This is a genomic window from Neisseria subflava, from assembly GCF_024205705.1.
GTDB lineage: Bacteria > Pseudomonadota > Gammaproteobacteria > Burkholderiales > Neisseriaceae > Neisseria > Neisseria subflava_D.
In genome coordinates this window covers 230009-287679 of the sequence record NZ_CP073115.1, presented here as the reverse complement: position 1 = coordinate 287679, position 57671 = coordinate 230009, and the positions used below count along the sequence as shown (strand labels likewise).

56 protein-coding genes, 2 tRNA genes and 3 pseudogenes (2 of these 61 running past the window's edge) are annotated in these 57671 nt (G+C 48.9%); 19 read left to right on the top strand and 42 right to left on the bottom strand.

All coding sequences use genetic code 11. From position 1 onward, the window contains the following. From KCG54_RS01390 to mraZ, 17 genes are all read right to left on the bottom strand, one after another. A protein-coding gene (locus KCG54_RS01390) for an FtsW/RodA/SpoVE family cell cycle protein (RefSeq protein ID WP_003748295.1) crosses the window boundary here: on the bottom strand, window positions 1–299 show its beginning. The gene continues 964 nt to the left of window position 1, outside the view; 299 of the gene's 1263 nt are visible here — the first part of the coding sequence; it begins with the start codon at window positions 297–299; the stop codon falls past the left edge of the window. 292 nt (window positions 300–591) lie between these two features. Next, a complete protein-coding gene (locus tag KCG54_RS01385; protein WP_254324422.1) occupies window positions 592–1152 on the bottom strand; it encodes a L,D-transpeptidase family protein in 561 nt (186 codons plus the stop codon). 13 nt (window positions 1153–1165) lie between these two features. Next, window positions 1166–2503 (bottom strand): UDP-N-acetylmuramoyl-L-alanine--D-glutamate ligase, encoded by a 1338-nt coding sequence (gene murD / locus KCG54_RS01380; RefSeq protein WP_254324421.1) that lies wholly within the window; start codon window positions 2501–2503, stop codon window positions 1166–1168. Between the two features lie 87 nt (window positions 2504–2590). Then, a complete protein-coding gene (locus tag KCG54_RS01375) occupies window positions 2591–3079 on the bottom strand; it encodes a tetratricopeptide repeat protein (protein ID WP_254324420.1) in 489 nt (162 codons plus the stop codon). Window positions 3080–3139: 60 nt separating this feature from the next. Next, window positions 3140–3628, bottom strand: a complete 489-nt coding sequence (locus KCG54_RS01370; RefSeq protein ID WP_254324419.1) for a group II truncated hemoglobin — start codon at window positions 3626–3628, stop codon at window positions 3140–3142. Window positions 3629–3743: 115 nt separating this feature from the next. Continuing rightward, a complete protein-coding gene (mraY, locus tag KCG54_RS01365) occupies window positions 3744–4826 on the bottom strand; it encodes a phospho-N-acetylmuramoyl-pentapeptide-transferase (protein ID WP_254324418.1) in 1083 nt (360 codons plus the stop codon). A 100-nt stretch (window positions 4827–4926) separates the two neighbouring features. Continuing rightward, entirely contained in the window at window positions 4927–5076 is a 150-nt protein-coding gene (locus KCG54_RS01360; protein ID WP_003748282.1) for a hypothetical protein, read from the bottom strand. A gap of 16 nt (window positions 5077–5092) precedes the next feature. Continuing rightward, on the bottom strand, window positions 5093–5524 hold the full coding sequence (locus tag KCG54_RS01355) for a hypothetical protein (protein ID WP_188212075.1): 432 nt from the start codon (window positions 5522–5524) through the stop codon (window positions 5093–5095). A gap of 2 nt (window positions 5525–5526) precedes the next feature. Continuing rightward, the gene (locus KCG54_RS01350) at window positions 5527–6894 is read right to left on the bottom strand and encodes a UDP-N-acetylmuramoyl-tripeptide--D-alanyl-D-alanine ligase (protein ID WP_254324417.1); all 1368 of its coding nucleotides are present in this window, start codon (window positions 6892–6894) and stop codon (window positions 5527–5529) included. Beyond that, window positions 6891–7394 carry a hypothetical protein gene (locus KCG54_RS01345; RefSeq protein WP_254324416.1) on the bottom strand — a complete coding sequence of 168 codons (504 nt, stop codon included), beginning with the start codon at window positions 7392–7394 and terminating at the stop codon, window positions 6891–6893. Before KCG54_RS01345 ends, KCG54_RS01350 begins: the two co-directional genes overlap by 4 nt. 17 nt (window positions 7395–7411) lie before the next feature. Then, window positions 7412–8266 carry a peptidase gene (locus tag KCG54_RS01340; RefSeq protein WP_254324415.1) on the bottom strand — a complete coding sequence of 285 codons (855 nt, stop codon included), beginning with the start codon at window positions 8264–8266 and terminating at the stop codon, window positions 7412–7414. A gap of 24 nt (window positions 8267–8290) precedes the next feature. Beyond that, window positions 8291–8812, bottom strand: a complete 522-nt coding sequence (locus KCG54_RS01335) for a M23 family metallopeptidase (protein WP_049322576.1) — start codon at window positions 8810–8812, stop codon at window positions 8291–8293. Between the two features lie 180 nt (window positions 8813–8992). Then, window positions 8993–10471, bottom strand: a complete 1479-nt coding sequence (locus tag KCG54_RS01330) for a UDP-N-acetylmuramoyl-L-alanyl-D-glutamate--2,6-diaminopimelate ligase (protein ID WP_254324414.1) — start codon at window positions 10469–10471, stop codon at window positions 8993–8995. A gap of 26 nt (window positions 10472–10497) precedes the next feature. Further along, the gene (locus KCG54_RS01325; protein WP_128581691.1) at window positions 10498–12246 is read right to left on the bottom strand and encodes a peptidoglycan D,D-transpeptidase FtsI family protein; all 1749 of its coding nucleotides are present in this window, start codon (window positions 12244–12246) and stop codon (window positions 10498–10500) included. A gap of 78 nt (window positions 12247–12324) precedes the next feature. Beyond that, complete coding sequence (ftsL, locus tag KCG54_RS01320) at window positions 12325–12588, bottom strand: cell division protein FtsL (protein WP_003681879.1); 264 nt, start codon at window positions 12586–12588, stop codon at window positions 12325–12327. A gap of 63 nt (window positions 12589–12651) precedes the next feature. Further along, window positions 12652–13614, bottom strand: a complete 963-nt coding sequence (rsmH, locus tag KCG54_RS01315) for a 16S rRNA (cytosine(1402)-N(4))-methyltransferase RsmH (protein ID WP_254324413.1) — start codon at window positions 13612–13614, stop codon at window positions 12652–12654. Then, window positions 13611–14066 (bottom strand): division/cell wall cluster transcriptional repressor MraZ, encoded by a 456-nt coding sequence (gene mraZ / locus KCG54_RS01310; RefSeq protein WP_039861849.1) that lies wholly within the window; start codon window positions 14064–14066, stop codon window positions 13611–13613. Before mraZ ends, rsmH begins: the two co-directional genes overlap by 4 nt. Window positions 14067–14467: 401 nt before the next feature. Here mraZ and KCG54_RS12035 point away from each other — a divergent pair, with 401 nt between their 5' ends. From KCG54_RS12035 to KCG54_RS01290, 4 genes and pseudogenes are all read left to right on the top strand, one after another. Beyond that, window positions 14468–14815 carry a hypothetical protein gene (locus KCG54_RS12035; RefSeq protein ID WP_254324412.1) on the top strand — a complete coding sequence of 116 codons (348 nt, stop codon included), beginning with the start codon at window positions 14468–14470 and terminating at the stop codon, window positions 14813–14815. After that, a pseudogene (locus tag KCG54_RS01300) lies at window positions 14725–15617 on the top strand (class I SAM-dependent methyltransferase). The gene KCG54_RS12035 and the pseudogene KCG54_RS01300 overlap by 91 nt, the downstream one beginning before the upstream one ends. Before the next feature lie 106 nt (window positions 15618–15723). Next, window positions 15724–15800, top strand: a tRNA-Met gene (locus tag KCG54_RS01295). 6 nt (window positions 15801–15806) lie between these two features. After that, window positions 15807–15882 (top strand) — tRNA-Ala (locus tag KCG54_RS01290). Between the two features lie 138 nt (window positions 15883–16020). On the opposite strand, the gene KCG54_RS01285 is transcribed toward KCG54_RS01290, so the two are convergent. From KCG54_RS01285 to KCG54_RS01260, 6 genes are all read right to left on the bottom strand, one after another. Beyond that, the gene (locus KCG54_RS01285; RefSeq protein WP_049335344.1) at window positions 16021–16425 is read right to left on the bottom strand and encodes a ClpXP protease specificity-enhancing factor; all 405 of its coding nucleotides are present in this window, start codon (window positions 16423–16425) and stop codon (window positions 16021–16023) included. Window positions 16426–16436: 11 nt separating this feature from the next. After that, window positions 16437–17042, bottom strand: a complete 606-nt coding sequence (locus KCG54_RS01280) for a glutathione S-transferase N-terminal domain-containing protein (protein ID WP_039861850.1) — start codon at window positions 17040–17042, stop codon at window positions 16437–16439. A gap of 214 nt (window positions 17043–17256) precedes the next feature. Continuing rightward, window positions 17257–18042, bottom strand: a complete 786-nt coding sequence (locus KCG54_RS01275) for a cytochrome c1 (protein ID WP_039864285.1) — start codon at window positions 18040–18042, stop codon at window positions 17257–17259. 14 nt (window positions 18043–18056) lie between these two features. After that, the gene (locus tag KCG54_RS01270) at window positions 18057–19406 is read right to left on the bottom strand and encodes a cytochrome b (RefSeq protein WP_003681866.1); all 1350 of its coding nucleotides are present in this window, start codon (window positions 19404–19406) and stop codon (window positions 18057–18059) included. Window positions 19407–19424: 18 nt separating this feature from the next. Further along, window positions 19425–20006 (bottom strand): ubiquinol-cytochrome c reductase iron-sulfur subunit, encoded by a 582-nt coding sequence (gene petA, locus KCG54_RS01265; protein WP_003685865.1) that lies wholly within the window; start codon window positions 20004–20006, stop codon window positions 19425–19427. A gap of 122 nt (window positions 20007–20128) precedes the next feature. Next, window positions 20129–20878: a Nif3-like dinuclear metal center hexameric protein gene (locus tag KCG54_RS01260; RefSeq protein ID WP_254324411.1), complete on the bottom strand. Its 750-nt coding sequence runs from the start codon at window positions 20876–20878 to the stop codon at window positions 20129–20131. A 175-nt stretch (window positions 20879–21053) separates the two neighbouring features. On the opposite strand from KCG54_RS01260, the gene KCG54_RS01255 reads away from it, so the two are divergent. After that, window positions 21054–21980, top strand: coding sequence for a LysR family transcriptional regulator (locus KCG54_RS01255; RefSeq protein ID WP_254324410.1), 927 nt, complete (start codon window positions 21054–21056; stop codon window positions 21978–21980). A 73-nt stretch (window positions 21981–22053) separates the two neighbouring features. Here KCG54_RS01255 and KCG54_RS01250 read toward each other — a convergent pair whose 3' ends face one another. The 4 genes from KCG54_RS01250 to KCG54_RS01235 all read right to left on the bottom strand — a co-directional run bounded on the left by KCG54_RS01250 (window position 22054) and on the right by KCG54_RS01235 (window position 24231). Next, window positions 22054–22704, bottom strand: coding sequence for a TIGR01621 family pseudouridine synthase (locus KCG54_RS01250; RefSeq protein ID WP_254324409.1), 651 nt, complete (start codon window positions 22702–22704; stop codon window positions 22054–22056). A gap of 1 nt (window position 22705) precedes the next feature. After that, window positions 22706–23284 carry a TMEM165/GDT1 family protein gene (locus KCG54_RS01245; RefSeq protein ID WP_004518907.1) on the bottom strand — a complete coding sequence of 193 codons (579 nt, stop codon included), beginning with the start codon at window positions 23282–23284 and terminating at the stop codon, window positions 22706–22708. A gap of 284 nt (window positions 23285–23568) precedes the next feature. Then, on the bottom strand, window positions 23569–23775 hold the full coding sequence (locus KCG54_RS01240) for a hypothetical protein (protein ID WP_254324408.1): 207 nt from the start codon (window positions 23773–23775) through the stop codon (window positions 23569–23571). Continuing rightward, window positions 23776–24231 (bottom strand): hypothetical protein, encoded by a 456-nt coding sequence (locus KCG54_RS01235; protein ID WP_254324407.1) that lies wholly within the window; start codon window positions 24229–24231, stop codon window positions 23776–23778. 185 nt (window positions 24232–24416) lie between these two features. Between KCG54_RS01235 and KCG54_RS01230 the strand changes: the two genes are divergently transcribed. Then, window positions 24417–24821, top strand: coding sequence for a MarR family winged helix-turn-helix transcriptional regulator (locus KCG54_RS01230; protein ID WP_049332004.1), 405 nt, complete (start codon window positions 24417–24419; stop codon window positions 24819–24821). A 65-nt stretch (window positions 24822–24886) separates the two neighbouring features. Here KCG54_RS01230 and dnaJ read toward each other — a convergent pair whose 3' ends face one another. Further along, a complete protein-coding gene (gene dnaJ, locus KCG54_RS01225) occupies window positions 24887–26026 on the bottom strand; it encodes a molecular chaperone DnaJ (RefSeq protein WP_150536910.1) in 1140 nt (379 codons plus the stop codon). Between the two features lie 210 nt (window positions 26027–26236). On the opposite strand from dnaJ, the gene leuS reads away from it, so the two are divergent. Beyond that, a complete protein-coding gene (gene leuS, locus KCG54_RS01220) occupies window positions 26237–28867 on the top strand; it encodes a leucine--tRNA ligase (protein WP_254324406.1) in 2631 nt (876 codons plus the stop codon). A gap of 276 nt (window positions 28868–29143) precedes the next feature. On the opposite strand, the gene KCG54_RS01215 is transcribed toward leuS, so the two are convergent. The 3 genes and pseudogenes from KCG54_RS01215 to KCG54_RS01205 all read right to left on the bottom strand — a co-directional run bounded on the left by KCG54_RS01215 (window position 29144) and on the right by KCG54_RS01205 (window position 35209). After that, a complete protein-coding gene (locus KCG54_RS01215) occupies window positions 29144–30433 on the bottom strand; it encodes a ferredoxin reductase family protein (RefSeq protein ID WP_254324405.1) in 1290 nt (429 codons plus the stop codon). Window positions 30434–30954: 521 nt separating this feature from the next. After that, window positions 30955–33570 (bottom strand): bifunctional acetaldehyde-CoA/alcohol dehydrogenase, encoded by a 2616-nt coding sequence (gene adhE, locus KCG54_RS01210; RefSeq protein ID WP_070585208.1) that lies wholly within the window; start codon window positions 33568–33570, stop codon window positions 30955–30957. 320 nt (window positions 33571–33890) lie between these two features. Beyond that, window positions 33891–35209: pseudogene (locus tag KCG54_RS01205) on the bottom strand (MFS transporter). A gap of 351 nt (window positions 35210–35560) precedes the next feature. Here KCG54_RS01205 and KCG54_RS01200 point away from each other — a divergent pair. Both KCG54_RS01200 and KCG54_RS01195 read left to right on the top strand, forming a co-directional pair. Beyond that, on the top strand, window positions 35561–36934 hold the full coding sequence (locus KCG54_RS01200; protein ID WP_254324404.1) for a Na+/H+ antiporter family protein: 1374 nt from the start codon (window positions 35561–35563) through the stop codon (window positions 36932–36934). A 1-nt stretch (window position 36935) separates the two neighbouring features. Next, a complete protein-coding gene (locus KCG54_RS01195; protein WP_254324403.1) occupies window positions 36936–37163 on the top strand; it encodes a SlyX family protein in 228 nt (75 codons plus the stop codon). Between the two features lie 101 nt (window positions 37164–37264). Here KCG54_RS01195 and lysA read toward each other — a convergent pair whose 3' ends face one another. Together lysA and lptM are read right to left on the bottom strand one after the other, a co-directional pair. After that, a complete protein-coding gene (lysA, locus tag KCG54_RS01190; protein ID WP_254324402.1) occupies window positions 37265–38485 on the bottom strand; it encodes a diaminopimelate decarboxylase in 1221 nt (406 codons plus the stop codon). Window positions 38486–38501: 16 nt separating this feature from the next. After that, window positions 38502–38693 carry an LPS translocon maturation chaperone LptM gene (gene lptM, locus KCG54_RS01185; RefSeq protein WP_003684659.1) on the bottom strand — a complete coding sequence of 64 codons (192 nt, stop codon included), beginning with the start codon at window positions 38691–38693 and terminating at the stop codon, window positions 38502–38504. Window positions 38694–38743: 50 nt separating this feature from the next. Here lptM and cyaY point away from each other — a divergent pair, with 50 nt between their 5' ends. The 3 genes from cyaY (at window position 38744) to KCG54_RS01170 (ending at window position 41126) form a co-directional block, all read left to right on the top strand. Continuing rightward, window positions 38744–39067, top strand: a complete 324-nt coding sequence (gene cyaY / locus KCG54_RS01180; RefSeq protein WP_070459616.1) for an iron donor protein CyaY — start codon at window positions 38744–38746, stop codon at window positions 39065–39067. 54 nt (window positions 39068–39121) lie between these two features. Continuing rightward, window positions 39122–39628 carry an S-ribosylhomocysteine lyase gene (gene luxS / locus KCG54_RS01175; protein WP_254324401.1) on the top strand — a complete coding sequence of 169 codons (507 nt, stop codon included), beginning with the start codon at window positions 39122–39124 and terminating at the stop codon, window positions 39626–39628. A gap of 184 nt (window positions 39629–39812) precedes the next feature. Further along, entirely contained in the window at window positions 39813–41126 is a 1314-nt protein-coding gene (locus tag KCG54_RS01170) for a hypothetical protein (RefSeq protein WP_254324400.1), read from the top strand. Between the two features lie 110 nt (window positions 41127–41236). Here KCG54_RS01170 and KCG54_RS01165 read toward each other — a convergent pair whose 3' ends face one another. From KCG54_RS01165 to KCG54_RS01150, 4 genes are all read right to left on the bottom strand, one after another. After that, window positions 41237–41926, bottom strand: coding sequence for a hypothetical protein (locus tag KCG54_RS01165; protein ID WP_254324399.1), 690 nt, complete (start codon window positions 41924–41926; stop codon window positions 41237–41239). Continuing rightward, window positions 41908–42966: a beta-ketoacyl synthase N-terminal-like domain-containing protein gene (locus KCG54_RS01160; protein WP_254324975.1), complete on the bottom strand. Its 1059-nt coding sequence runs from the start codon at window positions 42964–42966 to the stop codon at window positions 41908–41910. The genes KCG54_RS01165 and KCG54_RS01160 overlap by 19 nt, the downstream gene beginning before the upstream one ends. Then, on the bottom strand, window positions 42963–43253 hold the full coding sequence (locus KCG54_RS01155; RefSeq protein WP_003684646.1) for an acyl carrier protein: 291 nt from the start codon (window positions 43251–43253) through the stop codon (window positions 42963–42965). Before KCG54_RS01155 ends, KCG54_RS01160 begins: the two co-directional genes overlap by 4 nt. An 83-nt stretch (window positions 43254–43336) precedes the next feature. Then, a complete protein-coding gene (locus tag KCG54_RS01150) occupies window positions 43337–44062 on the bottom strand; it encodes a 16S rRNA (uracil(1498)-N(3))-methyltransferase (protein ID WP_254324398.1) in 726 nt (241 codons plus the stop codon). A 163-nt stretch (window positions 44063–44225) separates the two neighbouring features. On the opposite strand from KCG54_RS01150, the gene KCG54_RS01145 reads away from it, so the two are divergent. Then, a complete protein-coding gene (locus KCG54_RS01145; protein WP_003684681.1) occupies window positions 44226–45014 on the top strand; it encodes an inositol monophosphatase family protein in 789 nt (262 codons plus the stop codon). A gap of 264 nt (window positions 45015–45278) precedes the next feature. Here the strand turns inward: KCG54_RS01145 and KCG54_RS01140 are convergent, their stop codons facing one another. Continuing rightward, complete coding sequence (locus tag KCG54_RS01140; protein ID WP_254324397.1) at window positions 45279–45746, bottom strand: YchJ family protein; 468 nt, start codon at window positions 45744–45746, stop codon at window positions 45279–45281. Window positions 45747–45930: 184 nt separating this feature from the next. Between KCG54_RS01140 and KCG54_RS01135 the strand changes: the two genes are divergently transcribed. From KCG54_RS01135 to KCG54_RS01110, 6 genes are all read left to right on the top strand, one after another. Then, a complete protein-coding gene (locus KCG54_RS01135) occupies window positions 45931–46803 on the top strand; it encodes an RnfABCDGE type electron transport complex subunit B (RefSeq protein WP_432761015.1) in 873 nt (290 codons plus the stop codon). Window positions 46804–46874: 71 nt separating this feature from the next. Continuing rightward, the gene (locus tag KCG54_RS01130; RefSeq protein ID WP_254324396.1) at window positions 46875–47873 is read left to right on the top strand and encodes a BtrH N-terminal domain-containing protein; all 999 of its coding nucleotides are present in this window, start codon (window positions 46875–46877) and stop codon (window positions 47871–47873) included. An 81-nt stretch (window positions 47874–47954) separates the two neighbouring features. Then, window positions 47955–48698, top strand: a complete 744-nt coding sequence (locus tag KCG54_RS01125; protein ID WP_254324395.1) for an SH3 domain-containing protein — start codon at window positions 47955–47957, stop codon at window positions 48696–48698. Window positions 48699–48743: 45 nt separating this feature from the next. Next, window positions 48744–49487, top strand: a complete 744-nt coding sequence (locus tag KCG54_RS01120) for an SH3 domain-containing protein (RefSeq protein ID WP_254324394.1) — start codon at window positions 48744–48746, stop codon at window positions 49485–49487. A 27-nt stretch (window positions 49488–49514) separates the two neighbouring features. Continuing rightward, window positions 49515–50429, top strand: a complete 915-nt coding sequence (locus KCG54_RS01115) for an ABC transporter ATP-binding protein (protein WP_254324393.1) — start codon at window positions 49515–49517, stop codon at window positions 50427–50429. Further along, the gene (locus KCG54_RS01110) at window positions 50426–51679 is read left to right on the top strand and encodes an ABC transporter permease (protein ID WP_254324392.1); all 1254 of its coding nucleotides are present in this window, start codon (window positions 50426–50428) and stop codon (window positions 51677–51679) included. The genes KCG54_RS01115 and KCG54_RS01110 overlap by 4 nt, the downstream gene beginning before the upstream one ends. A 61-nt stretch (window positions 51680–51740) precedes the next feature. Here KCG54_RS01110 and KCG54_RS01105 read toward each other — a convergent pair whose 3' ends face one another. The 4 genes and pseudogenes from KCG54_RS01105 to KCG54_RS01090 all read right to left on the bottom strand — a co-directional run. Then, on the bottom strand, window positions 51741–52973 hold the full coding sequence (locus KCG54_RS01105) for an HlyD family type I secretion periplasmic adaptor subunit (RefSeq protein WP_254324973.1): 1233 nt from the start codon (window positions 52971–52973) through the stop codon (window positions 51741–51743). Window positions 52974–53018: 45 nt separating this feature from the next. After that, window positions 53019–55172 (bottom strand): annotated as a pseudogene (locus KCG54_RS01100) (type I secretion system permease/ATPase); the annotation flags it as partial. A 27-nt stretch (window positions 55173–55199) separates the two neighbouring features. Next, window positions 55200–56462: a TolC family protein gene (locus tag KCG54_RS01095; RefSeq protein WP_254324391.1), complete on the bottom strand. Its 1263-nt coding sequence runs from the start codon at window positions 56460–56462 to the stop codon at window positions 55200–55202. A gap of 168 nt (window positions 56463–56630) precedes the next feature. Then, window positions 56631–57671, bottom strand: the final stretch of a protein-coding gene (locus KCG54_RS01090) for a hypothetical protein (RefSeq protein WP_254324390.1). Its footprint extends 9375 nt past the window's final position; the window shows 1041 of its 10416 coding nt (coding positions 9376–10416); its start codon lies off the right edge, out of view; the stop codon is at window positions 56631–56633.

Sequence of the window (57671 nt, the reverse complement as noted above, 5' to 3'; positions counted from 1 at the left end):
ACCAGCAACAACAGCAAACCGGAAACGACAAAATAAAACGGAATAATCCGCCGCCAAAAGCTCATTTTCAGCAGGAAAAGCGGCAAGCACATGGCCACCGTAAACAGGATAAACATTGCCTGTTTGGACACAAAAGAAAACTGGCTGCCCCCATCCGATGCCGCATATGCAATAGAGGCCGAATAAATCATTACCAAGCTGAAGGTCGTCATCAAAACGACCATCCACAAGAGAGAAACATCAAACTTCCGACCATCGCGCGCAATCGGCCGGTCAAGCATTTTGGAAAGACTAATCATGAAAACATCCGTAACGGCTTGAATAAAATATTCAGACGGCCTGCAAATGGGCAAGAGGCCGTCTGAAAAAATGAATTAACGTTATTTTAAAGGTTTATTTCCAAACCAACAATTCAGAATCTACGGTTCAAAAAAGAGAAAGCGTGTTGACCTGTCCTTAGGAAGGATTGGCGGCTTATTTTAGATAAAAATCCCAGTATTAAGTCCCCTGCCCTACCGAGCTTTTCAGACGGACTGACAAGCAATCGACTACCCGTTCCAACCTGCCCCATCACTTCAACAGGCATAAAACCTACGGCAGAATCTCAATTTCTGCGTTGTGTTTCACGCTGCGGTAGAACTCGTCGATTTCCTCGTCCGTTACCGCGATGCAGCCGTCGGTCCAGTCTTTTTTCAGGTGTTTTTTACCGATAAAACCCCAGCCGTTTTTTATGCCGTGGATTTTAATCAGCCCGCCCGGGCTTTTGCCTTGTGCCGCCGCGTAGGCTTTGTCGGCTTCGTTGGGGTAGGAAACGCCGAGGTTTTTGTGGTAGCCGCTATTGGGATTACGCTCATTGATGCGGTATTTTCCTTCGGGCGTTTTGCCGTCGCCTTCAAACTGTTTATGCCCGACCGGTTGCTTGCCCAACGAAATGGGATAGGTTTTCAACAACCTGCCTTGCGAGTAGGCCGACATGGTGCGCTTGCTTTTATGCACGACCAATCTGTCGATAACTGCATCTTCTGGCAACGGCGTTTCGCTTGGCGTGGTAACAGTAGTCTTGGAACGAATCGGCGCGGCAAACCAAAACACCAAAGCGGCGACAGCCGAAAGCACGACTGCCGCCACGCCGATTTTCAACCCGACTTTCATCTTTCAGACGGCCTTACAAAGCTTTGAACGCTTCGATAAACACTTCCGAACGGTGCGCATAGCCTTTAAACATATCAAAGCTCGCACAAGCCGGGCTGAGCAACACGATATCGCCCGCTTCGGCTTGGGCGTATGCCGTTTGAACGGCTTCTTCCAAAGTGGCGCAGTCGGTCATATTCAGACCGCAGCCGTCCAAATCGCGGCGTATTTGCGGCGCATCGACACCAATCAGGAACACACCTTTTGCCTTGCCGACAAGCGCGTCGCGCAGGGGCGTGAAGTCCTGCCCTTTGCCCATGCCGCCTAAAATCACGAAGAGCGGATTTTGCAAACCGGCAATCGCGGCGGCGGTCGCGCCGACGTTCGTGCCTTTGCTGTCGTCGATGAACACCACGCCGTTTTTCTCGCCGATTTTTTCCACACGGTGCGGCAGGCCTTGGAAGGTTTTGACGTGTTCGAGCAACTCGTCTCGTGGCAAGCCAATGGCCTCACACAAAGCCACGGCAGCCATCACATTAGCGGCATTGTGCAAGCCTTGCAACGGAATGTCTTGCGTGGCAATCAAATCTTCATTGCCTTGTTTCAGGCGGCCTGTCTTGCGTTCCAACCAAAAATCGGCTTCGTGTTCCAACGAAAACCATTTTACCTCGCGCCCTGCCCGTTTCATGGCGCGGCAGAACACGTCGTCTGAATTTAAAACCTGCACGCCATCGCCACGGAAAATCTTGTCCTTGGTATGCGCGTAGTCGAGCAAGTCATCGTAGCGGTCGAGATGGTCTTCGGAAATGTTCAGCACCGTTGCCGCGGTCGGGCGCAGGCTTTCGGTGTTTTCCAGTTGGAAGCTGGAAAGCTCCAACACCCACACGTCCGCCTTTTTGCCTTCGCGCTGCAATTCCGCCTCCAAAACCGGCGTGCCGATATTTCCCGCGATAACGGTATCCAACCCACACTTGATGCAGAGATAGCCGACCAGGCTCGTTACCGTGGTTTTGCCGTTGCTGCCGGTAATCGCAATCACCTTGTCGCCGCGGCGGTTCACAATATCCGCCAGCAATTCAATGTCGCCCAACACGCGTCCGCCGTTTCGCTTAAAGGCCTCGATATCTGGCTGCCGCTCACTGATGCCGGGACTGAGCGCCAGAATATCGAAACCATTATCCAGCGCATCTTTCAGACGGCCCGTGTAAAACACCAGCCCGTCAAACATTTTACCGATTTGCGACACGCGCTCCGGTTTCAGCTCCGCATCATAAGCGGCAACCTCCGCGCCGTTTTTGCGCAGATAAGCAATCATGGAAATACCCGTGCCGCCAAGTCCGGCGACGAGGATTTTTTTATTTTGAAAAGTCATTTTGGTTTTGTCCTAAAACAAATCATATTGGGCAGGAGGGGATGTCCGCTCCTGCTCAAGCCACTTTCAGACGGCATCGCGAGCTGTTCAATAACCCAGCTTCAAACGGCGGTAATTGTCGCAGCCTTTTTGATATCCGTTTTGACACGCCTTGCCAAGCCATTCTTGAGCGAGCGCAAGGTCTTGGCGCACGCCGTGCCCTTTGTAATACATTATGCCCAAATAAAATTGGGCTTCGTCAACCCCTTGTTCTGCCGCATTGCGAAACCACTGCACTGCCTGTTTATAATCCTGACGAACTCCTTCGCCTTTGTAATACATCTCACCCAAATTATTTTGGGCTTCTGCCTTCCCTTGCTCCGCAGCCTTGCGAAACCACTGCACTGCCTGCACAGGGTCTTGACGGACTCCTTGTCCATTGGCATACATTACACCCAAATCATTTTGTGCTTTCGCACTTCCTTGCTCCGCGATTTGAAGTGCTTCTTTAAAATCCAGCGTATCATCCGCCCAAACTACCTGCGCCAAGCCCAAAGATAACAGGGCTACCATCATCTTTTTTAATAATTTATTCATTTTAAAATCCATTTCTTTCAAATTATTGTTTCTGTTTTATCCTAGTTTTTTCAGACGGCCTTAACTAGCGAATTCCTTAAAAAAGCTATTTACACCGTAGCTACTCAATATCTGCTGCAATTCCGGTGCGCGTACCCAAGGATCAACCGCCATCGGCGGCATAGGCGGTTCGATACCGTCTTCGTTTTGGTTACGGCACCAATCTGCCATGGCAAAAACTTGGATTAAAACCGGCTCGGCAAGTGCTTTGTCGATGCCCAGTTCGCTCATGGCTTGGGCAAAGCAGGCGATCCATTCGTTGCGGACTTGTACGTTGACGGCAAAAGGCATATGGCGGGCACGCAGTTGGGGATGGCCGTATTTTTCGACAAAAAGTTGCGGGCCGCCGAGCCAGCCGCTAAAAAATTCGTAGAGTTTTTCGCGTATCAGGGTCATGTCTTCGCCGTGCATTTGGCGCAAGGTTTGGTATTTCGGCTCGAGTTCCATCAAATCGTAGAAACGGTCGGTCAGGGTGCGGATGCCGATTGCGCCGCCAAAAGATTGGTACATGTTTGGGGACTTTCTGTGTGGATTATTACGGGATTTATTTTGAGATGTAGGATTCAGGCAAGCATGCTTACCTTACATAATGGCCGTCTGAAAGTTTCAGACGGCCTTTGGAGATTTAGCGGATTTTGAGGGTACTCAAACCAATCAGCACCAAGACGATGGTGATAATCCAGAAACGAACAACAACTTGGGTTTCTTTCCAGCCTTTTTGTTCGTAGTGGTGATGAATCGGCGCCATCAGGAAGATGCGTTTTTTGGTTCGTTTGTACCAACCGACTTGCAACATAACGGAAATGGCTTCAACAACAAACAGGCCACCCATGATGACGAGGACAAATTCTTGGCGGATGATGACGGCAACGGTACCGAGCGCCGCGCCAAGCGCGAGTGCGCCGACATCGCCCATAAAGACTTGTGCCGGATAGGCGTTAAACCACAAAAAACCGAGACACGCGCCACACATGGCGGTACAGAAAATCACCACTTCGTTTGCGCCGGCAACGTAAGGCAATTGCAGGTACTGGGCAAATTGGGAGTGTCCGCTTGCATAAGTAAAGATGGCAAGGCCGGCGGCAACAAGTACAACGGGGAATGCGGCCAAGCCGTCCAAACCGTCGGTCAGGTTAACGGCATTGGATGTGCCGACGATGGTCAGGTAGGACAATACCAAGAAGCCGACTACGCCAAGCGGCAAGGCGACTTGTTTGAAGAAGGGAACAATCAGGATATTGTTGGCGGAATTTGTCGCAAGGTAGAACAACGCTAAGCCGGCAATGATGGCAACGCTGGACTGCCACACCATTTTGAATTTAGCAGACACGCCGTTAGGGTCTTTATAAACCACTTTGCGCCAATCGTCGTAAAAACCGAGTGCGCCGGTAGCGAGCAGGACGCCTAAGAGAATCCAAATATAAGGATTTGCCCAGTTGCCCCACAAGATTGTGGATACGGTAATGGCAGTCAAAATCAGCGAGCCACCCATGGTTGGCGTACCGTTTTTGACGAGGTGGGTTTGCGGGCCGTCGGTGCGCACTGCCTGGCCAACTTTAAGCGCAGTCAGTTTGCGGATAGTCCACGGGCCAAGCAATAGGGAAAACGCCAAAGCAGTCAAAGCCGCCATAACGGCGCGGAATGTGGTGTATTGAAAAATATTCAGACCGGTTAACCAGTTACTGAAATGTGCGAGCCATAAAAACATGGGGCTTCCTTTTTTGTTTTTGTTGTTACAGCGGGCTTATGCCCAATTAAAAATCAATCGGTATGCCGTCTGAAATTTCAGACGGCCTTATTGAGTAAGATTATTTCTCTACCACGCAAATCGGATAGTTTCCAGGATTCTTTCCGCCGCCCAAGTCCAAACAGGTATCTTCATAGATAAATGCCTGTACTTTCATTCCGGCATAAAATGCTGCAATCAGCAATCCAGCCAATAGTAAAATCTTTTTCATATTTCTGACGGCCTTCTTAAGTTTTATTTTCTTGAGTCTGAAAATAATCTTTGGGATGTAAACAAAACAAGCTGTAACAAATTACAACACGAATAATGACATCCAACAATGGAAACCCATTCCTAGGGGAAACCAAATAACCGACCATATTGTAGACGATATACAGTATACAGCCATACAGCCACAATCTACGCGCCCAATCCTTACCTCTCCATAGCCCAACAGCACTAACCAACATCAATATCACTTGCACAAGCAAATGAAAATTTCCTAACCAAAATTCAAACCACCCCCAACGTCCACTTGTACTTTCGTATGCTTCGCTTATTGCCTCAAACCCTACATCTTTGATGTACTGCCACACTACAACCGGCCATAAAACTGCTGCCACTACCATCATCCCAACGATAACCTGCAACAGTATAGGTCGTTTTCTTTTCTGCTCCATTTTCAGATGACCTCTTTATCCGTCAACGCCTCGACCACTTCTTCCATCTTCATAAAGCGCGAGCCCTTAACCAATACAGTAGCGCGTTCAGGCAAATCGTGGCTCAACACTTGAATCAGCGGATCTTTGTCAGCAAACCACAAACCTTCCACGCCAAACGTCTCTGCCGCTTCAACGCTGTTGTCGCCGACAAAATATGTGGCCTCGATGCCTTTATCCCGTGCATACGCGCCAACTTCGGCGTGCATGGCTGCGGCCTCATCCTCACCCAATTCGCCCATATCACCCATTACAAAAATACGCGGCGCAGGCATAGCGGCGAGCACATCAATGGCGGCTTTCATGCTGTCGGGGTTGGCATTATAAGTATCGTCAATCAAAGTTGCATCTTTAATGCCTTGCTTGATATTCAGACGGCCTTTGATATTACTGAAATTTTTCAGGCCGTCTGAAACTTCGGCAAGGCTCAAACCTGCCGCCAAAGCCAAAGCCGCCGCCGCTACGGCATTATGCACATTGTGTCGGCCGGGGACTGGCAATACCATGGCAACACGTTCATTGCCACGCACCAAATCAAATTCGCAGGACAACGGTTTCAACTCAATATTTTCTGCATGGATATCGCCACTGGCAACGCCGAAAGTCTGAGCATTCAATTGCGCAGTAGCCGCTTCAAATGTAGCGATATTGGCATCTTCACACGGAATCAGCGCAACGCCGTCTGAAAGCAAACCTTCGTAGATTTCACTTTTGGCTTTGGCAATATCGCCGACACCATCAAAACCGCAACCGACATGCGCGCGCAAAGCGTTATTGACCAAAGCAACATTCGGACCGGCAATTCGGGTCAGCAAAGACAATTCGCCAAAATGGTTCATACCCATTTCAATGACGGCATAGCGGTGTTTTTCGTTTAATTTCAACAAAGTCAGCGGCAGGCCGATATGATTGTTGAAATTGCCGGCAGTCGCCAACACAGCTTCATCACCGAATCGATGACGCAATACGCCGGCCAACATCTCTTTAACCGTCGTCTTACCGGAAGAGCCGGTAATACCAAAGACAAACGGATTCACATTTTCACGCCACACCTTCGCCAGTTTTTGCAAAGCCGTAAGCGTATCGTCAACCTTCAACGCGCCTTTCAAAGCCGCACAATCTTCGCGCGAAACCACAACTGCCGTTGCCCCCGCCGCCAACACATCTTCAACAAAGTCATGCGCGTCAAAGCGCTCACCGGCAAGCGCGAAAAATACATCGCCTTCCTGAATATCGCGGCTGTCTGTAACAATACGCGAAACGGGTTGATTTTCAGACGGCATCGGAAGGTTGAGGGTCTGACAAATAAAATTAAGGTCTAGTGGTTTCATGATTGTGTTTCTTGTCCTTGTTCTAACGGCTCCACATTTTTATCCGTATTTTGGGAAACCATTTTTAAATGACGATAATTGCGTCTTGCCAGTACAATAAAAAGAATAGCGGCAAAATTTATACCGACAGTAAGTTTATGTACTATAAGGCTAAATGATAATTGCAGTACACTTTCTATATAATATGTAAAAGAAAATACATCGCTTGCAAAAGCAATCTGCAATAAGCATGGCGTGTACACATATGTCATTCTCTTAAAACCTACTTCACGGAATTTAAACGCATTCCATGCTGCAGACAACGCCAATACACCTAAAATGAAAAGTAAAATCCCAAAAAACACAGCCCATGCCATGTTGTTAATCAGTCCCTGCACACTCTGAATTGATGCCAGAATCAACCAAACCACGCCCTGCACAAAAGTCAGCCACGCCATAAATTTGCCGCTTTTGGGCAATTTTTTATAATCAGGAAATGTATTAAAAAACCAACTTTTCATTTTATAAATTTCTTTCATTAACTGCCGATTTTCCCGTACTGCTGGTAATCGGAAAAACACAATACAATGGTTTTACCGTTTTGGCGGTAGGGGTGGCAAAGGCTGTAATTGCCGTCTTTTGCCTCATAACGTATTTCATTTGTTTGTCCGGCAAATATTCTTTGCAAGTATTCACGCTCGCTCAGATTTGGCGCATAAAGATATTGTGTTTTGCTGATTGTTTCTTTATTGCCATTCCGAGTAACGACAAAACCATTATCATCGCCTGTTCCCTGAGCATTGGGTGCCTGCTCATCAATCCCGCTTAAATGGGAATCAGCTGAGAAAGCCAAATAAACCTGTTTATTACCGATCGTATCCGGCACAATCACCGTAGCAGCTTTAAAGGCAGAATCTTCCTTCGACATCAGCTCCAGGATTAACGCTGCTTTTTTGATGTACGCCGAGTCAAAATGATAATCTGTCAAGGCATTGATTTGCGATGGATTATCCTTGACGATACGCTCTAGCGATTGAGTCAAAATCTGACGTTTTTTCTGAACAGTCAGATAATTTCCACCAAATAGCAAAGCGGCCAAAACAGGAAATACGGCCAACAACAAATATAAGGTTTTCCGACCGCCTTTGCTTTCTTCCTCTTGTCCTCGCTCGGCAATACGGGTCAAATTCAGCATGATGTTCAATATCAAGGCACCCGCCATCACGGCAAAAATCCCCAAAATACTCATCAGGAAAATTTCCGTAATGTATTCGCGGAATACCTTAAGCCCAAAAACATTGGATAAAATCAGAACAAATACCCAGTACACCAGCAGCATGACTGCCACCATGCCGACGATATTCGTTGCCTTAACCAATTTCTTTGCGTTCATACTCTCAAATCTTGTTCAGACGGCCTATCTGCTCTGATTAATCAGCGGATACGGATTCACCGCGCCGTTTGGCAGATACACGCCATAATGCAGGTGGGCCGGTGTGGTTCTGGCATTGCCGGTTTTACCGACATAGCCGATGACCTGCCCTTCTTTTACTCGCTCATACAGGCGGATACGGGCAAACTTATTCAGGTGGGCATAGTAATGCCACGCACCCGGCCCTTGAATACCGATAACTTTGCCACCCAATCGGTTGCGCCCGATTTTGGTGACGATGCCGGGCGTGGTACTGCGTATCGGCGTATTTTTCTTAGCAAAAATATCCACACCTTCATGCCTGCGCCCCTGACTGCGCGCTGCACCCCAAGTGTCGTCAAAACGCTTGCCTTTAACGGGATTCGGCAGGCTTTGTTCGGCCGGAGGTTGTTGCGCCCTCAATTGTTCGATTTCGGCAGTAGGACGCGGAAGTTGTTTGGTTGTACAGCCTGCGAATAAAACTACGGCTGTACTGATTAATAAGGTTTTTGTCGGCATTTTCAGCATCAAATCGGTCTCCTTGTTGTTCAGACGGCCTTGTTAAAAAGTCTTCCGAAACAAACAACTGTGATGGGTTTAATGGCTGACGTGCCGTAATGCGTGTGTTGTTTTGCTTTTGTTTTGTATGGTTAAATCTTTTTCAGACGGCCTTAAGGTTTCGGGCCGTCTGAACATTTGCGATATGGTCTATCCACGCTCTGCCAATGCTTTTTCTGCGATTTCAAAATCGGAGAAATGGTGCTTCACGCCTTGTACATCCTGATAGTTTTCATGTCCTTTACCGGCAATCAGAATGATGTCGTTCGCGGCAGCCTGCTCAACCGCATAACGGATGGCAACAGCACGATCAACTTCGACGCGTTCAGGATGAGGCACGGCAGGCAAAATATCGTTGATGATGTTTTGAGGATTTTCCAAGCGTGGGTTGTCGCTGGTAACCACCACTTTATCGGCACCCTGAACTGCTGCCGCACCCATCAATGGGCGTTTGCCGCGGTCTCGGTTGCCGCCGCAGCCAAATACGCACCATAAAGCCGCGCCCTGCGGTTTGATTTCCTGCAAAGTGGAGAGTGCTTTTTCCAGTGCATCGGGCGTGTGAGCATAATCGACAACGACCAAAGGTTTGCCGCTGTTCATAATGCAATCCATGCGGCCTGAAGCAGGACGGATTTTTGCCAGTACCTCCAAAACGTTATTGAGTGGATAACCGTTGGCACACAGCAAGGCAACGCAGGCGGCGAGGTTTTGCGCGTTGAACCGTCCGAGCAGACGGGTGCGGCATTTTCCTTCACCCCACGGGGTTTGGAATACGGCTTCCATGCCGTCTGAAGAAGCGGTGAAATCGGTAATACAAATATCGGCTTGCTCGCTGAAACCATAGCCGTAAACGGCTAAATCGGGACAGTCTTTTTTCAGACGGCCTGCGAGTTCCGCACCGTATTCGTCATCGACATTAATGATGGCGTGTTGCAGACCATGCCAGTAGAACAGGCGTGACTTGATGGCACCGTAGGCTTCCATGGTGCCGTGATAATCGAGGTGGTCGCGGGTGAGATTGGTAAAGATTGCACTGCGAAACGGCACGCCGTTGACGCGCGATTGGTCAAGGCCGTGGCTGGAAACTTCCATCGCGGCGGCTGTTGCGCCTTGCTGGCGGAAGCGGTAGAGCAGGGTTTGGACATCGACAGGGGCAGGCGTGGTATGCGTGGTCTCTTCCAATGCACCCCAAAAACCGTTGCCGACTGTGCCGATAATGGTGGTTTTTTCGCCCAGAAGATCGTCAGCTTGCGCCAGCCATTGTGTGATAGAGGTTTTGCCGTTGGTACCGGTTACACCCCAAACTTTAAGGCCGTCTGAAACATTGCCGTAAACCTGCGCCGCCAACATACCGGCGCGATGTTTCAGATCTTTAATGCCTTGATTAGGAACGTTCCATTCGGGATTCCATGTGAATTTGCCGTCATCATCCCAAAAAACAAAGGTTGCACCGTTGGCGATGGCGGCAGGAATATAGCTGCGGCCGTCTGTATATTCGCCCTGACAGGCAACGAAAATGTCACCCTGTTTAATTTGTCGGCTGTCTGAATGCAACAAACGCCCTGCTGCGTTTTCACACAGCAGAGGCGGAAAGTTGGTTTCAGCCAAGGGGGTTAACTTGCTGAACATAAACAATATCTCTTTGATTGTTTGGATTATGACGGTACTTTGACAGTAGCGGTATTACTTAAAGGCTTGGTCGGGGAAACGCCCAAGATGTTCAAGCTTCCGCTCATGACTTCTTTGAATACGGGACCGGCAACCACGCCGCCGTAATAGCCGTTGGCAGTCGGTTCGTCAATGGTAACGGCCACAATCACGCGTGGATTTTTAGCCGGAGCAAAACCGATGAATGTACCGACGTGTTTGTTGTCTACATAGCGACCATTGACCAGTTTACGCGCCGTACCGGTTTTCGCACCTACGTCGAAACCATCCACAGCACCGGCAGTACCGGTACCGCCGGCTTCAGTAACGGAAACCATCAACTCACGCACTTTTTTCGCAGTAGAGCCTTTGATGACGCGCTTGCCTTTAGGGGCAACCGCTTGTTTTTCAAAGCTGACCGGCAACAATTCGCCGTCATGGGTCAAGACAGTATAGGCACGCGCCAATTGCAATAAGCTTAATTGCAGGCCATAACCGAAAGACATGGTTGCCTGTTCGATTTTTTGCCATCTGCGCCAGCTTCTCAACAAACCTGCAGTCTCACCAGGAAAGCCTGAATGCATACGCACGCCCACACCTAAATCATGATAGAAATCGTACATTTCTTTAGGCGTAAACATGGCAGAAAGTTTACTGGTACCGACGTTGGAAGATTTTTGCATAATGCCGCGCACATCCAAAGTAGGATAAACGTGGGTATCTTGTACGGTAGCCGGACCGATTTTGTAAGGCAGGGTATTGAATGTATCGGTTGCATCCACTTTGCCGGAATCCAATGCTTTGGCAATGGTAAACGGTTTCATGGCAGAACCAGGTTCGATCATATCGGTTACAGCGCGGTTACGGCGCTGTTCGCTATTGGCTTGACCCGGCTGATTCGGATCGTAAGCCGGGCTGTTGACCAACGCCAAAATCTCGCCGGTTTGCGCATCCAATACCACAACCGTACCCGCTTTGGCTTTGTGATAAGCCACAGCCTTGTTCAACTCGTCATACGCCAGCGTCTGAATGCGCTGATCCAAAGACAAAATCATGTCTTGGCCGTTTTTAGGCACGCTGTTGCGTGGAGAATCGAGGCTGTCAACGATATTGCCTTTGTTGTCACGCAATACGACTTTCGCACCATCTTCACCGCGCAGGCTGTCTTCTCGGGAAAGCTCCAAGCCTTCCTGACCTTTGCCGTCGATATTGGTAAAACCGATAACGTGTGCAAACAGATTGCCCATCGGGTAATGGCGTTTCAATTCTTTTTGGAAGGCGATGCCTTTAATGCCCAATGCTTTGATTTCTTCTGCTTTCTCGTAGCTGAGTTGACGTTTCAGATAGATAAAGCCTTTGTCTTTTTTAGACAATTTATTTTTCAAAACTTCAACAGGCACATCGGCAATGGCCGACAGTTTTTCTAATTGTTCTGCAGTCGGCATTTCTTCCATACCGGAAGGCATGGCATACAATGATTCGGTAGGCGCACTCAAAGCCAATGTTGCACCATTGCGGTCGGTAATCATACCGCGTGATGCCGGCAGCGGAAGCGTACGCACAAAACGTTGGTCGCCCTGATTTTTCAAAAATTCATGCTGACTGGTTTGCAAATAAACCCCGCGTACCAACAGACCGGTAAATGCCAGCGCAACAGCGCCCAGCACCAAACCGATTCGCCCGTTACTTGTCAGCGGCTTTTTCGTTTTTGTTGTTCCAGACAGCATTTGAGGTTTATATTCGTTCTTAATTAACATGTTGAACTTCTCATGACTTAGCTGCTCAGTGAGCCATCAAATCCCGTAAATCTTGCACCAATGCAAGGCTCTATATTCTTATTTTTTGCGTTCCAGCATAGCCGTATTATGCGCACCCGGCGGAAGCAGATGTTGCTTTTCGGCCGCCACTTTAATCAGTTTGTGGTTTGCCAATCTTGCTTGCTCCAATTTCAAGCGCGCGTAATCCTGTTCCAACTGAATTTCCCGCTTTTGTGCCTTATCCAACTCGATAAAATGCAAACGGGACTGGTTTTGCTTAAACACTACGGCAAAGGCTGAGACCGTCACCAAAACCAGCAATAAAATATTCAACTTACCCATCTCAAACTTTCAGACGGCCTGTCAACAGGACTATCTCTTACGACAGCGTTTAGACGCCATCCCCTACTCAATAACCGAAAATTCGCCACTGCTTCGCTCCGCCACACGCAAAACTGCACTGCGCGCACGCGGATTGGCTTCAGTCTCTGTCGAACCCGGTTTGATTGCTTTGCCCACAGCCTTCAAAGGCGGCTGAGGCAAATCCGCTTCCTTGACCACTGCCCAACGGGGCAATGGCGCATGTTGCGAATATTTTTTAATAAACTGCTTCACAATTCTGTCTTCCAGCGAATGGAACGCAATGACAGCCAAGCGCCCACCCTCTTTCAGACGGCCTGCAACCTGCGGCAAAACTGCCTCTACCTCTTCGAGCTCGCGGTTAATAAAGATGCGAACTGCTTGGAAGGTGCGCGTTGCAGGGTCTTGTCCGCGCTCACGAGTACGGACGTTTTGCGCCACAAGCTGCGCCAGCTTGCGGGTTGTATCGATGGGACTTTCCTCCCGTTGCGCAACAATGGCGCGCGCAATCTGGCGACTAAACCGCTCTTCACCATAATTCTTAATTACCTCGTGTAAATCCTGTTCGGATGCGGTTGCAATCCATTCTGCCGCAGACATCCCGCGAGTCGGATCCATCCGCATATCCAACGGCGCATCAAAGCGGAAACTGAATCCGCGACTGCCATCGTCAATTTGCGGCGACGAAATCCCCAAATCAAAAAGCGCACCGTCAATCTTATCGATGCCCAATTCATCCAAGGCCGTCTGAAATGTCTCAAAACCATTGTGTACGACACGGACACGTTTATCTTGCGCCGCCAGCTCATTAGCTACCGCAATCGCCTCAGGATCTTTGTCAAAAACAACCAAACGACCCTGCTCGCCCAAACGTGACAAAATCAGCCGGGAATGCCCTCCCCTGCCGAACGTACCGTCCACATAAATCCCGTCTTTACGGATTGCCAACGCATCCACCGCCTCATGCAACAAGACAGTAACATGCTGATAATTTTCAACTTTACTCACAATTGCAAATCCGTTTGACTCAATTGGAAAGCCAATTCATCAGGATCGATATCCAAAGCCTGATTCATTTCCTCTTCCCAATGTTCGCGGCCCCACAACTCCATACGGTTTGCACGGCCAACCAAAGTAACTTCTTTTTCAAAATCCACACGTTTGCGCAGATTGGCCGGAATCAAAACGCGTCCGGCGCTGTCCCACTCCAAAATCTCCGCATTGTGCAGCAGCAAATTCTGATACCGTTGCAAAGCTTCATTGCCGGCAACTTTCAACTTCAAAATCTGCTCGGCTTTTTCTTCCCAAACGGGCTCGGGGTACATTAATAATTTTTTTCGGGAATCCAGGGTGACCACAATTGCAGGCGTATAACGGCGCAGCAAAATATCGCGGAATTTGGCAGGAATCGCCAACCGCCCTTTACTGTCCATACTCAATTCATGAGCACCGCCAAACACATCACACCCCAAATTCGATTAAAATAAAACAGAGTGGGATTAAAAATCCCACCTTCCTAAAATCTTTCGTTTTCACTTCCACGGAACACTTTTTAGGAAAAAGTAACCACTTTCACCCACTATGCCCCACTAACCGACACTATAAGAAATTTTGGCAATCAGGTCAAATCCGTTTCTTATCTGAAATAAAACACTAAACACTTTAAATTCAATATCTTATATATATAATGATGCATGACATATGGGTTTATTAAGTGTATCGTTTAGCATTAAATACTATATGTAGTATTATTCATAGTATAAAAATACTACATATAGTATTTTTATACTCAATTACCACCCCTCTCATAAGGAGCTATAATATACGAACAAATTCAATTTTTTTACATTATCTAACAGTCATGAAGCCTCAACTCCCCCTTCCTTCCCCTGATGCACAAGCCTCTTCAGCACACCTGACCAAGCTTATAAAAAACGAAATTGAACAACATCAAAACTGGATACCCTTCTCCCGTTTTATGGAGCTTGCCCTTTACACACCTCAATACGGCTATTACAGCGGAGGCAGCCATAAAATCGGTACGGACGGCGACTTCATTACCGCCCCCACCCTCTCCCCCTATTCGGACAAACCCTTGCCAAACAACTTGCCGAATTACTGCCGCAAACAGCAGGCAATATCTATGAATTTGGTGCAGGTACAGGTCATCTCGCTGCCACACTCTTGCAAAACCTTTCAGACGGCCTAAATCATTACTATATTATCGAACTATCAGCAGAGCTTGCAGAGAGACAACGCCAACATATTCTTGAACATACTTCCCCGAAGCAGCCACAAAAGTCATCCACCTCACCACATTACCCGAACACTTTGACGGCATCATCATCGGCAACGAAGTATTGGATGCCATGCCGGTTGAACGCTTTATTTATCAAGATGAAGGGTTTCAACAAATCGGCGTGAGCCTAGAGAATGACGAGCTAATCGAAGCCATCAGACCATTGACCCAAGCCGAACTGATACAAACAGCCTCCTTGTACCTCCCTCCCCTCCATTCATACACAAGCGAGCTACATCCTGCACAATATGCCTTTATCCAAACCCTGGCCGCCAAATTGCAGCGCGGCGGTATGATATTTATCGATTACGGCTTCGACGCCGCCCAGTATTACCATCCGCAACGCAAAGAAGGCACATTTATCGGCCACTATCGCCACCACACCATCCATGACCCATTTTTCAACATCGGCCTGACCGATCTGACTGCACATGTCAATTTCACCGATATTGCACGCGCCGGCATAGAATCAGGTTTGGACTTAATCGGCTACCTGCCCCAATCTTATTTCCTGCTCAATCTCGGCATCACCGATTTGCTGGCACAAATCGGCAGCCCAGATTCAGTTGAATACATCCAAGCAGCCGCCGCAGTACAGAAACTGATACATCAGCATGAAATGGGCGAACTTTTTAAAGTGATCGCTTTTGGCAAAAACATCGATATCGACTGGGCAGGCTTTAGCCACGGCGATATTTGCCATAAGCTATAGCCTGACAACCTACTTTTTATTTTTTAAAAACAATAAGAAATAAAAAAAACCAAAATTAGCGCTTGCCAAATATTCAAAAAAAACTATAATAGCGACTTCACGAAACGGCGAATTAGCTCAGTCGGTTAGAGCAGAGGAATCATAATCCTTGTGTCCGGGGTTCGAGTCCCTGATTCGCCACCAAATTTCGGGGGTATAGCTCAGTTGGTAGAGCGCTTGCATGGCATGCAAGAGGTCAGCGGTTCGATCCCGCTTACCTCCACCACTAAACAAAAAGCTCTTGTTAAACGCAAGAGCTTTTTTGTTTGGCTTAATTAATAACTGATTGCTCATTAATTTTGCCATTTCAATACCTAATCAATAAAGGCCGTCTGAAACATTTCAGACGGCCTTTTATCTTTAATTACTTCACAAGCTTCAATACTTTTTTCGGTTTTTCTTCCGCAGATTCAGCTTTTTTATCTTCAGCCACTGCAGCTTCGATAGAAGCAGGCTGATATGGTTCTACCTCAAACCCCATACCCTCTCCACTTTCGCGGCCAAATATACTGACAATATGACCGACCGGAATCCAAATCTCGTGCGCTACGCCGGAAAAGCGTGCAGAAAAATTGACCCACTCGTTGTCGATATTCAAGTTATGGCTGGCAGTAGGGCCAATATTTAAAACAATCTCATTGTCGCGTACATACTGCATCGGCACACGGGTATGTTCATTTACCCAAGCCACGATATGCGGTGTTTGGTTATTATCCAAACACCATTCATACAAAGCACGCAACAAATACGGTTTGGTTGAAGTTGCCATAGATCCGTCCTTTAACGGCGCATGGCTTTTTCAGCCGGCGTCAATGCTTCAATAAAGGCTTCGCGTTGGAAAATACGCTCGGCGTACTTCAGCAAAGGCGCAGCAGATTTACCCAGTTTGATGTCGTAATAGTCCAAACGCCACAACAGCGGAGACAAGGCAACATCAATCATGGAAAAGTCGTCGCCCAAGATATATTTGTTTTTAGTAAAAGACGGTGCCAACAGTGTCAAACCATTGCCAATGGCTTCACGCGCTTTAGCTTGTTCTTTATTGGTAGATTCAGGGTTTTCCAACACTTGCACCAAGCTGAACAATTCTTTTTCCATACGGTACAGTACCAAACGGCCGCGACCGCGCATAACAGGATCACCCGGCATCAACTGAGGATGAGGGAAACGCTCGTCAATGTATTCGTTGATGATGTTTGATTCGTGCAAAATCAAATCACGCTCAACCAGAACCGGTACTTGGTTATACGGATTCATCAAAGCCAAGTCTTCAGGTTTATTGAACACGTCCACATCTTTGATTTCAAAATCCATGCCTTTTTCGTACAGCACAAAACGGCAGCGCTGGCTGAATGGACAAGTAATACCTGAATACAATGTCATCATAATCTTTTACTCCTGATAAATCTTTTCAGACGGCCTTAAGCCTTATAAAAATTCAGACAGAATTATACATAATTTCAAACACTTAATCCAGAAATTTCATATATTACATTGTTTATATTAAGTAATTTTAAAATTTACATTATTTCTGCATAAAACAATTTCACAAACAAAAAAGGCAAACCTGAAACAGGTTTGCCTTTTTGATTCAAAAGAATTAGTGAACGTCTTTCCAGAATTCTTTTTTCAGGAAGTAAGCCAATGGCAGCATTACCGCAAACAGGAATGCTAGAACCATGTAGCCGATGCGGTGGCGTTGCAACTGAGCAGGCTCACCCATGTACACCAAGTAGTTCACCAAATCGCGTACATAAGTATCGTACTCTTTTTGGATCACTTTACCGTTAGGCAGGCGACGGCTGTGCAGACCGGTAGATTCCCAATACAGCTTAGGAGTCAGGTTGCCATGCTCGTCTTTAATCATAACGGGCTGACCTTTGGCATCCAACTCAACAGCCTGAACACCTTGTTGCTCCCACAATGGGTGAGGCATACTCGCGCCGGCCAAAACAGTATTGTTCCAACCGGTCGGACGAGTTGGGTCTTTATAGAAGCCGCGCATATAGGCGTACAGGTAGTCTGCACCTTTAGAACGTGCGATCAGGGTCAAATCCGGCGGAGGCGCACCCAACCATTTGGAGGCATCTTTCGGATCCATTGCCGCTACCATGACGTCACCAACGTTGTCTGTTGTGAACATCAGGTTTTTCTTGATTTCATCTTCAGTCAAACCAATATCTTTCAGACGGTTGAAGCGCATACCGCTTGCAGAGTGGCAAGACAAACAGTAGTTTGTAAAGATTTGCGCACCGTGCTGCAGACTGACTTGGTCACGCAGGTCGATATCGACTTTTTCGTAGTGTCCGCCGCCGCTGGCGACGGCTGCACTCATAGGCACTGCCAGCAATAAGGCAGCAAACCAGTTTTTCAGAGTTTGTTTCATTTTCGCTGCCCTCATCAGATATTGGTTGCAAACAAGTAAGCACCGACAACGGTAATACCGACGTAAACAAAGAACATAATTTTTTGTTTAGTAGTGCTCATGGTTACGCGTTCAGGAACTGGTTTGTTGGTATCCAGTTTGGTATAGAACGGCATACCCAGGAAGAATGCAAAGTAGACGAAAGACAGGATACGTGCAACCAAAGTACGAGTATCAGTTGCTACCATTGCACCCAAAATACCCAAACCGATGAAGGCAATGATGAACAGAACCAACGCAGTTTTGAAGATTGGGCCGCGATAGCGGACAGATTTAACCTCGCCTTTATCCAACCAAGGCAACAAGGCGATCAGGACAACTGCTGCACCCATACCGATTACACCCCATACCTGAGTACCGGCAAAGGAAGGAATCGCACGCAAAATTGCGTAGAACGGAGTGAAGTACCATACCGGCGCAATGTGAGGAGGTGTTTTCAGCGCATTTGCTGCATCGAAGTTTGGCGCTTCCAAGAAGTAACCGCCGCCTTCAGGTGCAAAGAACAACACAGAACAGAAGACAATCAGGAATACAACAACACCCAAGATGTCTTTAACGGTGTAGTAAGGATGGAATGGGATACCATCGCGTGGAATACCGTTTTCGTCTTTGTTTTTCTTGATTTCAACGCCATCAGGGTTGTTAGAACCCACTTCGTGCAGGGCGATGATGTGAGCCACAACCAAGCCGAGCAATACTAGAGGTACTGCGATAACGTGCAGGGCGAAGAAGCGGTTCAGAGTAACGTCGGAAACGTTGAAGTCACCGCGGATCCAAGTGGACAAATCAGGACCGATAACAGGGATGGCAGAGAACAGGTTAATAATTACCTGCGCACCCCAGAAGGACATTTGACCCCAAGGCAACAGGTAACCCATAAAGGCTTCTGCCATCAATGCCAAGAAAATCAGGGAACCGAAAATCCACACCAATTCACGAGGTTTTTTGTACGAACCGTAAATCAGACCACGGAACATGTGCAGATAAACGACAATGAAGAAGAAAGATGCGCCGGTGGAGTGCATGTAGCGGATAATCCAGCCGCCGGACACGTCGCGCATGATGTACTCTACTGCGGTAAAGGCAGCAGGCAGATGGTAGGCGTTAAGGTTGCCGTCCGGTTTGTAGTTCATGGTCAGGAAAATACCGCTGACGATTTGAATTACAAGGACAAGCAGAGCCAAAGAGCCGAAGTAATACCAGAAGTTGAAGTTCTTCGGCGCATAGTATTGAGCCAAATGCTCATTCCACATTTTAGACAGAGGGAAGCGAGCGTCCATCCAGCCTAACAATGCTTTTGCTTTGCTATTGGTTTGGTTTGCCATAATTATCGTTCCTTATTTTTAGTCTTCGCCCACCAAAACAGTTGTATCGCTCAGATATTTGTAAGGCGGTACAACCAAGTTGGTCGGTGCAGGAACACCTTTGTATACTCGGCCTGCAATGTCGAATTTCGAACCGTGGCAAGGGCAGAAGAAACCGCCTTTCCAATCTGCACCCAAGTCGGCGGGAGCAATGTCGGGACGGTAAGTCGGAGAGCAACCCAGGTGGGTACAGATACCGATAGCAACGAGGAGGTTCGGCTTGATCGAACGGTGCTCGTTTTTAGCGTATTCCGGTTGCTGATCCACTTCGGAATTAGGGTCCGTAACTGCGCCATCCAAACTTTTCAAGTCTTTGAGCTGTTGATCTGTGCGATTGACCAGCCAAATCGGTTTACCCTGCCATTCGGCAGTCAGCATTTGGCCTGCTTCGATTTTGCTGACATCTACTTCGACAGCAGCACCGGCAGCCTTAGCTTTCTCCGATGGGAAGAAGCTGGCCACGAAAGGCGTAGCTACGCCCAGAGCCGCCACACCGCCTGCACCGCAAGTAGCCAGTGTCAGGAAACGGCGGCGACCGTTGTTGATTTCTTGATTATCCATTATTCAGTCGTCCTAAAATTTTGGGAATACCGAGCCATTAAACAGCGTAATTCTACCTAGTTTGTTGTAATACTCAAAGCATTATTTAAAATAAGGTAAAGTTTTATGATATTGCTCAATACTCAGGCAGGGTTGTTTTCATCAAAGTGAACCACTTCGATACCGAATTTTTCTGCCACGGCATCGCCTAAGGCACGTACGCCGTAGCGTTCTGTCGCATGATGGCCGGCACTGATAAACGCCACACCCGTTTCATTGGCAAGATGATATTGCGCTTCGGAAATTTCACCGGTCAGATATGCATCGACACCTTCGTCTACGGCCGTCTGAAAAAACCCCTGCGCACCGCCGCTGCACCAGGCAATACGTTTGATTTCGCGTTCAAAATCACCGATAACGGTCGGCTTGCGGCCGAATACCGCCTCAATGCGTTCAGACAACTGCGCCAGCGTTTGCGTGGTTTTCAGACGGCCTGTATTCAACAGGTTTTGCTCGCCGAATTGTTTTTCGAGCACCCAATCGAGTTTCTCGGCCAACTGTGCGTTATTGCCTAATTGCGGGTGCGCATCCAGCGGCAGGTGGTAGCCTGCCATATTGATTTGGTGTTGCAGCAAGGTTTCAATGCGTGCTTTTTTCCAACCGGTAATCGTGACAGGCTCGCTTTTCCAAAACATACCGTGGTGGACCAAAAGCAGATCCGCTCCCTGCGCTACGGCAAAATCGATTGCAGCTTTGCTGGCGGTAACCGAAGTGGCGATTTTGGCAATTTCTTCTTTGCCTTCGACCTGCAAACCGTTGGGCGCATAGTCCTTAAACAGCCCGACCTGCAATGTCTCATCGCACCAAGCCAGAATTTCGCGGCGTAAAGCCATATTCCGCTCCTTATATCTATCTTCAAAAACAGCTTCGCATTCTAACCGCAAAATCTGTTTATGCCTCAAATTCTTACATTCCGATTTCAGCAATCATTCCCAACATTAATCATTTGCACATCATCATGAATTATTTTAATATACCCCACCTTACCCACAGGTCGTCTGAAAACACATGGACTCTATTATCGAATTGCGTCATCTCAAAACCTTGCTGGCTTTAGAAGAAACCGGCAGCGTTTCCCTTGCCGCCAAACGGGTTTTCCTGACCCAATCCGCCCTATCACACCAAATCCGCGCCTTGGAAAATTATTACGAAACGCCGTTGTTTGAACGTAAATCCACACCTTTGCGCTTCACGCCTGCCGGTATGCGCCTATTGCAACTGGCGCGCGAGCTGTTGCCGCAGGTTGCCGCCGCCGAACGTGATTTGGTGCGGATTATCGAAGGCGAAGCGGGCGAACTCAGGCTTGCCGTCGAATGCCACACCTGCTTCGACTGGCTGATGCCTGCCATGGGTGAGTTCCGCCCCTTATGGCCGCAAGTTGAATTGGACATCGTTTCCGGTTTCCAAGCCGATCCGGTCGGGCTGCTGCTGCAACACCGCGCCGACCTTGCCATCGTTTCCGAAGCCGAACCGCTCAACGGCATCAGCTACCGCCCTCTATTTGCTTATGAAATGGTCGGCATCTGCGCAGAAGACCACCCGCTTGCCGACAAAGACGTTTGGGAAGCCGAAGACTTTATCGACGAAACCCTGATTACTTATCCCGTCCCCGACGAAATGCTGGATTTGCCCAAAAAAGTGCTGCTGCCCAAAGGCATTAATCCGTCGCGCCGCCACAGCGAGCTGACCATTGCCATTATTCAATTAGTTGCCAGCAAACGCGGCATTGCCGCCCTGCCCTATTGGACGGTCATGCCATATCTGGAAAAAGGCTACGTCGTCCACCGCAAAATTACTTCAGACGGCCTGCAAAGCAAACTTTATGCCGCCATTCGTACGGAAGATGCCAACAAAGGCTATCTGGACAACTTCTGCCAAATCACGCATGACCGCTGTTTTGCCGACTTGCCGGGTTTGAGCGAATTGGAAATGTAAACTTGAAACAATCAAAAGGCCGTCTGAACAATTTTCAGACGGCCTTTTCAATATATAAAAAATTTCACTGCTTCTATTCGAACTCATCCGAGCCCAAGCACGCCGACAAATCGATTTCAGACGGCCATGTTTTATCAGGCGCAACCCGAATATCGAAATGCTCGCCGCGATAGTCGAAAACCAAACGCCAAGCGTGCAAAAACAGATGTCCCGCCTCATCGCCGCCATACAGCGTATCGCCCAAAATCGGACTGCCTATGCTTTTCATGGCCACGCGCAGCTGATGGGTTTTGCCGGTAAACGGTTGCAACACAAACAGGCGCAAACCGGGCTTCAGGCTTTGGCTGCTGAAACGGGTAACGGCAAAATTATCCTCGTCTCGCGTCAGCTTCCATGTACCGCGCCGCGAACGCGCCATACCGCCTTTCACCCAGCCCTGCTTTTTCGCCGGCTTGTGCGTACCGAGTGCCAAATAAGTTTTACGCATGGTTTTCTCAGCAAACTGTGCCGACAAAGCGGCCGCGCTGTCGCGGTTGAGCGCAAACAGCAACAGGCCGCTGGTGGCTTTATCCAAACGGTGAGCCAGCCACACGCGTTCAACGCCGAGTTGCTGCGCCAGCGAAGCGGTCAGGCAAACATCCCCTTCCGATTCGCTGTGCACCGATACGCCGCAAGGCTTATTAATGACCACAAAATCTTTGTGTTCAAAAACAATGTCCCACATTTCAGACGGCCTTCAACACAATACCGTCGCCAAGCAGGGTCAAAATACCCAGCAGGCAGAACAAGATACATGCGGCAATGCGCACTGCTTTGGCCGGAATCTTGCGCATCAGCATTTCGCCCAAATACACGGCAGGCACAGAAGCAATCATCAAACCGGCAATACTGCCGACCACGACCAGCAGGATAGATTGGTATTTTGCCGCCAAAAGAACCGTCGCAATTTGCGTTTTATCGCCGATTTCCGCCAAGAAAAACAGGACGACCGTCGCCGTAAATGCGCCGTATTTCAGCCACTTGCCGTCAGGGTCTTCGTCTTTGTCAGGCAACAGCAGCCATAATCCGACCGCAATAAAGCTGCCGCCAACCACCCATTTCATGACTTCAGGCGAAATAGCGGATGCCAGCCAGACACCGAGTGCGGCCGAAACAAGATGGTTCAACAGGGTTGCAATAAAGATACCGGCAACAATCGCGTTTTTGTGGGCAAAACGTGCTGCCAAAAAGAGCGCGAGCAATTGCGTTTTATCGCCGATTTCGGCAATAGCCACGCCCAGCGTCGAGGAGAAAAAAGCTTCCATGATTTAAGATACTCAACCGAAAAGCGGGCAAACAAAAAGCGCTGTGCATACCGCCCGCAAGGGTATGGACAACGCTTACGTCTTGCCTGTCTTCCGATAAAGCAGAGAAGATACCGCTGCCACGGCCGCACAAGCCGATTATGTTGACAACGGTTTCGGCATTGCGCCGAATGGCTACTCCCGTAAGAGTGAAGCGCGGATTTTACGGCAAACAAAAGTTTGAAGCAAGAAAAACAAAAGGCCGTCTGAAACCCAATGTAAAGTAGGTTTCAGACGGCCTGCGATTACTTGCCGCATACTTCAAATTTACGGCCGGATCCTTTGCCATTGTATCTGCCAAAACCATGCGGCATATCGTTTTCAATCACTTTAAACAAACCCGGGCTGGCTGTAACCCCTTCAGGCATATTATCCGGCAGGGCCTGACGCATCTTGGCAGTAGCGGCTTTAAAATCTTCCATATTGCGCCAACGGGCTACGTTAATTAACAATTAAGCGGATTTCAATTTGGGTTTACGGATAGAAAATCCGTCTTTCATGCTCAGTCCCAACAGCGTCAGATTAGCCATACCGGCAATCAGTTCTACGATTTGAACGATATAAAACACGCTGTCAAACTGTCCGGCAGAAGCGCGGTTATTCAAGAAAAAGGCACAAGGCAGCAAAATCAGCATTCCGTTGGCAGCGATAACCGGCATGCGTCGGCGTTTCGCGGCAATCGCAGTATGTTTGCTTTTGCCGCCCATTTTCATGCCTGTTGCGCCTGCGGTTGCCATGCAGGCAATCAACCCGAACAGCGCATAAACAATGGTTTGCTTCACGGCGGCGACAGTTTCGTGCGAGCCGAAGAGTTCGCTGAACACGGTGCTGCTCCAAAACGAAGCGATGAATAAAAATGCGCCCGCTCCTGCGGCGGCGTGGATTTTGCGTAAAGTATCGCGGTTCATAATATTTCCTTTGAATGTTTAAGATAGGCCGTCTGAAATTTATATAGTAAGCTATTAAATTAAAATAAATATAGCTTGCTGTTGATTAATATAGCAAGCTATACTTGCGCTATAATTCATAAAGATCTGTTTTAAAAGGAAACAAAGTGAACGACTCATTCAAAGACCAATCAGCCGGCTATCTGATGAACCACATTGCCCGCCAATTTGCCATTTTATTGAGCGAAGGCTTAAAACCACTGGGGATTGCGCCTGCACAATTTCCAATTTTGATCGAGCTATGGAATAAAGACGGTTTGAGCCAACAGGAATTAGTTGAGCGTGCCGATTTGAAGCAGGCAACGATTGCCAACACTCTGGCACGGATGGAGCGAGACGGATTGATTACACGGGAGCCTAATCCTGAAGATGCACGCAGCCGTTTGATTATGCTGACAGAACACGCGCGTGCTTTACAATCAAGCTCCACCGAAATTGCCAAAGCCATCAACCAAGAATCCTTGGCGGATCTGTCGGCAGACGAGCAGAAACTGTTTTTGGAAATGGCACAGAAAATTATATTGAAACAACAAAAGATGATAAAAGTCTGAAAAATATAAAAAAGGCCGTCTGAAACCTCATTCAAGCAGGTTTCAGACGGCCTTTTTCACAACGATTAATTATCGGAGAACAAATCGCCTACTTTTTCCCAAAACGATTTTTTGCGCGGAGTTTGGCTGAGGTCGAGGCCGGAGGAGATTTTTTCAAATTCTTCCAGCAACTCTTTCTGACGGTCGGTCAGGTTGACCGGTGTTTCAACCAAAATGTGGCAGTACAAATCGCCGGTCGAGCTGGAACGCAGAGACTTGATGCCTTTGCCTTTCACGCGCATACGGCGGCCGGTTTGCGTTTCTTTCGGAATGTGCAGTTTAACTTTGCCGTCCAAAGTCGGCACTTCGACTTCACCGCCCAATGCGGCAATGGCAAAACTGATCGGCAGTTCGCAATGCAGGTCCAAGCCGTTGCGCTCAAAGATTTTGTGCTGTCTTACGCGGACATTGACGTACAAATCGCCTGCCGGTGCGCCGTGTTGACCCGGCTCGCCCTCGCCGCTCAAGCGGATGCGTTGACCGTCGTCGATGCCTGCCGGAATGTTGACTTCAACCGTTTTGCTGGTTTTGGTGCGGCCTTCGCCACGGCATTTGACGCAAGGATCTTTGATTTCTTTGCCTGTACCATGACAAGTCGGACAAGTCTGCTGCATTTGGAAAATGGCTTGGCGGACGTGTACCGTACCTGAGCCGTGACAGGTCGAACAAGTCGATGCGGATGTGCCCGGCTTAGCACCTGAGCCGTGGCAGACATCACATTCTTCGTAAGTCGGAATGTTGATGCGTTTTTTCACGCCTTTGGCGGCTTCTTCAAGCGAAATTTCTATGCCGACCTGCAAATCCGCACCGCTGTAATCCGGCTGACGGCCGCCTGCGCTGCCGCCACCACCGAACATTTGGCTGAAAATATCGGAAAAATCGAAGCCTTGCGCGCCACCGAACCCGCCAAAACCGCCGAATCCGCCCGCGCCTGCGCCCTGTTCAAACGCGGCATGGCCGTATTGGTCGTACATGGTACGTTTTTCCTTGTCAGACAAGGTGTCGTAAGCTTTTTGGACTTCTTTAAATTTTTCTTCCGCTTCTTTGTTGTCAGGGTTGCGGTCGGGATGGTATTTCATTGCCAGCTTGCGGTAGGCTTTTTTGATTTCATCGTCGCTAGCGCTGCGGGCAACACCAAGGGTTTCGTAAAAATCTTTATTGCTCATAATTTTGATAGTGTTAAGAATGAATTCAAACTGGGTGGGATATGTGGGCGAGTATCAAAAACTCAAGTCAGTATTTTCAAGGCCGTCTGAAATTGTGCTTTTCCGACATCCAAACATTCAGACGGCCTTTGTCAAACCGACAGGCCCGACAACCTGCTATAATCCCATCTTTATTTTTTCCAACGTTTTCAAGCGAAAAACAGAATGACCATGCAAGAACATTACCAACCCGCCGCCATTGAGCCTGCGGCGCAGAAAAAATGGGATGACGCCCTTATTTTCAACATCTCCGAAGACGCTTCCAAACCCAAATACTACTGCCTCTCCATGTTCCCCTACCCCAGCGGCAAGCTGCACATGGGGCATGTACGCAACTACACCATCGGCGACGTATTGAGCCGCTTCAAACTCTTAAACGGCTTCAACGTCATGCAGCCTATGGGTTGGGACGCGTTCGGTATGCCTGCGGAAAACGCAGCGATGAAAAACAACGTCGCCCCTGCCGCTTGGACTTACGACAACATCGAATACATGAAAACCCAGCTCAAAAGCCTGGGTTTTGCGATTGACTGGGAGCGCGAAGTCGCCACCTGCAAACCCGAATACTACCGCTGGGAACAATGGCTGTTTACCAAGCTGTTTGAAAAAGGCATCGTCTATCGTAAAAACGGCACAGTAAACTGGGACCCCGTCGACCAAACCGTCCTTGCCAACGAGCAAGTCATCGACGGACGCGGCTGGCGTTCGGGTGCATTGATCGAAAAACGCGAAATCCCGATGTATTACTTCAAAATCACGGATTACGCCGAAGAGCTGCTCAACGACTTGGACAAACTGGAACACTGGCCTGAACAAGTCAAAACCATGCAGCGCAACTGGATCGGCAAATCTCGCGGCATGACCGTGCGCTTCGCTGTTTCAGACGACAGCAAACAAGGTTTGGAAGGAGATTACGCGAAATTCCTGCAAGTTTATACCACCCGTCCCGACACACTGATGGGCGCGACTTATGTTGCCGTTGCCGCCGAGCATCCGCTGGCAACCGCCGCAGCCGCCAACAAACCCGAATTGCAGGCATTTATCGCCGAATGCAAAGCCGGTTCAGTTGCCGAAGCCGATATGGCGACGATGGAGAAAAAAGGCGTGCCGACCGGCCGCTACGTCGTCAACCCGCTCAACGGCGACAAGCTGGAAGTGTGGATTGCCAACTATGTATTGTGGGGCTACGGCGATGGCGCAGTGATGGCTGTTCCGGCGCATGACGAACGCGATTTCGAGTTCGCCACCAAATACAATCTGCCTAAAAAACAAGTCATTGCCGTTGGCGACAACGCATTCGACGCAAACCAATGGCAAGAATGGTACGGCGACAAAGAAAACGGCGTATTGGTCAACAGCGGCGACTTGGACGGCATGAATTTTCAGACGGCCTTCGATGCCATCGCCGCCAAGCTGCAAAGCCAAGACGCAGGCGAACCGAAAACCCAATACCGCCTGCGCGACTGGGGTATTTCGCGCCAACGCTACTGGGGCTGTCCGATTCCCATCGTCCATTGCGAAAAATGCGGCGACGTCCCCGTCCCCGCCGACCAACTGCCGGTCGTCCTGCCTGAAAACGTCGTACCCGACGGCATGGGTTCGCCGCTGGCAAAAATGCCCGAGTTTTACGAAACCACCTGCCCATGCTGCGGCGACGCGGCAAAACGCGAAACCGACACCATGGACACCTTCATGGAATCAAGCTGGTATTTCTTCCGCTACATGTCGCCCAAGTTCGCAGAAGGCATGGTATCGACTGAAGCCGCAAAATACTGGGGCGCGGTCGACCAATACATCGGCGGTATCGAACACGCGATTCTGCACCTCTTATACGCGCGTTTCTTCACCAAACTGATGCGCGACGAAGGCTTGGTCAATGTTGACGAACCGTTTGAACGCCTGCTCACGCAAGGCATGGTCGTCTGCGAAACCTACTACCGCGAAAACGACAAAGGCGGCAAAGACTGGATCAACCCTGCCGATGTCGAGCTGACCTTCGACGACAAAGGCCGCCCTGTTTCCGCCGTTCTGAAAGCAGACGGACTGCCTGTCGTCATCAGCGGCACGGAAAAAATGTCCAAGTCCAAAAACAACGGTGTCGATCCGCAAGAACTGATTAACGCCTACGGCGCGGACACCGCCCGCCTGTTCATGATGTTCGCCGCACCGCCCGAACAGTCCCTCGAATGGAGCGACAGTGGCGTCGAAGGCGCGCACCGCTTCCTACGTCGTCTGTGGCGTACCGTTTACGAATACCTGAAACAAGGCGAAGCGGTCAAAGCGTTCGCAGGCAGCCAAGACGGTTTGTCTAAAGAACTCAAAGACCTGCGCCACAAACTGCATTCCACCATCACCAAAGTCAGCGACGACTACGGCCGCCGCCAGCAGTTCAACACCGCCATCGCCGCCGTGATGGAACTGCTCAACCAATACGACAAAACCGATACCAGCGGCGAACAAGGCCGCGCCGTCGCCCAAGAAGTATTGGAAACTGCCGTACGCCTGTTGTGGCCCATCGTGCCGCACATCTGCGAAACCCTGTGGAGCGAATTGAACGGCGCGAAACTGTGGGAAGCAGGCTGGCCGACAGTCGATGAAGCCGCTTTGGTCAAATCCGAAATCGAAGTGATGGTTCAAGTCAACGGCAAACTGCGCGGCAAAATCACCGTTGCCGCCGACGCATCCAAAGCCGACCTCGAAGCCGCCGCCCTTGCCAACGAAGGCGCAGTGAAATTCATGGAAGGTAAACCTGCGAAGAAAATCATCGTCGTACCCGGACGCTTGGTGAATATCGTCGTCTAAACCGCTTTTAAGGTTTAGCCATACGGATAAAGGCCATCTGAAACTTGGAAACAGGTTTTCAGACGGCCTTTTATTTTTAAAACCGTTATTTCCTTGAATTGTAAGGTTTACCATTAAATTAAAGTTATGAAGATATTTTTTGAACCATCGTATTCAAATGAAGACCTTAGCTTTGATAAAAACTAAGGTTTAGACGAATAAAGAAAGGCTGAGACCTTTGCAAAAAAGCCCTTCCCACGACAGCCTAAATCCAAACAAAGGTCTCATCAGGTTCATTTAGCAGAATTCAAACAGCTCTTGATGCAATGAGCGTGTCTTAAGTTTTCCTGCAATACTGTTTGTAAAGCTACGACTACCACAAAGCCATAGACTGCGGGTTTCACTATTCTGAACGCTTTGTACAATATGATCAGCTGATAATCTTTGGGTTTCAGAAGGAATATAGTGGAATGTAACATTCGCTTGTTGAGCCAAATCTTTCCATTGGTTGATTATTTCTGCAGATAAATTTCTATCGGCATGGAACCAGTCAATTTGTTGATTGGATGGTTGTTTGGCTAATTCTTTGAGCCTTGCAAGGAAAGGCGTAAAACCAATACCGTTACTCACCCAAATTTGTTCATTTTTATCTGAAAAATTGAAGCGGCCATATGCACCATCAATTTTAACGGTATCACCGATGTTCAAACGTTGAGACAGACGATGGGTGTAGTCGCCCAAGTCTTTGATGATAAGATTGATTTGTTGATTTTCAGGATTCCAGTTTGAAGCGATGGTAAATGGGTGGCTTTCTCCATGTGCACGTAAAAAGAGGAATTGACCGGCTTGGTGTCCCTGCCATTTTGGCGCATTCAGGGTAAGTGAAAGCAGGGAGCCGTTTTGGTTCATGGCAGTTACTGTTGCGGTTTGCGGTTTACCAATGCGTTTAAAGAGGGCGAGGAGGGAACAAATACTACCGAAGAATAGGGCGGTAGCCAGCAACCAGCCAAGTGGCTGAGCCCAGTAAGCAAAGTTTGCCAATACGATGGTGTGCCATACGAGTGCAATATAGACAGGGACAATTAAGATGTGAAGTTTGGCAAACCAACGGTAGGGAATAAGTTTGATCAGTGCGATAACCAATAAGACGACTGCAACGTAAAAAGCAATCTCACCCACTTCTTCAGCAAAATGGCGCTGGGTAACTAACCAATCTTTTAAAGTCAAGACTTCCTGCATCGGTGGGCGCGGTGGCTTTTTGCCGTCAAACAGACCGAGCTTTACCAGCCATTTGGGGAATTGCTTACTGATCCAATGCAGGATACTGCCTGAAAGGGCAATGATGCCCAACCATTTATGCAGGCGGTACATTTTATCCAATCCGCCAAATAGTCCTTCCAACATTTTGGGACGTACTGCAAGAATCATACAAGCACTCATAGCCAGTATGCTGATGCTGCCGGTGAACTGTAATAATAGGTTACGTACGGGAAATACGCCCCACTTGTCTGGAAATGGCGTGGCAAACAGCCATAAAGCGGATATGCCGACTAAAAAGGCAAATAAGGTAAATTTAATATTTTTCATGGTAGTGTTCTTTGTGAAATTAAAATATAAAACAGTTGGTGCTTGTTTTAACAGGACTAAGTATATCTTGGAAAAATTAGGCCAAAATTATCGATAAAGTGCTTCCTGTATTCATTGTTAGGGCTTAAAACGCCAATGTTGGTATGCTCAGCCTTTCTTGTCGTTGATAGTTTAAAGTGGAACATTATTTAATAAATTCCACCACTTCGCGTTTTTGGGTGAGGCTCTTACTTGCGATAGCCAAATGCTGCCATCACACTTAACTTAAATTCTTGGGGATCAAACAAGCCTTTTTCTGCCAATAATGTATCCATTTTGGCATGAGGGAAACCTTCAACAGTGGGAAGCGGTCGATGTGTTTGGCAATCATGGCTTGGGCAGTTTACTGGAAGAAAGTACTCATGAGAAATCCCCTAAATGTCTTGGTGGAAATTTAGGGGATTTTGGGGAATTTTGCAAAGGTCTCAGGCCGTCTGAAACCCTATATTCAGGTTTCAGACGGCCTTTTTAACTACCCTATTTTATTCGCCGTAGTAGGCTTTGGTCAGGATTTCTTCCATATCGGCCACCATCGCGAGGCGTGGGTTGGCCGGGGTGCATTGGTCTTCAAAAGACATCATGGCCAGCTCTTTTCTGCCATCGAGGAAGGTTTTCTCATCGATGCCCTGCTCTTTAAACGACATTTTGATGCCGACGTTGACCGCCAGTTCGTGGCAGGCGCGGGCGAAGGATTCTACGCCTTCTGCTGGTGTGCTGCATGGCAGGCCTAAGGTACGGGCGATTTCCTGATATTTCAGGTCGGCTTTGTAGTAGTTGTACTTCGGCCAAGTGGCGGTTTTCTGCGGACGCGTGCCGTTGTAGCGGATGACGTGCGGCAGCAGGATGGCGTTGGCGCGGCCGTGCGGAACATGATATTTACCGCCAATTTTGTGTGCCATCGAGTGGTTGATACCCAAGAACGCATTGGCAAACGCCATGCCTGCGATGGTAGAGGCATTGTGCATATGCTCGCGCGCTTCAGGATCGGCCGCACCATGTTTGTAGGAGCGTTCGAGGTATTGGAACACGAGCTTGATGGCTTGCAGAGCGAGGCCGTCTGTAAAGTCGTTCGCCAGTACGGAAACGTATGCTTCTACGGCATGGGTCAGTACGTCCAAACCGGTATCGGCGGTTACACCTGCCGGAACTGTCATGGTAAACGCAGGATCGACAATCGAAATGGTCGGTGTCAGTGAGTAGTCGGCAATCGGATATTTTTTGTCTCCGTCGCTGATGACGGTAAACGGCGTCACTTCGGAGCCTGTACCCGACGTGGTAGGAATGCCGATAAATTTGGCTTTGCGGCCCAATTCAGGGAAACGGAATGCGCGTTTGCGGATGTCCATGAATTTTTGCACCAAGTCTTCAAAATCGACTTGCGGCTGCTCGTAGAAGAGCCACATGGCTTTGGCCGCGTCCATCGGCGAGCCGCCGCCCAGCGCGATAATGGTGTCCGGCTGGAAGCTGCGCATCAAATCCGTGCCTTTATAGACGGTTTGGACGCTCGGATCGGCTTCAACGTCAGTAAACAGCTGGATGGTCACTTTGTTTTTGCGTTGATGCAGTTGGTGGGTGATTTTATCGACAAAGCCCAGATCAACCATCGAACGGTCGGTCACAATCATGACTTTTTCGCAGTCTTTCATGTCTTGCAGATATTGGATGGAATCGCGTTCAAAATAGATTTTGGCGGGCACTTTGAACCATTGCATGTTGTTTCTCCGACGGCCTACTTTTTTGATGTTTAACAGATTGACTGCGCTGACGTTGCCGCCGACGGCGTTTTTACCGTAAGAGCCGCAACCGAGGGTCAGAGAAGGCAGGAAGGCGTTGTACACGTCGCCGATGCCGCCGAAGGTGGAAGGCGAATTCCAAATCACGCGCAGCGCTTTGACGCGGGAGCCGAACGTTTTGACCAATTCTTCGTCGGCGGTATGGATGGCGGCGGAGTGTCCCAAGCCGTCAAAGGCAACCATTTCTTCGGCAAACTTCAAACCTTGTTCGGTCGAATCCGCCTTAATCATGGCCAAAACAGGCGAAAGTTTTTCGCGGGTCAGCGGTTCGTTCGGGCCGACTTCGCGGCATTCGGCGATGATGATGTTGGTTTTTTCAGGCACTTTAAACCCGGCCTGTTCGGCAATCCATGCCGCCGGTTTGCCCACGACGGCGGAATTAAGTTTCGCGCCGCCGCAGCTGGCGCAGTTTGCCGTGACGCCGAAGATAAACTCTTCGAGCATGGCTTTTTCTTTTTTGTTGGCAAAGTACACGCCGTAGGATTTGAATTCTTCGGCCAACTCTTTGTAAATCTCTTTATCGGCAATCACCGCTTGCTCGCTGGCGCACACCATGCCGTTGTCGAAAGATTTCGACATCACAATATCGTGCGCCACTTGTTTGATATCCGCCGTTTTTTCAACATAAGCAGGTACGTTGCCCGCCCCGACGCCAAGCGCAGGTTTGCCGCAAGAATACGCGGCTTCCACCATCGCATTGCCGCCGGTCGCCAAAATCGTTGCCACGCCCGGATGCTTCATCAGCGCGGAAGTGCCTTCCATAGACGGCTTTTCAATCCACTGGATACAGTTTTCCGGCGCACCTGCCGCAATCGCCGCATCACGCACAATACGCGCGGCATGGGCGGAACACTGCTGTGCAGACGGGTGGAACGAGAAAATAATCGGATTGCGGGTTTTCAGCGCAATCAGGGATTTGAAAATGGTGGTGGAAGTCGGATTGGTGGTCGGCACAATACCGCAAACCACACCGACCGGATCGGCAATTTCAGTAATACCGGTTACATCGTTTTCACTGATGACGCCCACGGTTTTCAAATCGCGCAGGCGGCGCACGACGTTTTCGCAGGCAAACAGGTTTTTCGTCGCCTTATCCTCAAACACGCCGCGTCCCGTTTCCTCTACCGCGTGCATGGCGAGTACACCATGTTTGTCCAGCGCGGCGATAGAGGCTTTGGCAACAATAAAATCAATCTGCTCCTGATCCAGCTTAAGAAACTCATCCAACGCCCGTAAACCCTTTTCAACCAGGCTGTTTACCTCGGCTACGGCTGGGCTGACGACGTTGTCGGCTGATGCGTTCATGGTGTATCTCCTTAATAAAAGGTGGCAATAAGGTCAATAAATTTTCACTACGATAACTATAGGTAATTTAGTTACATTTTGCTTTGACCTACATCACAAACCATGATTGAACTTTTCAGACGGCCTCTCTACCACTTATTCATTTTAATTTATTGAAGTATAATGATTTTATCCTTATGTAGCCAAAGATGGTCTTTTTTGGTCGCTTTCCTCAATAATTAAGATAAAAACAGAAAAAAGATGTATTAAAATTACAAACTCAAATAAACAAAGGCCGTCTGAAAATATTTTTTCAGACGGCCTTTGTTTATATATGCCTTTTATTGGCTGATGTCTTCCAACGTACGGCCTTTGGTTTCTTCACCCAATACCAAGATTACCGCCACAATCAGCAGCATAACCAGCGCAAACATCATAAAGATATTGCCGAAGCCGCCGCTGTTGCCAACCATCGCCGCCACCACCATGGGCGCAAGTATGCCGCCGACGCGGCCGATGGCGCCTGCCCAGCCGGATGCGAAGGCACGGAAGCGCAAGGGGTAGAGCTCGGGGTATAGGTGTACAAAACGCCCCACGCGCCCAAGTTGAAGAAGGACATCAGGCTGCCCCAAATCATGACTTCGGCCGCAGTTGTGCTTTGCCCGAAAAACCATGCGCACGCGGCGCACGCGGCCAGAAAACCTGCCAGCGTTGCTTTGCGGCCGATTCTTTCCACCAAAGCCGCAGCGGCAATATAGCCGGGCAGTTGCGCAACAATCATCACCAGCACATATTCAAAGGTTTTGACCACGGTATTGCCCTGCTCGACCAGCAATTTGGGCAACCAAGTGAAAATACCATAATACGAAAACACGATACCGAACCAAACCAGCCACAGCATCAGCGTGCGCCGTGCAAACGGATGTTGCCAAAGTTGGACGAAGCGGATGCGTTCGCGCGGGGCGGCCGGTGCGGCAACGGCTTCTATCGGCGGCGTGATGCCCGATTGAATTTCCAGCGCGGATACCAAATGGTGCGCTTCGTCGGTTTTGCCACGGGAAAGCAGGTAAGGCACGGATTCGGGAACGAATTTCAACACCAACGGCACATAAAACAGGGGCAAGGCGCCGAATAAAAACGCGCTGTGCCAGCCGGTTTGCGGAATAAAGAAATAAGACACCAGCGCGGCCGAGAGCCAGCCCAAGCCCCAAAAGCTTTCCAGCAATACAATAAAACGGCCGCGTACTTTCGGCGGCGCATATTCGCTGACCAGCGACACGGCGACGGGCAGTTGGCCGCCCAAACCGACGCCGACAAAGAAGCGGCACACCAGCAAAACCGTCAAATCAGGCGCGAGCGCGCACAAACCTGTGGCAATGCTGTATACCACCATCGTGCCGGCAAAAACGGTTTTCCGTCCGAACCTATCCGCCAGCCAGCCGCTGAATACTGCGCCCAGAGCCATGCCGACAAAGGCAATGCTGACAATCCAACCCAACTGCGCCGGAGCCAGCGCCCAATCTTTGCCCAAAGCAGGCAATACAAACGACACCAAGCCTGTATCCATGGCATCAAACAGCCAACCTATGCCGACCCAAACCAGAAGTTTGTAATGAAATCGGGAAGGCGGCAGATTGTGCAGCCGTGTCAGAATATCCATAACTTCTTTCCTTTGTTTGTGTATATGATTGAATTGGGTTTTAGCAATAAATGCTTTAATTTCAGTGACAAACCTGAAACCGAGACATTGTGTCGATTTTAACATTGGTACCATATGCAAAGAATAGGAAGCACGTGTTTTTTAGATATTTTTATCGCCAGAACCGCACGCCCTATTAAAACTCTGAATAAGGGTTCACGGCAGTCCGTCTGAAAGTTGATGGTTTGGGTTTCAGACGGCCTGCCGTTTTTTGCAAAGGCTTCATGCTTGGGTTATGATGTTTATTTGTAATATGTAAACAGATGATTGCCTGTTTTTACATAACAGGCCGTCTGAACAACGGAGAACGATATGAATGCGGTTGTTATTGCGGTCATCATCATGCTTGTGCTGTCTTTATCGCGCGTGCATGTGGTGCTCAGCTTGGCTGTCGGTGCGTTTGTCGGCGGCTTGGTGGCCGGTATGCCTTTGGAGAATGTAACCAACGCGGCCGGCGATGTAGTGCAGCAAGGGATTATTCCTGTTTTTAACGAAGGCCTGAAAGGCGGGGCGCAAATCGCGCTGTCTTATGCCATGCTCGGTGCGTTTGCCATGGCCATCACGCATTCCGGCCTGCCGCAACAGCTCGCCGGCGTGATTATCCGCAAACTCAACGGCGGCGAAGGCAATGCGAAAGGCGAAGGCGCGGTCAAATGGCTGCTGCTGGCGATTATTTTGTGCATGGGTGTGATGAGCCAAAACGTTGTGCCGATTCATATTGCGTTTATCCCGATGATTATTCCGCCACTGTTGTTGGTGTTCAACCGTTTGAAACTCGACCGCCGCTTGGTGGCCTGTGTGATTACGTTTGGCTTGGTAACGACTTATATGTTCCTGCCTTACGGCTTCGGTGCCATCTTCTTGAACGACATCATGTTGGGCAATATCCGCTCGGCAGGCATGGACACCAGCGGCATCAATGTGATGCACGCAATGGCGATTCCGGCTTTGGGCATGGTGTCCGGCTTGCTGCTGGCCTTTTTGCACTACCGCAAACCGCGCATTTATCAAAACAATACCACTGACACGGAAGACAACCGTGCGGCAGTTCAACAACAAGAGCCTTCAACCTATCGCAGCTTGGTGGCGGCTGTGGCGATTGCCGTGTGTTTTGCTATCCAGCTTATGTATGATGGCTCGCTGGTATTGGGCGCGATGTTGGGCTTTGCCGTGTTTATGATGTTGGGCGTGATGAACCGCTCCGCCGCCAGCGATGTGTTCGGCGAAGGCATCAAAATGATGGCGATGGTCGGCTTTATTATGATTGCGGCACAAGGTTTCGCCGCTGTAATGAACGCAACCGGCGAGATTCAGCCTTTGGTCGAACACAGCATGGCTTTGTTCGGAAGCAATAAAGGCATGGCCGCCTTTACCATGCTGTTTGTCGGCCTGCTGGTAACCATGGGCATCGGCTCGTCTTTCTCCACTTTGCCGATTATTACCGCGATTTATGTGCCTTTGTGCATCAGCTTGGGCTTCTCCCCAATGGCTACCGTGGCCATCGTCGGTACAGCCGGTGCGCTGGGTGATGCGGGTTCCCCTGCTTCCGACTCAACGCTCGGCCCAACCATGGGTCTGAACGCCGACGGTCAACACGACCACATCCGCGATTCGGTTATCCCGACTTTTATCCACTACAATATCCCGCTGATGGCTGCCGGCTGGATTGCCGCGATGGTGCTGTAATATGAGCGATATTCAGGAATTGGAACACCGCGTTACAGAGCTGGAAATTCAGACGGCCTTGCAGGAAGATTTAATCGGCAGCCTGAACGACACCATCGCCAAGATGCAGCAGGCTTTGGATTTGCAACAAGGTCAGTTGCGGCTTCTGTATCAACGGATGCAGGACAAAGGCGCAAACGGCGAACGCGAATCGTACAGCCTGCGCGACGAGATTCCGCCGCATTATTGATCAACTAAAAAGGGCGTGTTTGATACATGCCCTTTTCTTTCATAACAAAGGCCGTCTGAAAGTCAATCAAGCTTTCAGACGGCCTTTTAAACAATCAAACCTTATAAACAAGCCAATTCGTTAGCCATTTGCTGCTCGACGGTTTCACGTTGGCGGATAAGTTTGCATTCGTTGCCGTCAACCAATACTTCCGCCGCACGGTTGCGCGTGTTGTAGTTGCTCGCCATGCTTGAGCCATACGCACCGGCGCTGCGGATAAGCAGTAAATCCCCTTCTTCGCAGGCGATGGTGCGGTCTTTGCCGAGGAAGTCGCCGGTTTCGCAAATCGGGCCGACGATATTGGCCATCAGAGGCTCAATGCCTTTGGTTTCGACCGCTTCGATGTGATGATAGGCATCATAAAGCGCCGGACGCATCAAATCGTTCATCGCCGCATCGACCATCACAAAGTTTTTCTCTTCGCCATATTTGACGAATTCGACTCGCGTCAACAGTGCACCAGCATTACCAACCAAACTACGGCCTGGCTCGAGGACCAGTTTCAGACGGCGTGTACCCATCAGTTTTTGAACTGCTTGGGCATACGCGCCCAAATCAGGCACATTTTCGTCTTGATAAACAATGCCGACACCACCGCCCAAGTCCAAGTGTTCCAACACAATGCCTTCGTCTGCCAGTTGGTCGACCAAGGCCAAGATACGTTCGCAGGCTTCGACAAGCGGGCTGAGGTCGGTCAGTTGCGAGCCGATATGGCAGTCGATACCGACAATTTTCAAATGGCTTTGTCGGGAAGCATGACGATAGGCCTCAAGCGCATCGGCATAGGCAATACCGAATTTGTTGGCTTTCAAACCGGTGGAGATATAAGGGTGGGTTTTGGCATCGACATCAGGATTGACACGCAGGGAAACCGGGGCGACTTTACCTAAACGCGCGGCAACTTTCTGAATACGGTCGATTTCAGGAATGCTCTCCATATTGAAGCATTTCACGCCTGCATTCAGCGCAAATTCAATTTCTGCCTCACTCTTACCCACACCGGAAAAAATCGTTTTCGCCGCATCGCCGCCGGCCGCCAAAACGCGCGCCAACTCGCCGCCGGACACAATGTCAAACCCGCTCCCCAAAGAAGCAAAGTGTTTGATGATGCTCAGGTTGCCATTGGCTTTCACTGCGTAGCAGACAAGCGGATTTAAAGCGGCAAACGCAGTTTGGTAGTTTTCAAACGCCTCGGTCAGCGCAGATTTGCTGTACACATAAAGCGGCGTGCCGAATTCCTCGGCAAGGTGGGAATAAGGGGTTTGTTCGCAGGATAAGGTCATGTTTGTGAATTCTTTTTTAATCGTTGGTTTGAGTGGTCGGCTCTTTGGCCGTATCGAATTTCAAGCCGGTCTGAATCACGCCGAAGCGCGCCTTGTCGCCTTCTTTGGGCAGGTAGAGGTCGCCTTTGTAGCCGCAGGCAGAGAGCAGCAGAGCCGTTGCCGCTGCAAAAAATACGCCGTATTTCATCAGTAAAACTTTCTTCATCATTACGAATGTGGCAAGATTCGGTATCTTAAACAAAAACCACACAAAAAGCCATGATGACCGAAAGCGAATTCATCCGCATGAGCGAAGAATTATTCGAACACATCGAAGACCAAATCGACGAAAACGGCTGGGATTTCGACTGCCAGTTTGCCGGAAACGTCCTGACCATCGAAGCGGCGGACGGCACGCAAATCATCGTCAACCGCCACACGCCCAACCAAGAATTGTGGATTGCAGCCAAAAGCGGCGGCTACCATTTCGCCGAGCAAAACGGCAAATGGCTGGCAACACGCGACAGCCGTGATTTCTACGATGTTTTGAACGAAGCACTGAGTGCGGCTTCGGGCGAAGCAGTTGAGATTGCGGAATTGTGATTCAGTCTTCAAATATCCCTAGCTAAAAATCTATTTACCTCAAAGGACACCCAAATGCCCCTACTAGACAGTTTCAAAGTCGACCACACCCGTATGTACGCCCCTGCCGTACGCGTAGCAAAAACCATGACCACGCCCAAAGGCGACACCATTACCGTGTTTGACCTGCGTTTCTGCATTCCCAACAAAGAAATCCTGCCTGAAAAAGGCATTCACACGCTGGAACACCTGTTCGCAGGCTTTATGCGCGACCACTTAAACGGCAACGGCGTTGAAATCATCGACATTTCCCCGATGGGCTGCCGTACTGGTTTCTACATGAGCCTCATCGGCACGCCCGACGAGCAAAAAGTGGCCGACGCATGGCTCGCTTCAATGCAGGATGTTTTGACCGTTCAAGACCAAAGCAAAATCCCCGAGCTGAACGAATACCAATGTGGCACCTACATGATGCACTCACTTGCCGAAGCACATGAAATCGCCCAAAACGTTTTGGCACGCAAAGTCGCCGTCAATAAAAACGAAGAGCTGACATTGGACGAAAGCCTGTTGAACGCTTAATCCGCCATGACAGTAAAGGCCGTCTGAAACTCTATATGACAAGTTTCAGACGGCCTAAAACCTTTTATTCCAATTTTCAACCTTTCAGCCATAGTTTTACACCGCCTAAAAATAAGTTGGCGGATGCTGACAGTGTACATAGTATAATTACACTTTAAACAAACAACCTGATTCTATTGCTTTTATGAAACCGTTTTTCTGCAAAACCGCCATTGCCCTCAGCCTGACCCTCCCTGCCGCCGCCAACGCTGCCGAGTATGTTTGCAATGTTGAAGGCATCACCGTTTATACCTCACACCAGATCAACAATACCTGCCGCGTTACCGATTCGTACAGTCCAGTAGAAACAAATGTATCTCAAACAAACACTGAGCAGCTAAATTTGAATTCGACTCTTACAGAACAACAAACAGATCCGAAATTGGTTGGAACACAGAACATTTTCAATAAAACAGGAGTAACAAACCAAAAAACTACTAGATCAACGGCTGATCACTATGTTCCTGTTATAGAAACACAAACGGCAATAGCTCCTGTTGAAACCAAGCAATATCCCGTTAATACTTTCGCCATATTCAATACCACACCTGTTGTTCAAGTATACCCCTCTGCACCTATCGCTCAGGCACAAACTACCCCTCAGGAAAATCATAGATCGGATAGCTTTTTCTCTCCTCATACTGAGCAGATATCTACCCAAACTCTCGCCGCCCCGAACGTGCACACTGACCAAGCTACCACCACCCAATTCCTGAATCATTCTCTAGATTTGGAGCCATTGGACAACAAGACAGCAAAAAGTACAACAGCCGAAGAACCGGCCAAAACTGAAGTTACACACACAGAACAAACTGTTTCCAAAACATCGATAAACCGCACAACCAATATTAAAAAAACAGTAACCAAACCACTTAACGCTGAAAACTCTTCTGCATCGTCCGACAAAACCAATATATTAACAGGATCTACAACCGAGATTTTCGCACTGACAGACTCGGTCAAGCCGACCGAACCCATACCAGCGACAGCAACTCCAACGAAGCCTACCAAAACCCCATTGCCCAAAGCATATGGACCAACCACTGATGCACTCTTCAGCGATAAAGATGTCGATAACGACATCAAAATTCTGCTAAATGGTCCGATCGGTGGCGTTACCAATACTGCCGAAGCTGCTAATCCGCGTCTGAATATCCTCCTACGCAACAGCATACAGAAACGCCAGGCCAAGCAAAATAGCCAGCAAGACATCCGCCGCAAAGCACCGATTCGTACCATTCCTGCAACCATTGCTGCACCACAACCCAAACCTAAAGAAACCCGCAAACAGATATTGCAGACCGAAGTACGCAATGAACAGGCTGCCATTACCCGCCTTCAAACCCAGTTGAATGCGGCCAAACAAAAAGGTGATCAGATTAAAATCCAACAGCTGACCCGTACCATCAACGCCCGTAAAGCGAATATCCGCGCTATTCAAGGCGAGATGTCTCGTTGATTGGTTTTTGATACAAAAAGGCCGTCTGAAAATATTTTCAGACGGCCTTTTTAATGGTGCAAACCTTATTTATTCAAAAGACAAATACTTTCTCTAAAATCATTTGTCGATCACACCAAAGTACATTTTTTCACATCCCTACCCTCGTGCGCCATTACTGCTTCTATCCAATCAGCGATACTTTGCCAATAATATTGCGGCTTTTCAGACGGCCTATCAGCCTGCATCACTTCATCATTCAACACAAAGGGAACCCCCTGCTCTGCACCGGCTTCAAGCAAAATCCAAATACTGCCTTCATGGGTATCGGCATGAGCCGCTTGATATTCGTATGCCCAGCCAACCGCAGCCTGTCCGCCATTTTTCAAAGACTGCATCGCCAGCAATAATGGATGAAAGCAGGTATCTACATTGTTGTCGGCAGCCACAACCAAAGTTGTACCATGCGTGCCTAACGCTTGCGCGGTGTGAAAAACGGGGGAGTTGTGCAGATTGGCAATAAAGTCAAACGGCATCGCGGCGTGATGGTTCAGCACATTGTCTGCCATTTTTTCAAATACGGATGGCGAAGAAAACGGCGTACCGAAAAAAACAGCGCAATCAGGACGGATTTCGCTTTGTTCCTTCAATTGCCCTGCACCAAGCGCGGCAATCAAACTCAAGCGGCTGAGGCGGCGGGTATCTATACCGCTTTGCTGCTTTAAGGTTTGTTTGAGGATTTTACCGCCGGTGCCAGCGTCAGTATCAAAACGCACAGCGGCGGTAATACGGATATTAGGATTTACGGTTGCCATTGCCATACCAAAGATGTGTTGCTGCCGCCAAAACCAAACTGATTAGCCAAACAGAAAAAGCCGCCTTTTTGTGAAGCCGCGCACTCGGAAAAACAAATTTCCCGCCCCTGATAATCGCTGCTTTTGCCTTGTTTTAAAGCGGATAAAAGCAAGGCTGTTTCAAGGGCTGCCGTTGCGCCAAGCGTGTGTCCGATTTGCGGCTTGAACGCCATCAAAGGCGGCAGTGTACCGAATATATTTTCCAGTGCGGCCAATTCGGCGGCATCGCTGTCAGCCGTGCCGATGCCGTGTGTTTTAACGGCTGCAATGCTTTCAGGAGCGATGCCTGCAACACCCAAAGCGCGTCGCATCACTTGCTCCTGCGCTTGGCCATCGCTTTGAATCAGGTCATTGCCTGTATTGGCGGCGTGTCCGATAAGTTTCAGACGACCTGAAGAAGATTCGGGCGCGACGGAAGACAAGGCAAGTGCGGCAACACCTTCGCCTAGAATCAAACCGTTTCCGCCAAAAGGCTGATACTGTTCGGCCAGCAAACCCAAACTGTGAAAATGCAGCAAAGTCAGCCGGTTGAGGTTTTCAATACCAAGCACAAAGGCGCGCTCCGCCCCTCCGCGCAAACAATTATCCGCCTGAATCAGCGCATGGGCAGATGAAGTGCAGGCAGTAGCGAAACTGAAAATCTGCCGATTGCTGCTGCGCCGGCGCAAATCTTCGGCAAGATAAAGCAGATTGTGTTCCTCTGCCGCCCTATTGCCTGCAAGATGGCGGTTTTCATATTCGGAGATGGAATAGGAACTGGAACCGATAAAAACCGGCGCATCGTGCCAGCTTTCAGACGGCCAGCCTGCATTTTCGGCGGCTCGGCGCAAATGTTGTTCGGCGATATCCGCAAATTCCTTCCGCCCCAAACTGTCGCTAGCAAATGCACGAAAATAAGCAGCTTGCTGCGGCTGGTTTAAAAACGTATAAGACACCACATCAGGCCGTCTGAAATCCGTTTGCAGATTCAAGGCAGAAGTGGCCGCCGTACCGGAAACCCAACTCACGCGCCATGCTCCGCACGGATAAATGCCGCCAAATCGCGTACGCACATCATATGTTTGCGCACCATCCGGTCGCCCTGCAGGCGCACTTGGAAATACTGTTGCAAAGCAACGCTGATTTGCAGCGCATCAAGCGAATCCAAACCGACCGGACTGTCATCGCCAAACAAAAGCGCATCGTCGGTGAAATCATCCATATCCACATCGTCGGCCTTATCGGCCTCTTGCACGATTAACTTTTTCAATTCCGCTTCCAGCTCGTACTCGGCCAGTGTAAAGGTGTAAGACATTTTTTAAACTCCCATTTTTATATCATGAAGCAACAGCTCGTTTTAGCGAAACTCGCTACGCTCGTTTCCAGACGGCCTGAACTTTATGCAAAATCGCCCCAAAGCGTCTGCATGGCGGCAATGGCCGCAAGTGAGGCGGTTTCGGTACGCAACACCCGTTTGCCAAGCGTAACGGATTGAAAACCGGCATCAAATGCCTGCTGCTCTTCCTTCTCCGTCCAGCCGCCTTCCGGGCCGACCATAAACACGACTTTGCCGGATTGCGGCTGAACATCGCTCAGCTTTTGTGCGCGGTTCAAGCTCATTAACAGTTTGGTCGTTTCCTGCGGCAACTGTTGCAATGCCTGTACATAAGTCGTCAGCGGCAAAACCTTCGGCACAATATTGCGGCCGCTTTGTTCACACGCCGAAACAACGATTTCCTGCCAACGCGCCACCCGCTTTTCAGCGCGTTCGCCGCTCAAGCGGACGACACAGCGTTCGCTGATGACCGGGCGAATTTCTGCCACACCCAACTCCACGCTTTTCTGCAAAGTGAAATCCATGCGCTCGGCGGAGGATACCGCCTGTACCAACGTAATGTTCAGCGGCGATTCGTTGTCCGTTGCCTCTTCACGCAAAATCCGCACGCTGGCGCGGCGCTTTTCCAAAACTTCGGGCAAAGCCGGATATGCCTTGCCATTGCCGTTGAACAACACGATTGCTTCCGTGTTTTTCATGCGCAATACATTCAGATGGCGCACCACATTATCGGGCAATTCGACCACGCTGTCGGGGCTTAAGGCAAAATCAACATAAAATCGGGGCATGGTTTCCTGCTTTATTCATGTATATAATTTAGACTTTCGTGAACGAAGTTGAAACACGGCGGCATACACTTGCCTGCCTGATTTCGATTTCATCCACTATAATTTAAAAACTTTCCGAATTTTAATCCACTGTCACGCAAAACTGCAAAAACAAGGATACGCCGTGCTATACCGTTTACAGAAAGTCGTCCGCCACATCGCCCAAACCGAAGTCATGCCGCGTTTTCTGAACACGCCGTCACGACGTAAGGAAGACGGTTCGGTTTTGAGTGAAGCGGATTTGGCCGCACAAACCGCTTTTGCCGCCGCCCTGCCCTTATTAGAAGATTGTCCGATGTTGGGCGAGGAGATGAGCGTTCAGGAGCAAACCCGCTTGTGGAACGAACATTCAGACGGCCTGTGGATTGTCGATCCTATCGACGGCACAAACAACTTCGTCAACGGTTTGCCGCATTTTGCCGTATCCGTCGCACTGGTTAAAAACGGCCACGCCGAATTGGGCGTAATTTACAATCCGGTCAGCGGCGAATGTTTCTATGCAGAACGTGGCAAAGGCGCATTCCTCAACGGCACGCCGCTGCCGCTGCGTTCCGAAAACAAAAAACTCAACGAATCCATTGCCGGCGTGGAAATCAAATACTTGCGTTCGGGCAAACTCGCCAGCCGCATGAATACCCTTGCCCCATTCGGCACAATCCGCAGCATGGGCAGCAGCACGCTCGATTGGTGCTACCTTGCCAGCGGCCGCTACGATATTTACATCCACGGCGGACAAAAGCTGTGGGACTACGCTGCCGGCGCATTAATTTTTGAAGAAGCCGGCGGCTGCCTGACCACTTTAGAAGGCGACGATTTTTGGAGCGGCGAACATGTATTCAAGCGTTCCGTCATCGCCGCATTGCAACCCGAGCTGTTTCAGCAATGGGTGAAATGGATTCGAGAAAATCAGTAAAAATACCGTTTATCTTCAAAATATCACGATTATCTTGCAACTTATTGAAATTATTTCACTTCTTAACAGCATTTAATACTAAAAACGGTAGAATATCAATCGCTGACACAACACCGCTCTTTCATCCCTTTTGGGCGGTGCAGCAAGTAAGACGTTTTCCCGCAATGTATTGGCCATTCATACTTCTCCCTTAGTATGAATGGTTTTTTTTATCTGCAAAAACAGCTCAGGCCGTCTGAACGTTCAGACGGCCTGTTTACACTACTATTTGAAAAACTGTCCGCAACACGCCTTAAACTTTTTGCCCGAACCGCACAAACAAGGCTGTTTCATCGTCGGCAACGCAACGGTCGGATCAATAAAGTACCAACGCCCGTCTATTTTCACAAACGCCGACAATTCATGATGGCACTCGGTTTGCCCGTTCTCTTCAAAATACGCCTCAAACTCGACCAAAGCATGCAGTTTGCCAAACGGCACATGACGGATAACCTTCAATCCCGACCACTGCGTCTGCTGACTCCATGCCGCCAAATCCTGCTTGTCCAACAAATTCTGCTGCGCAGGGACAGTCGTGTCCACGATATAGTCGATTTCCTGCAAAACATACGCGCTGTAACGCGAACGCATCAACTCTTCCGCCGTCGCGGCCGCCGCCTCACGCGCATGAAACGGTGCGCAACATTCCGCATAAACGCGCCCCGACTGACAGGGGCAAAGTGTAGCCGTCATTCCTAATTACCCGAATAAATCCATTTCAAAATTATAACGCAAACCCGACTCAGGCCGTCTGAAAACAAGCGTAGCAAGTTTCGTTAAAACGAGCGTAGAGAGTTTCGCTAAAATAAGCAAAGCGGGTTTCGCCAAAATAAACGCAACAATCTGATATAATGCACCTTTTCGATTTTGACTATCCATGATGACCATTCCCATCCAAAGCATCAGCCGCCTGTTGCCGCAAACCCAATGTCGTGAGTGCGGCTATGAAGGCTGCCTACCCTATGCGCGCGCCCTGTCGGCAGGAGAAGCGCCGGTCAACCTGTGCGCACCGGGTGGGGAAACCGTCATGAAAGACATTGCCGACCTGTTGGGCAAGCCATACCTCGCGCCTGCAAAAACACAAATCAAAGCCGTAGCCCTGATTGACGAAGCCGTCTGCATCGGCTGTACCGCCTGCATCCGCGCCTGCCCTGTCGATGCCATTATGGGCGCGTCCAAACTGATGCACACCGTCATCAGCGACGAATGCACCGGCTGCGGCTTGTGCGTTACCCCCTGTCCCGTCGACTGCATCGACATGGTTCCCGTATCGCAGCCCTTCCTGCCGTCCGCACGCCGTTTCAGCACCTCTACCGAACCGCGCTTTGCTGCCGCCGAACATGCTCAAAGCCGTTTTGAACGCCATACCGCACGCAAACAGCGCGATGATGCCGAACGCAAAGCCCTGCTGGCGCAACGCGAAGCCCTGCTGGCGCAACGCGAAGCCGCCGTCAAAGCCAAACAGGCCGCACAGGCACAAACCCAAACAGCCGCACCAAACGCCGCATTCAACCCCATGGATTTGATTGCCAAAGCCATGGCCAAAGCGCAATCGCAGCAGGACAAACTCGTCTCCTCCGACAACCGCGAAGACTTCAAAGCGCGCCAAATCGAAGAAGCCAAAGAACGCGCCGAACTGCGCCGCGCCCAACGTGATGCCAAATACGGCAACGAAGCCGAAAAAGCCGCCGCCATCGAATTTCTGCGCCGCTACAAAGCCGAGCAGGAAGCGGCCAAAGAAGCCCGCTGATTTCCAAAACAACAAACCCATTCCGACCGCATCAGGCCGTCTGAAAACATTGCACGAAAACCAATAACTTTATGAACGCACAAGAATTTCCACACCAGCATACCGCCCATTGCGAAAGCGGTGTGATGTCCACCCTGCTCAAATACCATGGCCACAATTTAGATGAAGCCATGATTTTCGGCATTGCCCACGCGCTGACATTTGTCTGGATGCCGCTGATCAAATTAAACGGCATGCCGCTGGTTTCTTACCGTACCGCGCCGCGCAGCATCATCAAAAACACCTGCAAGGCATTGGGGCTGAAATTGTCTGTCCGCAAATTTTCCGACGCACAAAGAGGACAAGCCGCATTAGATGCCGCGCTATCCTTAGGCAAACTGGCCGGTTTGCAAACCTCCGTCTTCTGGCTGCCCTATTTTCCGCCGCAAATGCGCTTCCATTTCAACGCACACAATCTTTTAGTATACGGCAAAGACGGTAACGACTACCTCATCAGCGACCCCGTATTTGAAACCGTACAACGCTGCGCCACCGAAGATTTGCAACGGGCGCGCTTTGCCAAAGGCGTATTGGCGGCAAAAGGCATGATGTACACATTAGAAGACAACAGGCCGTCTGAAAAAATCATGGCAGACTTGCCCGCCATCATCCGCAAGGCCATACACAAAAACGCCAAACAAATGCTCCCGCCCGTTTTTTTCGTCGGCGTCAAAGGCATCCGCACGTTGGCAAAAAACATCGAAGCCCTGCCCGCCAAACGAAATGCAAAATACCAAAAACTGTTCCTCGGCCATCTCGTGCGGATGCAGGAAGAAATCGGCACCGGCGGCGCAGGTTTCCGCTACATCTACGCCTATTTCCTCGAGCAGGCCGCCCGTATCTGCGACAACCCCGCGTTTCAGACGGCCTCGGAACAAATGACCGCCATCGGCGACCAATGGCGGCAGTTTGCAGCAATGTGCGTGAAGCAGTGCAAAAAGCCGTCCGAAAACGGCTGCCGCGAAATCGCCGCATTTTTGCGCAAGATTGCGGACGATGAAGAAACGTTGTGGCGGGGATTGTTGAAATAATGGGGAATCATGCGGCATAACTCAATCCGCCGCGTACAGTTTTAAAATCAGGTCGTCTGAAAACTCAAAGAAAAGATAAAAATGCGTTACTTAGCCACACTCCTATTATTGTGTTCCACCCTAACCCATGCTGCGCCGCCGAACGGCTTTGCCTTGGTGCATGATGCCGACGGACACACCAACTTACGCGAAAGCCCCGATTTGAATGCCAAAGTCTTGGCAAAAATTCCCAACGGTACGCCGTTGAAATGTTTGGGTGATGGCGGCGAAGGCAGTTTGACTTTCTGTACTGCCCAGCTGCAACAACCTGCCGCAGAAGACTACGGTTTCATCCATTACAGCCGTCTGATATTTCCCGCCGCTGACAAAAACTTCGTCCGCCTGCGCGAACAATCCGGTCGCGACGATACGCTGACTTTGTCCGGTAGCGGACAAACGGTACACATCGTTGCCCGCCGCATCTATCCAAAACTCAGCGACTTCTCGGGCATCAACAAAGACAAATACACCGCGCGGCTCTATCGAGGCAAACCTTTCTATGGTACAGAGAACGACATTCCCAAAAGCGTGTTCGCGCTTGAACGTATCACGCTGAACAGTCAAACAGTTCCCGCTGCCGAACTGCAAGGACTCTTCTCGCCCGATTTTGCCGCCACTGCACGCGGCAGCAATGTCTATCAAGGCTGGGAAGCCTATTACCGCAGCAGTGATAAGACACTTTATCTGTTCGGCAGACAAGGTTCGGGAGCGGGTAGTTTCGATGTCTGCTTTATATTTAAGAACGGCAAATTCCAGCGCCGCTATTTATGGAATGCTGCGATTTAAATATCGCTCGAAAAGGTCGTCTGAAAACTCAAAGAAATGGTAAAAATGCGTTACTTAGCTTCCCTCTTATTATTGTGTTCCGCCTTAACCCATGCCGCGCCGCCGAACGGCTTTGCCTTGGTTCATGATGCCGACGGACACACCAACTTACGAAAAAGACCCGATTTGAATGCCAAAGTTTTGGCAAAAATTCCCAACGGCACACCTTTGGAATGTGTGGAAGAACTCAGTGAAAACAGATCGGACTTCTGTTTTGTTCAGCTACAACAGGCAAGCGCCGACGATTCCGGCTTTATCCATTACAGCCGTCTGATATTTCCCGCCTCCAACAAAAACTTCGTCCGCCTGCGCGAACAATCTGGTCATGACGATACACTGACTTTGTCCGGCAACGGACAAACGGTACACATCGCTGCCCGCCGCATCCATCCAAAACGCAGCAACTTCTCGGGCATCAGCAAAGACAAATACACCGCGCGGCTCTATCAAGGCAAGCCGTTCTATGGCATGGACTCTATGATTTCCAAAAGCGTGTTCGCACTTGAACGCATCACTCTGAACGGTCAAGCGGTTCCCGCTGCCGAACTGCAAGGACTGTTCTCGCCCGATTTTGCCGCCACTGCACGCGGCAGCAATGTATATCAAGGCTGGAAAGCCTATTACCGCCACAGCGATAAGACGCTTTACCTGTTCGGCAGACAAGGTTCGGACGGCGATCCTTTCGGCGTCTGCTTTATATTTAAGGACGGCAAATTCCAGCGCCGTTATTTATGGGGTGCTGCGATTTAAATATCGCTCGAAAGGCCGTCTGAAACCATGATTCAAATCCAATCCCTCTCCCACCATTATCCCAAAGCTGAAACCGCCGCGCTGGACAATGTGTCGTTCGATATTGCCGACGGCGAATGTTTGGGGCTGCTCGGCCACAACGGTGCGGGGAAAACGACGCTGATGTCGCTTTTGGCCGGCTTGCAGGAAGTACGGCAGGGCGAAATTTTGTTTGACGGCAAGCCGTTGCGCCTATTGAGCCGCAGCGAGCGGCAGAAAATCGGTTTGGTGCCGCAGGATTTTGCGTTTTATCCGCAGCTTTCTGTGTGGGACAACCTGCTGTTTTTCGCCTCGCTTTACAAAGTGCGCGACAAAGGCCGTCTGAACGCACTGTTGGAACAGACCGACCTGACCGCCCACAAAAACAAAGTAGCGAAGCATCTTTCGGGCGGGCTTAAACGTCGTCTGAATTTTGCTATCGGCCTGATTAACACGCCGCAACTAGTGTTCCTCGACGAAATCACGGTCGGCATCGACCCTCAGTCGCGCCGCTTTATCCTCGACAGCGTGGCGGATTTGACACGGCAGGGAGTAACCGTGGTTTATACCTCACACTATCTGTCGGAAATTGAGCAGCTTTGCGACAAAATCGCGCTGCTGCAACACGGCAAGCTGGTGTACCACGGCGGTTTGGACGAGCTTTTAAGTACGCAAACAGGTGTCGTGCGCTTTACCGTCGAACCGCCACTGCTGCCTCAAACGCTGACCGCTTTGGGTGCCAAGCAAGTGGACAGCCGCGGCATGATGGAAACGACGCACGATGCCGCCGCCGTTTACGCCGCCCTGCAACAAAGCGGCGCACAAATCCGCTACTTCCAGCAGGGACACGGTTCGCTAGAAACGTTTTACCTTGATTTCCTGCGCAAAGACGAACCGGCAACAGATAAGCAAAATCCACAATGACGATTTCCTCCCTCCTCAAAGAACTCAAACTGCTCTGCCGAGACCTGCACGGTTTGGCCGTGTTGTTTGTGATGCCCATCGCCTTCATGCTGATTATGTCGTTGGCGCTGAGCCGCGACCAAGACCCACACACCGACAGCCGTATTGCGCTGGTTGGCATAGCAAACGATAGTATCAATACCGCGCTGGCCGCCGCGCTGGAAAAAGAGCAAATCCATGTCACACTGATGCCGTCTGAAAAACTGACCGACGCGCAAAACGGCCTGCACGACAAACGTTTCCAACTGGTGCTGCACAACCCGAACTCCGCTTCCGGAAAAATCGCCGACGACAAAGCCCTGCAAATCTATGTACCGCCCGATACCGAGCCTTCATGGCTGGCAGCAGTTAAAGGCGTTTTGCAGCAGCACTACACCGAAACGCGGCTGGACGCCTATTTCGACAACAACGACGGCATCAAAATCGACAATAAAAAACTGCCCCGCGCCATCCGCAAAGACATCCAGAAAAAAGTGGATGAAAAAAACGACGAACAATTTGCCGCCGTGCGCAGCTTTTTAGATAAGAAAATGCTGGAAGAGCATTACCTGAGCGCAGGCAGCGGCACGGTAGAAAAACCCAACGCTGTACAACATAGCGTTCCCGCATGGCTGATTTTCGGTATGTTTTTCATAATGATACCGCTGTCGAACGTCATGGCGCTGGAACGCCAGACCAACACCATCACCCGCCTGCGCCTCGCCCGCGCCTCCGCGTCCGGCCTGATTGCCGCCAAACTCATCCCCTATTTCCTGATTAACCAGCTTCAGTTTGTCGGAATGCTGTTGCTCGGCCGCTACCTGCTGCCCGAAATCGGCGTGCCCGCCCTCATACTCAACGGCAGCCTTGTTCCCTACGCGCTGCTGTCCGCCGCCGTCAGCGCCGCCGCACTCGGCTACGCGCTTCTAATCAGCGTCTGCGCCAAATCCACCGAACACGCCGTCGTCCTCGGTGGCGGCGGCATTATCCTGATGGCGGCAATCGGCGGCATTATGGTGCCCGCCCACGTCATGCCCGAAACCATGCAGCAACTCACTTGGATTTCCCCGATGGCTTGGGGCTTGAAGGCTTTTCAGGAATTGCTGCTCAACCGCAGCGGACTGGACGGAATCGGCCGTTATCTCATCCTGTTGTCCGCCTTCTCCGCCACCACTCTGACCGCCGCCGTGCTGGTTTATCGTAGGCAGTTGCAGACGCAGGTAAGGTTTTAAACCTATTGATATACTTTTACCCAATAAAAAAGCAGTATGCTATGCATACTGCTTTTTTATTCTAGCGTTCCCGCAATGCCTGCTTCATTCTAGTAATTGGTTTGATCAAGTATTGGAACACAGTCTTCTCACCAGTTTTCACATCAACTGTTGCCACCATACCTGGAATAATTGGCATTTCTTTTCCGTTCTTATCCAATAGCTTGCTGCCAGAAGTTTGAACCAAAATACGGTAATATACATTATTCATATTCAGTTTCAAATCACCGGTATTGCGTTTCTCATCACTCAATGTATCCGGACTAATCAAAATAACTTTACCTTCCAGACCACCATAAATAGCATAATCATAAGCCGTTAATTTCACTACAGCAGGTAACCCTGGTCGAATGAAGGCCACGTCATTCGGGCGGATATAGGCTTCAACCAAAAGGTTATCCTCAATTGGTACAATTTCCAAAATATCCTGTCCGGCATTGACCACACCACCAATAGTATTAATACGGATATTTTTCACAATACCTTTCATCGGTGCACGAATTTGTGAACGATCAACCGGGTCAGCACGCATGGCCATATTTTCCTTAGCTTGTGCAAGCTCAGCTTCGGTTTTAACCAATTCGTTACTTGCATCTGTCGTGTAACGGTTTTGGCGCTCAGTGATTTGTACAGCCAAATCCTGTGAATCACGTTGCATACGCAATAGCTCAACCTGAGACATAACACCTCTTTGAACCATAGGACTGACAATTGAAATCTGTTTGTCCAAAGCCGCCTTACTTTGCCGCAAACCGGAAACTTGCTCTTCCATTGCCTTACGACGAGAAATATAGGCAGCTTCTTCACGTTTTTTCAACTCAGAAGAAATGCCTTCAGGAAAAGTCAATTTACTATTGTAGGCTTCAGCTTTCAGACGGGCAGCCATTGCTTCCAAATTTTCTACTTTTGCCTGACTTTCGCGCAAAATGGCCGAACTTCGAGTATCATCCAATTTCAAGAGGACCTGGCCTTTTTCGACAGTATCGCCCTCTTTAACCAACATTTCTTGAATCGTTCCTGGATCTAAGCTCTGCACAATCTGTTCACGGCTACTCGGAATAATCCTTCCCTGTCCTTGTGTCACTTCTTCAAGCGGACTGAAATAAGCCCATACAATGAAGACAATGACAAAAGACAGAAACAAACTGATAACTGCAAAATAACCTGTATGTTTTTCAGACTGTAAAGCTGCACTTAAATCATTAATCAGCTTTAAATCTTCTTGATCGATATGTTCCGATTGCTGATTTGACATATTAATTCCCTTTTCCTTCTTTTTTTCAGCTGCAACTTGTGCCGCTTTTTGAGCTTGTGCCTGTACTGCTTGGGCTTGGCGTTCTTCATTCTCACGTAATTTAGCAATCACCGCATCGCGGGGTCCGTCGATAATGACACGGCCGTTATCAACCACCACAACACGATTAACCATAGGAAGAACCTGCAAGCGATGCGTAACAACAACAACGGTTTTATCATGCGCCCATTGAGCCAAGACACCCAAGGCCTGACGTTCTGTCTGCTCATCCAAACCGGTTGTCGGTTCATCCAGCAACACTACACGAGGGTGAGAGAGCGTCAAACGTACCAGCGATACAATTTGTTTTTGTCCGCCTGAGAGCCCTAAGCCATCTTCACCCAAAGGCATATCCAAACCTTTAGGATGATTACGAACAAGCTGATCCAAATGGAAATTGTGCAATGCCCCCAGCAATTCCTGATCAGTTGAATACCCATTCATACGGCCCAAGTCCAAGTTCTCTCGCAATGTACCGAGGAATAATCTTGGAGATTGATTCAGCAAAGCAACTTTATCACGCAGAAAATTCGGATCAATTTGGCGGATGTCCACGTTATCCAGCAAAATATTGCCTCCTGTCGGATCATACAGGCCACTGGCCAACTTTAATAAAGTACTTTTACCGCTGCCAATCCGTCCTAAAATGGCAACTTTCTCACCAGGGCGGATGATCAGATTAAGATTGGAGATAGCAGGTTGTGTATCTTCATTATATTTGAATACAACATTATCAAAAGTAAGCTGTCCCTGAACTTGATCAAGTGTTACATAGGCGCGCTCAGGGTCACGCTCAATCGGTCTTTCAACAATCGCATTGATACCATGAAGCGCATTTTTTGCCTGTTGGAAACGTATAGCCAATCCGGCAATTTTGCCTAATGAAGAGAGTGCACGACCGGAAAGGATGACTGATGCAATCACCGCACCCATCGTAATACGTGCCTCAACTACGCTGTCATGAATCAAATAAGTACCTAAAACAACCAAACCCACGGTATTAAGCTGCTGTAGGCCTACGGTAAAGTTGGATACAAACTCATTAATTTCTTTAACTTTCATTGAGCTGGCTGCCGTCACAGCATTCAACTTATCCCAACGCTGCTGTGCCCAGTTAGTCGCATTGTTGACTTTAAGTGTTTCGATACCTTCTACGGCCTCAACAGCCAAACCTTGACGTTGTGAGCTTTCTTTCATACTTTCATTAATGCGTTTAGCCAACATAGGCTGAACCGCAAAAGAAACCACAATTACCAAAATACAGGTAATGATTGGTACGATTACAAGTTTTCCGCCAATAATAAATATTACAAACAAGAAAAGTAACAAAAACGGCGCATCAACCAAAACCAACAAACTAGCGCTGGTCATAAATTCACGTACAGCTTCAAAATCCCGCAAATTGTTGGCATATGAACCGGATGAAATCGGACGCTCAATCAGACGTAAAGCCATCACACGTCTGAACAACGCAGAACTAATAATTAAATCTGCCTTTTTACCCGCAATATCTGTCAGACGCGAACGTATCATTTTACCGATAAACTCGAAGACAATCGCCAAAAATACGCCAATACTCAGCACCCACAAAGTAGAGTAAGCCTGATTTGGAATTACACGGTCATATACATTCATGACATACAGCGAACTGACCAATGCCAAAATATTGATAAGGAACGATGCTAAGATTACTTGGTAATAATACTTTTTAAACCGTCCAATCACTTTCCAAAACCATGCTTTAGGCAAATGGTACTCTGGCAACTCAGAGCGGTGGTCTGCAGTCAACTTGGGTTTAATGAACCAACAAAACCCCAAATATTGAGTTTCAAGCTCTTTATGACTGACTTCATGTGCCGGCGCATCCCCAGAACGGATGACATAAACACGCTCTTCTCCTCGCCCTTTTACCTCACTGACAACTGCAGCTTCATCATTATGGAGAATAATGACTACAGGCATCGCAAGTGAAGGGATCTCAATCAGTTTGCGACGGGAAATATGGTTTTCAAACCCATAACTGCGTAAAACTTCACTCAACGATTGGATATTGGCATTTAAATTTCGTTCTCTAGCAATGTTTGCTGCAAGAGCCTCTTCTGCAACAGGTTGATTAAGCAATTTTGTTGCAATGGCTAAATGTTTAATAATTGAATTCATAAAATCTATCTACAAAATAACGACAAATCAAAAATGGCCGTTTGCATTAAAATCCGGCACTTTAGCCCACTTGGCCAAGCTGGCTTTGGCAAGCAGATACGCAACCGCTGCATCTCGGTAGTCGTTTTGCGCCTCGATATAGTTGGTTTCAGTTGATGCCAGTTCCGCATACGAATCCAAGACATCCAACAATGTTCGATTTGCAATATAAAACTGCTGCTCATAGTCTTTTGCCACTTTTGATTGTGTTGCAATCAACAGTTTCGCAATTTTGGCACGGCGTTCGTTCTGTTTCATATCCACTTTCGCCGTTTCCGCACGTTCTTGAATATCCCGTAGCAATTCATCTGAACGCGATTTTGCCGATAATGCTACCGCATGGCTTTTTTTGACAGAATAATCAGAAGATTTGTTATAAAAATCCCAACTCATTGTTACAGCAATGCTTCTATCGCGATGCGTCGCACTACCTTCTAAATTAATAGAGGGGTATCTTGAGGCCTTGTTTACCTTAATATCAGATAATGCGCTGTTGTATTCCGACTCCTGCGCTTTCACGCTTGGATGCTCTTTTGCCTGCGCCTTATCAAAAGAAGCAATCAACTGATCTGCATTCTGTTTACCAAATGGATCGACAATATCTTTCTCAGTTAATTTCTTAGCACTGTATTTATTCAGCTTGCTCAAAGCCACTGATAAAGTTTTTTGTAAATTAGCTTCATTCGACAAAGTCTGCAAATAGCGAGATTCTGCTTGAGTCTTTTCTGAACGGCGACCTGGATCATATTTACTAATAATACGTAAGTCAGCCAAAAATTTTTCATGGCGTTTGATGTTTCTCTTAGCAATCGCTATTGACTCTTTCGCACGTAACGCAGTCAGATAAAGCGTACTGATTGTATTGGCTAACTCCTCTCGGGTCTCATAATATTTGTATTGGTAATACTCCATTTTATGCTTGTCGCGTTCGACAGCAGCCTGAATACCGCCCCAAGCATACAAATTCAAGCGCGATTTAATCCCTAGATCATCGCGCATTTTGGAATTGTCTGAAGTATGCCGCTGAGCCAAAACATTTTGTCCTGTTAAAGAAAAAGTCGGGTAATGCCCGGCCCTTGAGGCTTTCATGTCATTGTAGGCACCCTCTGTATTAGCATTAGCTTCCTGTAATGTCGGGTCGTTTTGCAGCGAATAACGAAGTATATCGACCAATTCCACTGCAAAAGCTGAAGGTGATTGCAAAATGCCATACAGTAGCAATGCAATAAACTTCTGATGGGGATTTTTCATAAACAAATTTCTCTTTTTTAGTGCAGAAAATAAGACTTTTTCACTTTAGAAATTATAAATCAAATTAGTTAAATAAAGTACAAAATACAAGGTTTTCAGACGGCCTCAATGTGTAAAGTAGATAAAAAAACGCACCCGAAGGTGCGTTTTTCTAATAGATGTTACAAATTAAGCAACGGTAATATCTGAATCAACCCAAAGTTCATTAGAACCAGTGTTGTAAACATTATAAGTATTGCCTTCATGAGTAACTTGTGAGCTTGCAGCTTTGCTAATACCACTTAAGGTCACTTTATCACCCGCATCACCATCAACAATTAACACGTTGTTATGAGATTTACCACTTGCATCAACAGTTGCTTTAGCACTGTGGTTTCTATCAACATCGCTTGCGCTGATAGTAACTGAGTTGTTTGACGTGCCGGTAATATCAATTTTCTCAAAATTAGAGATCATTGAAATAGTGGTTGTAATCGCTTTGCCATCTCGGTTCACAAATTGAAGTGTATCGAAATCACTGCCTCCATCAATAGATGCTCTGGTATTAATCGTACTAGATGTTCTCACGATGTCATCACCAGCCCCCATATTGATTGTTGGATTACCACCAGCTAAATAGAAGAACCCATTGCCTGTCTGACGAGCTTCAAGGATATCATTACCAGCCCCCATGTTTATAGTACCAGCAATGTTTTGGAAACTCGCGAAGTCATTACCGTCCCCCATATCAAGTGTATTGCTACGGTATTGAACCCCAGTTGCATAGACAGAATCATCACCGCTACCAGTAGTTAGGCTAGATCTAATCAACGCACCCAAGTCACCAGTACCACCTTTAGTACCAATTAAGATAACATCATTTTCGTTACCGTAAGTTTCATGGGAACCACCACCAACACGACGGTAGTAAGTGTAAGCAACATCCTTAGACACAGAGTTACCCGCTAAGTCTGTTTCAATTACAGAGTAATGTACTTTCTTCGCTGTTGCACCTGAAGCAATACCCGTAGCAAACTCAAACTCACCATTGGCATTTGCTTTACCACTTCTATTATTGATAGAAATCGTTGAATTTTTCTCAGCTGTTCCGATTAAATTCATACTACCATCAATAATCGCATGGAATTCACCTGCTTTTTGGTCAAGCGTCATATTTAAGGTGTCGCTGGTTGATGCCGCATTACCTTTCACACGAGCTTGTAAGCTGTA

Coding starts and splice junctions, on each gene's coding strand:
- KCG54_RS01385 (WP_254324422.1), bottom strand. CDS start 1,152: ATGAAAGTCGGGTTGAAAATCGGCGTGGCGGCAGTCGTGCTTTCGGCT.
- murD (WP_254324421.1), bottom strand. CDS start 2,503: ATGACTTTTCAAAATAAAAAAATCCTCGTCGCCGGACTTGGCGGCACG.
- KCG54_RS01375 (WP_254324420.1), bottom strand. CDS start 3,079: ATGAATAAATTATTAAAAAAGATGATGGTAGCCCTGTTATCTTTGGGC.
- KCG54_RS01370 (WP_254324419.1), bottom strand. CDS start 3,628: ATGTACCAATCTTTTGGCGGCGCAATCGGCATCCGCACCCTGACCGAC.
- mraY (WP_254324418.1), bottom strand. CDS start 4,826: ATGTTTTTATGGCTCGCACATTTCAGTAACTGGTTAACCGGTCTGAAT.
- KCG54_RS01360 (WP_003748282.1), bottom strand. CDS start 5,076: ATGAAAAAGATTTTACTATTGGCTGGATTGCTGATTGCAGCATTTTAT.
- KCG54_RS01355 (WP_188212075.1), bottom strand. CDS start 5,524: ATGGAGCAGAAAAGAAAACGACCTATACTGTTGCAGGTTATCGTTGGG.
- KCG54_RS01350 (WP_254324417.1), bottom strand. CDS start 6,894: ATGAAACCACTAGACCTTAATTTTATTTGTCAGACCCTCAACCTTCCG.
- KCG54_RS01345 (WP_254324416.1), bottom strand. CDS start 7,394: ATGAAAAGTTGGTTTTTTAATACATTTCCTGATTATAAAAAATTGCCC.
- KCG54_RS01340 (WP_254324415.1), bottom strand. CDS start 8,266: ATGAACGCAAAGAAATTGGTTAAGGCAACGAATATCGTCGGCATGGTG.
- KCG54_RS01335 (WP_049322576.1), bottom strand. CDS start 8,812: ATGCTGAAAATGCCGACAAAAACCTTATTAATCAGTACAGCCGTAGTT.
- KCG54_RS01330 (WP_254324414.1), bottom strand. CDS start 10,471: ATGTTCAGCAAGTTAACCCCCTTGGCTGAAACCAACTTTCCGCCTCTG.
- KCG54_RS01325 (WP_128581691.1), bottom strand. CDS start 12,246: ATGTTAATTAAGAACGAATATAAACCTCAAATGCTGTCTGGAACAACA.
- ftsL (WP_003681879.1), bottom strand. CDS start 12,588: ATGGGTAAGTTGAATATTTTATTGCTGGTTTTGGTGACGGTCTCAGCC.
- KCG54_RS12035 (WP_254324412.1), top strand. CDS start 14,468: ATGAAGCCTCAACTCCCCCTTCCTTCCCCTGATGCACAAGCCTCTTCA.
- KCG54_RS01285 (WP_049335344.1), bottom strand. CDS start 16,425: ATGGCAACTTCAACCAAACCGTATTTGTTGCGTGCTTTGTATGAATGG.
- KCG54_RS01280 (WP_039861850.1), bottom strand. CDS start 17,042: ATGATGACATTGTATTCAGGTATTACTTGTCCATTCAGCCAGCGCTGC.
- KCG54_RS01275 (WP_039864285.1), bottom strand. CDS start 18,042: ATGAAACAAACTCTGAAAAACTGGTTTGCTGCCTTATTGCTGGCAGTG.
- KCG54_RS01270 (WP_003681866.1), bottom strand. CDS start 19,406: ATGGCAAACCAAACCAATAGCAAAGCAAAAGCATTGTTAGGCTGGATG.
- petA (WP_003685865.1), bottom strand. CDS start 20,006: ATGGATAATCAAGAAATCAACAACGGTCGCCGCCGTTTCCTGACACTG.
- KCG54_RS01260 (WP_254324411.1), bottom strand. CDS start 20,878: ATGGCTTTACGCCGCGAAATTCTGGCTTGGTGCGATGAGACATTGCAG.
- KCG54_RS01255 (WP_254324410.1), top strand. CDS start 21,054: ATGGACTCTATTATCGAATTGCGTCATCTCAAAACCTTGCTGGCTTTA.
- KCG54_RS01250 (WP_254324409.1), bottom strand. CDS start 22,704: ATGTGGGACATTGTTTTTGAACACAAAGATTTTGTGGTCATTAATAAG.
- KCG54_RS01245 (WP_004518907.1), bottom strand. CDS start 23,284: ATGGAAGCTTTTTTCTCCTCGACGCTGGGCGTGGCTATTGCCGAAATC.
- KCG54_RS01235 (WP_254324407.1), bottom strand. CDS start 24,231: ATGAACCGCGATACTTTACGCAAAATCCACGCCGCCGCAGGAGCGGGC.
- KCG54_RS01230 (WP_049332004.1), top strand. CDS start 24,417: ATGAACCACATTGCCCGCCAATTTGCCATTTTATTGAGCGAAGGCTTA.
- dnaJ (WP_150536910.1), bottom strand. CDS start 26,026: ATGAGCAATAAAGATTTTTACGAAACCCTTGGTGTTGCCCGCAGCGCT.
- leuS (WP_254324406.1), top strand. CDS start 26,237: ATGCAAGAACATTACCAACCCGCCGCCATTGAGCCTGCGGCGCAGAAA.
- KCG54_RS01215 (WP_254324405.1), bottom strand. CDS start 30,433: ATGAAAAATATTAAATTTACCTTATTTGCCTTTTTAGTCGGCATATCC.
- adhE (WP_070585208.1), bottom strand. CDS start 33,570: ATGAACGCATCAGCCGACAACGTCGTCAGCCCAGCCGTAGCCGAGGTA.
- KCG54_RS01200 (WP_254324404.1), top strand. CDS start 35,561: ATGAATGCGGTTGTTATTGCGGTCATCATCATGCTTGTGCTGTCTTTA.
- KCG54_RS01195 (WP_254324403.1), top strand. CDS start 36,936: ATGAGCGATATTCAGGAATTGGAACACCGCGTTACAGAGCTGGAAATT.
- lysA (WP_254324402.1), bottom strand. CDS start 38,485: ATGACCTTATCCTGCGAACAAACCCCTTATTCCCACCTTGCCGAGGAA.
- lptM (WP_003684659.1), bottom strand. CDS start 38,693: ATGATGAAGAAAGTTTTACTGATGAAATACGGCGTATTTTTTGCAGCG.
- cyaY (WP_070459616.1), top strand. CDS start 38,744: ATGATGACCGAAAGCGAATTCATCCGCATGAGCGAAGAATTATTCGAA.
- luxS (WP_254324401.1), top strand. CDS start 39,122: ATGCCCCTACTAGACAGTTTCAAAGTCGACCACACCCGTATGTACGCC.
- KCG54_RS01170 (WP_254324400.1), top strand. CDS start 39,813: ATGAAACCGTTTTTCTGCAAAACCGCCATTGCCCTCAGCCTGACCCTC.
- KCG54_RS01165 (WP_254324399.1), bottom strand. CDS start 41,926: ATGGCAATGGCAACCGTAAATCCTAATATCCGTATTACCGCCGCTGTG.
- KCG54_RS01155 (WP_003684646.1), bottom strand. CDS start 43,253: ATGTCTTACACCTTTACACTGGCCGAGTACGAGCTGGAAGCGGAATTG.
- KCG54_RS01150 (WP_254324398.1), bottom strand. CDS start 44,062: ATGCCCCGATTTTATGTTGATTTTGCCTTAAGCCCCGACAGCGTGGTC.
- KCG54_RS01140 (WP_254324397.1), bottom strand. CDS start 45,746: ATGACGGCTACACTTTGCCCCTGTCAGTCGGGGCGCGTTTATGCGGAA.
- KCG54_RS01135 (WP_432761015.1), top strand. CDS start 45,931: ATGATGACCATTCCCATCCAAAGCATCAGCCGCCTGTTGCCGCAAACC.
- KCG54_RS01130 (WP_254324396.1), top strand. CDS start 46,875: ATGAACGCACAAGAATTTCCACACCAGCATACCGCCCATTGCGAAAGC.
- KCG54_RS01125 (WP_254324395.1), top strand. CDS start 47,955: ATGCGTTACTTAGCCACACTCCTATTATTGTGTTCCACCCTAACCCAT.
- KCG54_RS01120 (WP_254324394.1), top strand. CDS start 48,744: ATGCGTTACTTAGCTTCCCTCTTATTATTGTGTTCCGCCTTAACCCAT.
- KCG54_RS01115 (WP_254324393.1), top strand. CDS start 49,515: ATGATTCAAATCCAATCCCTCTCCCACCATTATCCCAAAGCTGAAACC.
- KCG54_RS01110 (WP_254324392.1), top strand. CDS start 50,426: ATGACGATTTCCTCCCTCCTCAAAGAACTCAAACTGCTCTGCCGAGAC.
- KCG54_RS01105 (WP_254324973.1), bottom strand. CDS start 52,973: ATGTCAAATCAGCAATCGGAACATATCGATCAAGAAGATTTAAAGCTG.
- KCG54_RS01095 (WP_254324391.1), bottom strand. CDS start 56,462: ATGAAAAATCCCCATCAGAAGTTTATTGCATTGCTACTGTATGGCATT.